The organism is Methylotuvimicrobium buryatense 5G (genome assembly GCF_000341735.1).
GTDB classification, from domain to species: Bacteria; Pseudomonadota; Gammaproteobacteria; order Methylococcales; family Methylomonadaceae; genus Methylotuvimicrobium; species Methylotuvimicrobium buryatense.
Map to the genome: position 1 here is coordinate 911,115 of NZ_KB455575.1, position 57,671 is coordinate 968,785.

The window sequence follows — 57,671 nt, forward strand, 5'->3', positions numbered from 1 at the left end:
AGAATATTCAGAATTTAGCGACATACCCAGTTTCACTTACCGACTTAAGACTTGCATAGACTGTGTTTGGTCCATCGGTTCCAAGCAATTAGTGCAATATGACGGATCTGATTGGCGAGAGCTAATGCTACTTTCATAACTTATACCCTGAAACTATGGACGAGCGGTCACAAATAACTCTTCAATGGCATCTCGTTCTTACGGCGAATGAACGTAAGCTAGATTTACCTTGGCAATTCACCTTCGGACGGAGCAATGATTCTGTAATGTCCGTCAATGTTTCTGGGCGGCTTTAATGAAGGTTTGCTGGCGCGAAACCGCCCTACGAATCTAAATTGATATTCGGGAGATGGCATGCCGAATTATCGGCGTAATTTTGTGCCGGGCGGTTGTTATTTTTTTTACGGTCAATTTTCTGGAACGTAAACGGGATTTGTTGGCCGACCATATCGATTTGATGTGTGCTGCCGAGTAACCCTACTCTGTTCCGATTCCGTACTTTCATAGTAACGTTCATGAAGGCTTTGCCATCGTCCCAGTAAATGAAAGTGCGAGGCGTTGGGGAAGGTGCGGTCACTCGCCCGACAGGACGCCGTGAATACGTCCATGTAGGCTCGGCGGCGGCTATCCCTGCCGCCGACGCCTATCGGTCGAGCAACCGCACCCTCTTCGGAACCGGCATTTTTACAGAATATTTTTGCATATCGAAAAACCTGATTAGCAAGTTTCTTCAGCTAAAGCCCAAAAACCAGGAGATCCTAGCAGGACGGGGTTTTCAACCTCGTCCTAAACGTTTCGACTTTGGCCGAAGTAAGCCGAAATGTTTAGGGCAAACCGAAACTTGGGGACGGGTTAAATAACCCGTCCCGCAGAAGTGGCTGCGGCTACAACTGGCCTCCGCTCGGACACTTGGCTTCGGCAAGCTGAAGCATCTTGCTAATCAGGTCGAAAAATTAGATAAAAAGTCTAAAACTACGAACTTTCATAGTAATAAGCTTCGCCGTACAAAATTTGCCTATTCTGTACTTTAGGCCCTTAATAGACTTTATGGAGGCATTGACGATGTCATTCCCGGCAACAACTGAACCGATGTCCCCCGAGGAATTCCTCGAATGGGAGGAACGGCAAAAAGATAAACACGAATTCATCGGTGGCGAGATTTTTGCGATGGTTGGCGTGACGCGTCAGCATGCCACGATAGCCGGGAACCTTTTTCGATTCCTTGGAAACCACCTTGCAGGGACTCCCTGCCGTGTCTACATGTCTGACATGAAATTGAAATTGGATTTGGCGGATGCGTTTTTTTATCCGGACGTATTTGTCACCTGTTCCGAGTCGGATCATAAAGCCGAATGCTATATGTCCGAACCGCGTTTGATCATCGAAGTCTTGTCCGAATCCACGGAAGCATATGACCGGGGAGAGAAGTTTGCCAACTATAGAAAGTTTTCATCCTTGGCCGAATATGTATTAATCGACCCGGTTGCCCGTAAGGCGGAAATCTTTCGGCGGGACGATACCGGGCATTGGGTTTTGTATGAATTCTGTGAGAATGAACCGGTTTTTTTTTCAAGCGTAGACTTGGCAATCGATTGCGCTACGCTTTTCGAGAATGCCGATTAATATCATTCATCAACTATCCGAATAGAAACCAGGTAAACGCAATTTGCAAACTCCCAGCGTAATAACCAAAAGAATCATTCCCCAGATTCTCGAACAACACGCCGAAGAAACGGCTTTTCTGTGGATATTACGCAGTTATGCCGTCTATGCCCCGCATTATCGCTTGGAAGACTTGGCAAAACTCGACAGCCGCATCGAAGCGCATCTGGACGGTTTACGAATTGCCGGGAGCGAGGCTTGGCAGTTATGCGAAGAGGCCTTAAAATTCGGCGAACCGGGGGAGGTCTTTGCCGCAGGAATCTTGGCGCTGGAGAGCAAGTATGCGAATCGTCTCGAACGCGTTCTTGAAACAGTGACGCAATTTCCGGAAGCATTGCGCGGTCTGGTTTCGGCGTTCGGTTGGGTTGCGCCGCAACGACTTGCCGGTACGGTCAAAAGCTATTTGACATCGGATTCGCCTTTACTCATACAGATTGGCATTGCCGCCTGCGCAGTTCATCGCGCCGATCCGAGCTTGGTTCTCGCTAAGACTATCGCTGATGACCAAGCACCGGCTTCGCTAAAGGCCTGTGCATTAAGAGCCGCGGGGCAACTCAAACGCCGTGATTTGATTGAACCGATTCAGGATCAGCTAAAAGCGGACGATGAAGCAGTCCAATTTTGGGCCGCCTGGTCCTCAGTGCTGTTAGGCGATAGGATACGAGCGATCGAAACATTGAAAACGTCTGCTTGCATCAAGTCCCCGTTGGGCCAGCGCGCGTTTGATTTGCTATTACGCGCAATGTCTCCCATTGATGCGCATCGCTGGCTGAAAAACTTGGCTCGATATCCGGAATGGCAACGCGATTTGGTCGTCGGCGTCGGCATCATCGGCGATCCGTTTTACGTTCCTTGGCTGATCAAGCAAATGAGCATTCCCGAGTTGTCGCGAGTGGCCGGCGAGGCGTTCAGCAGCATCACCGGCGTCGATATCGCTTATGAAGATTTGGATGACGAACCGCCGCAAGGCTTCGATGCGGGGCCTACCGAAAATCCGGCAGATGAAGATGTAACGATGGACAGCGACGAAGACTTGCCTTGGCCTTGCCCTCTAAAAATAGCCGCTTGGTGGGACACGAACAAGGGACGTTTCAACCAAGGCGTTCGCTATTTTTCAGGCATGCCGATCTCGGAATTGCAGTGTAAACGCATATTGACCGAAGGTTATCAGCGCCAGCGTAAGTCGGCGGCCTTGGAACTTGCTTTAATGCAAGTTGAAGCGCCTCTGTTCGAAGTGCGCGCACCAGGATGGCGGCAACAATCATGGTTAAGCGAATAAGCGGGGAGAACGTTTCATGTCGATATCCATTGCAGGATTGATTTTTTTGCTCGTTTCAATTGTATTTTTCGGTTTGGTATTAAGAAACTTTTGGACTCACCGGCACAGCCTAACGACCTGATTGACTGACAAAACTCAAAATTCGAAAAAATTAGGAGATAATATCGATATTTGACCGGTTCTAGCAAGGAAGCGAAACATGAAACAGAGCACGCCTTTATACGATAGCATCTTGAAATTATTGCACCATGCGCCATGGCGCGATAGACGGCACCTGTATACCGTGGCTTGGATGGTGTTGGGTTTATTGTCCAGTGGTTGGATCAGTCTAAGTAAGTGGTCGCCTTATGTCGTTAGCCGTGCGGAAATGGCGCAAAGCGTCGAGAGACGTTTCAAGCGTTGGCTGACGAATGGGCGTATCGATGTGTTGCGTTTGTATGCGGCGTTATTGCGGGAGGCTCTGAANGACGTGGCGGAAGAGCCGTTGCTGGTCGCCTTAGATACTTCGATGCTCTGGGACACGTTCTGCGTGATCCAGTTGGCGCTAGTTTATCGTGGGAGGTCGATTCCATTAGTTTGGAAAGTGATGAAACATCCCAGTGCGAGCGTGGCGTTCAAAGACTACCGAGGCGTATTGGGGTTTGCGGCGCGACTGTTTCCGGAACGAGAGATCATCTTGCTGGCGGATCGTGGCTTTTTACATGGCGAATTGCTGAATTGGATTCGCAAGACGGCCGGCTGGCACGCGCGTATTCGCTGCAAGCGTTCCGTCGGGTTTTACCAAAAAACGGGCAGNGGCTACCGCAAGCTGACCTTACGATTGCTAGCCGGGGAAGTTTGTTATTACCACCATGTCGGGGTGACCGGTGCGCATATCCCGGCGCACTTGGTGGTCGGCTGGGAAAAAGGGGCGAAAGAACCATGGATCATCGTCAGCGACCAGCCCACCAATGGCGATACGCTCTATGAATATGGGCGGCGCTTCAACATCGAAGAGGGCTTTTTGGATCACAAATCCAACGGTTTTCAGTGGGAGTCTTCGCAATTGCGCGAAACCGAGGTGCTTCAAAGGCTCTGTTTCATCATGGCTGTCGCCACCTTGGTGTTGGTTTGCCAAGGGGGTGCGATCGTTGCCTCAGGCAAGCGGCGGTGTGTCGATCCGCATTGGTTTCGCGGTTATAGCTATGCCCGTATCGGCTGGGATTGGATCCGGCGAGCTTGCGCTCGCGGTGATGCCATCATTGACAGCCTAGTTCTGCACGCTTTGCACGACCCCGAGCCCGCTCGGGCGAGTAAACGGCAACCCGATCGATCCCGCTGGATGGATGATTTACCCTGCCGTATTTTCCTTTTTGCTATGCCATTAAGGAGTTAAGAGTTTTGTCAGTCAATCAGGCCTAACGACAGAGGCGCGAATATGGTTAAGGCTCGCGATGATTTTCGGTATCGTCGCCGTTTTGCTGCTGTTCGTTTGAAGATTTTGCCTGTTTAGGATTTGGTCGTAAATTTTGGTTGCTCGATTGGCAGGTGTCGGGGGCAGGGCAGATTTTTGCTCCTGCAAAATCTGCATTCATGCCATCCTTGGCAATCAGTCGCCGCCGTCAAGCCTATAAGGATGTATTTACGACGTCCTGCCAAGCGAGTTACCGAATCCTCAACAAAGCGCATAGTTCCAGGGCGTTATTTATCACGAAATCCTTAGTGAACTCGCAGTTACTTTTTAGAATAAACGGAATGTGTTCCTCATTTCTTTGCGCAGATAAGTATAGTCGACAATGATTTTCCAATCGTGTTTGACATTAAATTCAATAGAATCCCAAGCGGCGATTTTAAAGACCTCTGCGCCGTCTTCGCGATAACTGTAATAACTGATGCTGTCGTCATCGATCATGACTAATCTCCCGAAAGCCTGCAGCGAGGGTGATTGGCGGCTGACCGGGTCGATAAAAAGATTCGTACCGATATAGTCCGAATTGGCGTCATACAGGATCAAGCCATCGTTACGCATGATCCAGATATCCGGTTGTATTTCATCCTGGTTCAGAATGGTCGCAAACAGTTTGGGCAGTATCTTTTCCGGGGACATTCTAGCTTCGAGGTATTCGACAATGCGACCGTCCTTTTTGATAGGCATTCGGTATTTTAGAATAAGTCGGTTATTTTCGAAATCGGCAATCGGTATTAGCTCATCGTTTTCTTCACTTGCGATAAACGCTCCTGTTAGCACTGAAATAGGTTGAATAAAAAACGAATCAAACTGCGGATAACGGTTTTGTAATTCTTCTAAGATCGACGACTCGTCGATATCGCCGGAGCTGAGTTTTTCTGCCGCTTGGCTCAGAACGGAAAATACCAGTGCGATTTTCGATTGCAGCGCATGCGCGATGGAACGTGCTTGTTGCTGTGAGCGTTCTCCGTAAAAAGTGATTCGGCTTAAGGCTTGTTCGGCTTCATGTTTAGCTTCATGCATTTGGTGTGCATAATGAAGCGAAAAGCCCGCTCCGATACTAATTGCAATGAGTAGCAATGCGGTCAAGAAAACGGCAAATTTATTTTGTGCAAAAAAACGGCTTAATAATTCACGTCTTGAATAGGCATAGACATTGACCATCCGTCCGTCACGAAAGGCCTTCAATTCTTCCGCGAATTTTCCGGCATCGGTAAAACGCTGCAAAGGGTTCTTATGCACGGCCTTTTCGCAGATTGCAATCAATTCAGGAGGTGCTGCAGTATTGAATTGTTTAGGAGAGGGAGTATCGGAATCCTTTTCTATTTGTTGCTGTACTGCGGAAATCGAGCCACGGTAAGGTTGGGTGCCGGTAATAATTTTATAGAGAATCACTCCTAAACTGTAAACATCCGATGTTTTATCCGCGTGGCCGCTGAATTGTTCCGGCGCCATATAGGCGGGTGTACCCAGCGCTTCCGATGTGCTTGAATCGCTTAAGCTATCGCGTTGGTGAGTGAGCGCTTCTCGATAAAAATAGGTATTGTCATCATCGTCCAGCACCTGGGCTAATCCCCAGTCGACAACGATGGTTTCGCCGAAATTACCGACAATAATATTCGCGGGTTTTAAGTCGCGATGAATGACGCCTTTGGCATGAGCATAGGCCAAGGTATTGCAAACATCGATTAAAGTATCTAATAGTTGAATGCGTTGGTTGAATCCAGTTTTGGGATCGGTGTCGGATATTTTTTCGAATTTCCGGGCCAGCGTTTCGCCTTTAATATAGCGCATCACATAATAAGGCCTACCGTCATTTCGTTGACCCAGTTCATAGACAGGGACAATGCCCGGGTGCTCAAGTTTTCCGGTAATTTTGGCTTCATGTAAAAACGAATGATCGAGTTCGACGTCACCGCTTAATTCATCCAGCATCTCCTTGACTGCGACGCGCCTGCCGATGGTTTCGTCATAGGCCAGATAAACCCGACCTACACCGCCTTGACCGAGAATATCGAGTACGCTCAGATTCTTGAATCTTTGATTACCGGAATTTTTATTGTCGGGTTCAATAGTCAAAGGACGATTTGTGGCAAAACGTGTCGAGTCGTCTTCATCGATCAGCGATGTATTGGAATGGGATTCGTCGTTAAGCATTTGACCTCGGCTGCTCTCAGGCGTGTGTTCTGTTGAATATTGTCATAGTCTTTATCTGCTTCGGCACTCTTTTATCAAAACGCATAAACTTTTACTAAAGGATAATTTAAAATTTTGCTTTGCAATGGGTATAAATTCGTTTAATTTAAGATTTTTTTCTTCAAAGCCAATAATTCGTCATGCTTGGGTATTGCTTCGAGCCCTTCTTCAATTTTGCTTAGGCTTTCATCGTATTTTCCTTGAGCATATAATTGCTGGGCTTGTTCTGCCAGGATATCGGCAATCTTCTTCAAACCGTTTTTGGCTTCTTTATTATAAGGGTCGATTTCGAGTGCTTGTCGATACGACCATAAAGCATTACTGCCGGTCGGGGCGGTCAGATAACCGACTTCAAAATGAATCTCGGCCAGTTCCAATAAGTCTTTAACCTTAAGTTGTTGTTTCGGCGTTAGCTCAATAATTTTATCTTGAAGCGGGTCGGTTTCCTGCGATAGTTTGATATAGCCTCCGGTCGTAACGGCAATGGCTATTACAGCCGTTGTACCTAGAATAATCGGTAGGGGCGAACGTGGCTGCAAGTCGGTGATGAGCTGCTTGGCCGAGGGAGTGCGGTCCTTTCTTTCCAATGCTAAAGCGCGTTGCAAACCTTTCCACTGTCGACGACTTAGTCCGGGCACTGCTTTAGGCTGTAGATTAAGCTCGTGGGCCTTGAGTGCCGATAATTTTCCGTAAGGATGTTTTCCAGTCAAAACTTCATAGATGACGCAAGCGAGCGCGTAAACATCGTCGCTAGGATCGGGCTCTTTATTAGAAAACATTTCCAGGCTGGCATAAGCCGGCGTTAATGCGCCTAAGTCCCTACGAGCATCGAAAATAGTTTCGTCCTGATCTTTATCGGGACGACTGACCGCACAGGCGATACCAAAATCGAGAACCTTGACTTCGCCGTTTTCTAATATCGAAACATTGCCCGGTTTAAAGTCGGAATGGATGATGCCGTTTTTATGCGCATAAGCCAAAGCCAAGCACATGCCTTTGATAATGTGCCAAGCTTTTTTAAACGGCATGCCGTTTGGAATAACTTTATTGATGTAGTCTTTTAACGACTGTCCGGTCAATACTTCCATCGACATAAAAATATGAGATCGGTCTCTATCGAAGTCATAGACGGTAATGATATTCGGATGTGCCAGTGTTTGAGCTTTTCTCGTTTCCCGCTGAAGAGCAATATAAGAGGTCGGATTATCCTTGAATTCGTCGTTTAAAATTTTCAAGGCGACATAAGGGGATTTATCTTGAGCTTCTTGTTTACGCAAGTCGAGTGCCTTATAAACGACGCCCATGCCACCGCTACCGAGCAATTCTTCGAGTATGAAACGGTCTTTTAGCACCGAGCCGATACCTATTTTTTCTGTTTCGGCTGAGCTAAACCCAGATGATCCGACGTATTTTGTGCCTCGAGTCGTATTAATCGTTTGTCCGGATGTTATATCAACCGAGCTAACCGTCCCTCTTTGAGCAGTGGACTCGAAACGATCGGTCAACCGGGTTTTCTCTAGGTCAACATTCGGTTGAATGATTTCGCCCGGTTTAGGTGTACTGTTTTTTGTTGTTGGCCGGACGATGGTTTCATCATGATCGTGAGAGGACGTGCTTAGTCGTGTTTCGTTGTCATTGTCGGTATGATGCAGAGATAGGGTTGTTTGTGCGATTAAGCCCTGGTGAATTTGCTGTGGTAAATAGCCCTGTTCAAAGCAATCATCCAGCAACTTGCGCAGTTCGCCTGATTGTTCGGGATGTTCGCTAAGTAGCTGACGCATTTGTTTCGACAAATCGCCGAAGGTTGTTTCACCTTCGCGGAAAGAATTTAATACCTGAACAAAGTGGCTTAATGGGGTTTCCATGATTTTCCAGTGAATCGGTTTTATAACGGCTCTTAATGAGCAAAATGGTATAGCGAATAATAGGCGGGTAATAGTGAATGGTGAATGGTGAATGGTAAATAGTAAAAGGTGAAAGGTGAAAGGTGAATAGTCAATGATTAGCCGGACGAGGTTTTGTAAACCCGTCCGTAACGTTTTTAAGGTAGGAAAGGCATCAATCGCGTAACCTAGTATGACTGGGACAACGGGAAGTCCTTGAAGAAAGGTACGCATTGTCAACCTTCCGGTGCTTGTAAAAAAGCGGAAATGTCCCCACCAACTGCAGCAATAGCGCAGACCATTCAATTCAATCGAGAAAAATTAATAAGTATTTCCGAACCTAAATCCAAGCAAGCAGTCCATTCACTATTCACTATTCACTATTCACTATTCACTATTCACTATTCACTATTCACTATTCACCCTCTTAAACACCATCAGCGTGATATCGTCATTAAACACTTCGGTTTGGCAAAATTGTTTGAGCCGTTGAACAATATTATCGATGATGTCGTTCGGCTCGTATTCAATGGACTGAGAAAAAATATTTACGAGCCGTTCGGTACCGAAAAAGTCGCCTTGGGGGTTTTCCGCCTCGGTCAAGCCATCTGTGTAAAGTAGTAAACAATCGCCTTCGGCCAGCACGGTTCTTTTTTCCTCGAAATCGACATGCTCGCGTATGCCGACGATCAGTCCGTCCGTGTCGAGTTGTTCGCATTGAGCTCGAGCACGACGGTAAAGTAGAGGGGTTGGGTGTCCGGCATTGGAATACCTTAGGTGGTGAGTTTGCGTATCGTATTGCAAGTAAAACAAGGTGATAAAGTAGTCGGAATGGTTGAGATCGGCAAACAGAAAGTCGTTTAACACATTGAGCGTTTGCGCCGGCGATGCCGGCCAATGCGCTTGCGCCCTAATGGCGCTTCTTGCCGAAACCATAAATAAAGCGGGTCCCACAGCATGGCCGGAGACGTCGGCAATGACCATGTCGAGATGAGTGTCGTCGCGGTAAAAATAATCGAAATAATCGCCTCCGACTTGCGTAGCAGGTAGACAAAACCCGGTGATCTTGAACTGATCCGACATAACCGGTGCAGAGGGAAGCAAGGATGCTTGTATGTTTTGAGCAATTCTCATTTCGTTTTGTGCAATGGCCAAATTGACCTGGGCCATGCGTATTTGGCGTTCAGCGGCTTTTCGACCGGTAATGTCATGCACAAATCCACTGAATTCGTAAGCATGGCCAATTTTTAGCGGCGCGACACTCAGTTCGATAGGAAATTCGACACCATCCTTACGTAAAGCGATCTGTTCAGTTAGTTTATTCAAAACCGGGCTTTTGCCGGTTTGCAAAAAGGTTTGTAGTTCGTCGTTCAGCGGTTTACGAAAGCGCTTAGGTACAATCAACCCGGCGACATTTTGCCCTATCGCTTCCTCGCGCGACCATCCGAACATGAGTTCTGCCCTTTGGTTCCAATCGGTAATGATGCCGTAGGAATCCATGATGATGATGGCATTGAGCGCGGTTTCTATAATCAATCGTGTTCTTTTTTCGCTTTCTATCAATGCGTCTTCATAATGTTTACGTGCAGTGATGTCCCGATCTACACCTCGCCATTTAATCAAATTGCCTTGTTTGTCGGTAATCGGTAATCCAGTGGATTCGGCGATTACTTCGTGTCCGTCCTTATGACGATAATGATTAAGGAGCGAATAGAAAGGTTTATGTACCGAAGAAAAGGGCTGAAAGCTGGTTTGATCTTGAGGTGTCAACAGTTCCGTATAGTGCCTTCCTAAGACGGCTTCAGGGGTAAAGCCGATGATGGTTTCGACCGCATTACTGCTATAGATGTAATATCCGTTCGGATCTTGCTCCCACAGCCATTCTCCTGTCATTTCTGCCATTTGCCGAAAACGCTCCTCGCTTTCTTTTAATGCCGCTTCAAAATGCTTGCGTTCGGTGATATCTTCCTCGACAGCGAGAACGTGGGTGATTTGGCCTTGGCTGTTTTTTATGGTACTGATGCTTTCAAACGCCCAGTAATCTTCACCGTTTTTCTTTTGATTTTTGATTTCTCCGCGCCACTCGCCCCGGCTTAACAGTTGTTGCCACATATTAAGATATTGCTCGGTGGTTGTATCGCCCGATTGTAAAATTTTTGGGTTAAAACCGAGTAGCTCTTCCTTAGAGTATCCGGTCATTTCACAGAATTTCGGATTAATGTATTCGATGCGTCCGGAAGGGTTGGTGATAATAACTGCACTTGCGCTTTGCTCGACGGCTCTGAGCATTAAAATAAGGTTGATGTCGAGCTGAGTCTTTTCACCGAGTTTTTGAATCAGCAAAGCAAATCGGCTTGCATTATCGGCTTCGCTTGAAGCAAGGCGGCATAATGAAATCAATGCGGGAAATGGCGAATCGGTTGCATCCTTCAGTTCGGCTTGAAAACTGACGCTGGTTTGCTCGAAAGTCATTTTCCCCAGCATTTCCTGCCAAAAATTCGCTGGATTAGCCTTCGATAACAGTTTATCGATGGGCTTAGCGATGAGTTGTTGCGTTTGATAACCGAAAAGCGCGATCGCGCTTTCGTTGACCGCTTCGATAACCGGTGTCGAAGGTGTCCGATTTCCAATGCTGGCGATGATTAAGCTTAAAACCGGACCGTCGATAAACGAATGCATGTTAATCGGTTTACATAATAGTTTGAATCAAGAGAGTGGGCAGCAGTAGTCAATCAAAGTTTAAAAAAACTTTGGATTATCGGCAACAAAGCCATGTACCTTCGATTTGGGTTTAAAGTCCGGGGCTATCCAAGGTTGAATATCTTCATCGATTAAGTATTCAGCCAGCCATTGCGCTTGCCCGCGTATCGGCAAAATAAAAGCATAGAGTTTACCGTTTGGCAATTCGGCAACGTCGCCGATTGCAAAGATAGCCGGGTCAGTGGTTTGCATGAATGAATTCACCTTTATCCCTCGGTTTACGGCCAGTCCCGCGGCCGCGGCCAATTCAGTCCGTGGCTTGAATCCGCAAGAGACTAAAGCTGCATCGAATTTACCGCCGTTATTGGAATTGACAAGTATTTCGCCGCCTTTCTTGTCGATGCCAGCGACAGATTGGTTGAATAAAACGTTAACTCCGCTATCTTTCAAGATTTTAAGCAGTTTTGCCGAGTCGTCATTGCTTAGTTGCCGCTCCATCAAGCGATCCATGGCATGAAACAGGCTGACTTTATCGCCGGAAACGGCTAAATCCGACGCTACTTCGCAACCGATTAAGCCGCCGCCGATAATAGCCCAATGAGGCGATTTGTTCTTGTCCAACAACGTTTGGCGAATCTGACGTAATTCTTTGAGGTCGGCAAGGCTGTTAAGGAGATAAAAATTATTGCGATCGGCTATTAAGGTCGGCGGGATGAAGGCTGAGGAACCTTGGGCTAAAACTAGAGCATCATATCCTATAGTCGTTTTTATTGATCCGGCTACCAGATTGACGATTTTATGGTGGCGATCGATAACCTCCGCTTCGGTCTCTGTTAGAATTTCAATCCCTTTTTGGCGAATAGTTTCAAAAGTTTTGAGAATGATGGAGTGCTCTATATCCTCCTTGCTAAAGCCGTGAGAAAGCAACGGCCGAGAATAAAAACCGTCGCTTTCTCGTGTCACCACGGTGATGCGAGCGGCCGGGCTTAAACTATGTAGTTTTTCGGCAAACGTTATGCCGGCAAACCCCGATCCGATTATCACGACTTTCATGGTAATAGCACTTAGAAGGGTTCGAAAGCGCTTTTTTCAGCTCCGCACTCAGGGCAAACCCAATCATCGGGAATATCTTCCCAACGAGTGCCGGGTTCGATTCCGCTATCCGGGTCGCCTAATTGCTCGTCGTAAATATGTCCGCATTCTAAACATTGATATTTTTTATAATCTGCCATAACGTTGCCTTACTTAATGATGGATGAAATAGTCGTACCAAACACAATTTTCTATGAAATACCGATAGTGATTTATTTATAACTCAATTAGCTAAGCCAAGGCAAACATGAGTTTTAACATAACAGTCAAGCCAAGGTATCCAGTTCAAGCCTTTCGAGAATCATTTCGCTGCCGGCAGTAAGCCGAGTATCCCGGCTTTGGCAGACTGGGCAATAGAGCCGATTAGCCGGCACCTCCGACTCGATGCCGCACTGTTCACAGGCTATTTTCGCCGGTTGTCGTTCAATAATCAAAACGGCACCATCGGCTATGGTATCGACGCGATTGATTTCAAATGCGCTTTGCAGCAATAAGGGCTCTACACCCGATAAAACACCGATTTTAACCGTGATGCTGGCAACTGTTGTTGCTTGATTTTGCCGGGCCAGATTTTTTACTTGATCCAGCAAATCCTCGCATAGCGAGAGTTCATGCATGCTGCGCATCCTCGGTTAGCATTTGATCGAGTAATTCCCAAGTTGACCGCGCTTCTTCCGCACTGATTTTCTGGATGGCATAGCCGACATGGATTAGAACGTAATCGCCGATGCCTATCGGTTCATCCTGCAGTAAAAACAAACTGACTTCTCGTTCGATGCCTTTGATCGAACAAACAGCGCGACTACCGTTAATAGAGGCAATTTGCATAGGAATGGCAAGACACATGAGAATTCCCGAAATGAGTTTTAAATCGTGGCAGTGGTTAGGTAAAGTCCCGCGGCCGCAATTGCTAGACCTCCGACTCTAGCCAACCAAAGCCGGCGTTTAATTAGCACTGCCATCGTAATGCCGATCGCATGAACTAGTGAAGTCGCGACAATGAAACCGGCGCCGTAGAATAAAGGCGATCCGGCTTGCGGCATTTCCAGTCCGTGCGCGTAGCCATGAACGCTTGCGAATAAACCTGCGATCAGCATGCCGGTGACGACGGGTAAACGCACCGAAAACATTAAAAAAACGCCTAAAAGCAATACCGTTGCGGCTATGGCAAACTCAAGCAAAGGTAGATTCGGGCCATACGAGGCCAATAATGCTGACAGGCTCATCGTACCGACAAATGCGGCCGGCAAGCGCCAGAGTGCTTTATGACCTAATTGTACGGCCCAAACACCGATTGCCAGCATCGCCAGCAAATGATCGACGCCTATGAACGGGTGGATAAATCCTTCGACAAAACCCGCGCCTTCCGCGCCGAAGGTATGGGCTTGAGCCGTCGTACCGTAAGCAGAGAACGCGGTGATTCCCATAATTGCATTGATAAACTTTCTATTCATGTCACACCTTTTCGGCAAATTTGAAAATAAAACATCGTGGTAGTAGTGAAAAAACCGGCTTAGTATTCCGTTAAAAATAACTTCCGCATTGTGCTCCCTCTCCCGCTGGGAGAGGGGTATGCACAGGAAGGTTATTTTTGACCAAATCCTTAACACTCCAGGACAATTGATTTTATAACATGCTAGTATCTTGGCGGCAAAAGCAGTTAATAGAGTCGTGATTGTTAAATGGCTTTACGACTTACGCATCCTGAAAAAATAAACCCGCCTAAGAGTTTTACTATAGTCATCATGATAACAGAACATTCATTTTCCGATACCTACATTACGCTTGCACATGGTAATGGCGGACGTTTCATGCGCGAATTGATCGAGCATTTATTCGCCAAATACCTCGATAATGCCTGGCTCGATACCCGTGCCGATGCAGCTGCCATGCCTTTCGACGAATCGGATTTTGAGTTGATGATCACGACGGACGGTTTTACGGTCGATCCATTAGAATTTCCCGGTGGTAATATCGGTAGCCTGGCGATCCATGGAACCGTGAACGATTTAGCGGTGGCAGGTGCAACGCCGCGTTACCTGAGTCTCAACGCATTTATCGAAGAAGGCTTGGAGATAGCCGTGCTTGATCGACTCATTCGCAGTATGGCGGAAGCATGCCGAGAATGCGGTGTTGATATCGTAGCCGGCGATACCAAAGTATTACGCCGGGGGCAGGGCGGCGGCGTTTATTTTGCCGTAACCGGGGTCGGACAGCGTAATCGATCGATTAATCTGGGTATTGATAAAATTCAGACCGGCGATTGCATTTTGCTTAGCGGAACTGCCGGCGATCATGGTTGTGCCGTGTTATTGGCCCGCGAGCAATTCGGCTTGAGCGGAACGTTAAAATCCGACGCGGCGAGTGTTTTCCCGGTGACTCGTGCATTGCTGGATTTGCCCGGGTTACGATTTATGCGTGACCCGACCCGAGGCGGAATAGCGACTGTCGCGCACGAAATGGCCTCGGCTGTCGCCGGCACGGTCAAACTGGTCGAAACGGCGATACCGATTAACGAACAAGTCAAAACCGTCGCCGAAATCTTAGGTTACGATCCTTATTATTTAGCCTGCGAAGGGAGGGTAATGGCCGTAGTCGGTGCGGGCGATGCCGAAGAAGCGCTTAAACGAATGCGCGGCGCAGGCTGTAGCGAAGCGGCGATTATCGGCGAAGTTCAAGACGGGAGAACCCAAGTGATTTTGGAGACGGCGTTAGGCGGAGAACGGATATTAGAGGAGCTTGAAGACGACCCGCTGCCGCGGATATGTTAGTTCTTTGAACTAGTGAGTGCCAAGGACGCAGGGTGAATCGTGGCCATCGAAGGCAATAATCGCCAAGTCATTTTTCGCTGCTGAAATTGAACGGACCCCATTTCATCATTTCATCTTTCGCGAGAAATCTTGGCGCGCTTGGTTTATCGAATTGCACTTGGCAATCCGAAGACAACGTCAATTCGCCATCGTTCGATGCGATCAGCGTGAACTTAAGAGATCTTTGGCTATGCCAGCCCCTTTTCGGTATGCTTCTTGCATGCAGTTATTGATTTTAAGTGGGTGCGGATTCCAAAAAATGTCATTTATTTTCCTGATTAGCAAGTTTCTTCAGCTAAAGCCCAAAAACCAGCATATCCCTAGCAGGACGGGGTTTTCAACCCCGTTCTAAACGTTTTGACTTTGGCCGAAGTTAGCCGAAATGTTTAGGGCAAACCGAAACGTTGGGGACGGGTTAAATAACCCGTCCCGCAGAAGTGGCTACGACTGGTCACTGCTCGGACAGTTGGCTTCGGCAAGTTGAAGCATCTTGCTAATCAGGTTTATTTTTACCATGAAGATCATGAAGGACTTGAAGATACAGCGTTTTCAATTTAAATTGAGTTACTTACCATAAATAGCCTATGTCATCATTACTCTCTTTATACTCAAAAAATGCCTAACTTTATGAAGGTATGGGGTGTGGCTAGCGAGGATGTCGGCAGCTCCCAGCTGCCGACATCCTCGCCAAGCATACCCCACACCCTTTTTGATCTCCAAATTGGAAATTGCTGATTTGAAAACGCTGTATTACCGCATTGAGTTCATCTGTGATACTGGGACAGTTAATTAAGCACTCAATTCTCTTCCCTACATGCCCTTTTTGATCTCCAAATTGGAATTGCTGGAGGAAAGGTCATTTCAAGACAAACAACAATTCTTGAATTTTTTGCCGCTGCCGCACGGACAAGGGGCGTTGCGGCCGATTTTCGGCTTAGACGTTGCTTGCCCCAAGGTTTTTTGCTCCTCTAATTCGGCTTCAATATCGTCGATGACATGTTGCAAATTTTCAACCGAGGAGGGGATCATTACGAAAAGCCGGGCTAATAAACAGTCATCGGTCGGTTCTATGCCTTCTTCTATGAAATTAGCTTTGATCTGTTCGATATTCGGAAACTTGGAAAAATCGTGGGTCATCAAAACTTCAAACAGGCTAGCGTTTCGTGCGACATCGTCCCAATAAGCGTCGACATTAGCGGTATCACCATCATCGCCTAACCAAAACTCCCTGCAGAGCGCTAATCCGGTCCAAAAACCGATACACCACTGTTGAACCCAATCGAATTGTTTTCCTCTGAGTTTTTCAATATCGAATGGAAACTTAAGTTGCCCGGAGACTCGCAAATGGACGTAAGCGTCGTATACATCGAATGCAGCCGACATCAGGTTTTCGATGTGCTTCAGCTCGAAATCGGGCGAACGATGATAAAAAAGGCAGTTTTCCCATTGTTCGGGTAGGATCGATGGCGGCGTGATGGCAATTGCATAAAAAAATCCGCGCAGTTCGTAGATATTGAAATGATCGGTTTCCGGAACGATGCCGTTTAATTCATCGATTAATTTAGCGAGTAGCTTGTGTTTGATCATTTTGTATGATGCGGATTTTGGGCCGGACATCTTATGCACTTAGCCGGCCGATTCTTGATTATCGGAGAGTAAAGGACTGGCTTCTGCTCAAGATGTTATCGCTTAGTCATTCAAGGAAATATACCCTTCGTAGATCAAAATTCGGCGCCTGGGTGTCCGCCAAAGGACGCCGTGAATACGTCCATGTAGGCTCTATGCCAGCCCCATGCTGGCAAAGCCTTTGTCGGACACCCAGGCGCCTACTCTAGCACTGCCGAAATTTGAAGTGCGAAAGGTATATCAATATTTTCTAATTGAAATGTTTCCATTTTACCCAAGCGGCACAAGCAATTCCGACCAATATGTAGGTGTAGCTATAGACGAAAACGTATAAACCAGTGGGGTTGTGGGTAGCGGCATCTCGAAGGCTCGGCGTTACCAGCCAAGTCCACAAAACCGCAGGTATCAAGTAAAACAAAAAGCCCAAGGCTGCCGTCTTTAACGGATTGCGTCCCTTAGCTTCGGCGTCTCGATAATACCAATAAGCAATTGCAAGCGCGACAACAGTGCCAATCATAAACTTTTCTCCTTTTAATAATGATGAATATATACCCTTTGCTAGTCAAATTTCGGCGTCGGGGTGCCCGTCAAAAGACGCCGTGAATACGTCCATGTAGGCTCTATGACAGCATCCATGCTGCCAAAGCCTTTGCCGAACACCCCAACGCCTCCATACGCTAATGCCGAAATTTGAAGTGAGATAGGTATATTTACACCATTTATACAAAAAAATCGTTTGCCTAACGTTCATGAAGCCCCCGCCATCGCCCCGGCAAATGAAAGTTCTCGGTGGCTGAGGGTGCGGTCACTCGCCCGACAGGACGCCGTGAATACGTCCCTGTAGGCTCCATGCTGGCAAAGCCTTTACAAGCGCCATGGATGGCGTGAATGTCGATTTTGCAGGAGCAAAAATCGACCGAGCACCCCTGTGCCTCCTCAGGCGCTGCCGAAATTTGAAGTGCGAAAGGTATAATTAAGCTCCAAGACTTGAACCTCAGTGATGAACCCAGTCTGCGCCTAGCGTGCCGATTAAACTTTCCGTATAACCCGCTTGGCTTAATTCGGCAAGCATAGTTTCAGTTTTCTCAAGCTTCACTTCCAGTTTCGAATATTCGGATGGATCGCTGTTTTCTGTTTCGTTTAAGCGTTCTGTAATTATGTCGCGATGACGCCGCCATAAGGCCAAATCGCGCTGGTGTTTGATGGAGAGTCGCTCACGATACCAATCGCTTGCCAGTAGTGAGTCTCGTGTAAATAAATCCCGAATCGCCGGGTCGTCGATGGTTTTACCTTCATAGTGTCCATAAGCCATGATATGTAAAAGGGCTTTGAGAGGCGGACAGGCATCGTTTATCGTGCCGTCCTGGAAATAAATCAGAGCCACCCGTTGCTGCGTTTCATAGACGTTATCGATGCCGTCGACAAAAGCGGCAAGATCTTGGGTTTCAGGTTTCAACATCGCTTCGTCGAATACCGCTGTCGGATAATCGAAGACCTTACCGAAGTTGGTATGCACGAAACGCTCGGTTATCCGGTAACCGAGCCGGCTTGCATACACGGTTCTGCCTTCGTATTCGAAATCTTCCAGCTTTTCGAGATGGCCGTTTGCTATCAGATAGCGCGCATCGCGCTCGGCAACAGGCAAGCGCGACCAGATTTCCGGAATCAGCAGACTGATGTCGTGATCGATTCTACGCTGAGTTCCGATGTAACCGGCAGCGGTCGAAAAGCCGTCGTAGCCGCACAAAATAAACGAGACTAGCGCGGTATTCAGATCGGCGGTCGTACTCAAGGCATTGAACGGCCCTTTGGTCAATGCGCCTTCCGATCCGGCTCCCGTCGTGGAAGGAGATTTGCCGGTTAGACTGCACACAAAATCCATGAACAGTTCCGGTAACTCTTGATAATGGATGGGGTTGTAAACTGCCAAAGGCCGGATGCCGGCAGCTAAGTCCTGCGGGTTGTTGCGGCGCCCGGGAAGAACCGCATTGACCGGAAAGTAAACCGCTTGATCGGCATTGAGGCTTCTAGCCAAACGAGTCGATATTTCGGCAATATAACGCATTCTCGGATCGGCGATATCGGGCCGTATTTGCAGATAGCGCACATTTTGGCTAGGTTTGCCGTCGACCAATCTCGGATGTGCCGATGAGACGAAAAATTCGTCCTCCTGTCCTTCGGCAGCTCGTTCGATCAATTTACGCATCGGCTCGCTGAATTCTTCGAAGTGAATGATATCTTCAATAAGATCGCGTGCATCTTGTGTAGTTAGTGGTTGAAAATTGGAGATAAAGTTATTGCCTCCTGATAAATCACGCTCGGTTTGTAAATCGCTGCCTCGATGGACGGCATCGTCGGGGCGCTGGAAAAAACTTTGCTCGCAATTTTCGACTAATTTTACGGAAGAATTTTGATAATCGGGGTCGAGCCCAGTGAGTTTTTCAGAAGGCACAACGGTCGATGCGCTGATGTCGTCTTCCATTTGAACTTTAGCCGAAGCGATAAAATCTTGGCGGAGTTTGAAAACGCGCCAAGCACCGTTCGAATCGAAGCCAACTCGTAGGTAACTGGCGATCAGTTTGCGCCCTTGGTATTTCAGCTCATTTCCGGGGTAGCTATTAACCACATCTACTGAAAAATGATCGCGCCAATTATTGCCCCATTCCTCACGGTAAAAGCGTTTGATAATCAGCACAATTGCCCAAATGTGCTGGGGAATTTGCTCCAACCATTCGTTATAAGCATCGGAATAGTCGGTGATCGAAGGTGTCAATAGCTTGATGACCGAACCCAGTGTACGTTGATTGCTGAGCAAACTGCGCTTATCGCTGCCGTGTCGGGCCGGGTCGCGGAAACGGGTCGAATAATCGTGTTTGAAAATAGTCTCGACGATATCCATGTCTTTTTCGAAGTCTTCGACGAAAATGGTTCCGGAAATGACGGCGCCGGCTATGGATTTGGAAATTTCCGATTTACCGCCGCCGGAGACCGTGCTGGGCTTGTGACAAAATGTCCCTTCGGGTAGGGTGCCGACCAAACGCCAGCTCGGCGCATGAGGATGGCGTTCCATGTGGACCTTGAAACCGTTTGGATAGATGTAAGTGTGTTTAGCGAGCAGTTTAAGCGATTGTGGGCGGCCGTTTTGCAGCCAATTGATTCGTTGCTGCTGCACATTGATCTCGGCTGCTGCCGGAATGTATATGATCTCCGGAAAATTGTTGTCGACGGCGTAACCTTCATCCTTCCTTTGAATCATCGGCGATAATTGTTCGCATAGCTTATCGAACGAATAGCGTTGATCGAGATCGGTGCCATGCGGTAGATAAATGTCGCCAAGATTCATTCTGGGAAACGCCAACGCGCCGCCTGCATGTTCTTCCTCGCAGTCGCCGAAGAGATTGGCCGAATAGCTGATTTGAGATTTGATCTCTTTTTTGCTGTAACCGAAATAATTGTCGGCGATTAAGGTGACGACGACGCCTTGCATATTGCGACAAACCAATTTAAACGGTTTGCCGTCGTTGTAAAGTTCGTCTTCACGATGCCAGCACATACCGTCCTTGCGTTGGCGTTCGCTAGCATCGTCGTAATGGGGGAGGCCGATATCTTTTTTCCGGCAATGCACCAAATGCGGGGCTAAAATAATGCAACCGGTATGCCCTGTCCAATGTTCGATATCGAGTGCCGCATCGTTCTCAGGTAGGAAAGGATCGCCGGCATTGCCGAAGATCGATTCGACGAAATCCAAGTTAGCGACCAATCCGCCCGGTGCGAAAAAACGGGTTTCCATGGTTTTGACCGGGCTTATCGGTTCGATTGCAGGACGAACGATGGGTCTCAATAATAACGAGACCCAAAGCGTGGCCGGCTTATTTTGTAGGCTTGTGAAAGGCAAGCGAAGTAGATCGCTTGGTGGAGTCAACGCGTGTTGTAATAACGCGGCATAGGCGTTGACGGGTACTTCGCTTTTATCGCCCGGCACGGGAAGTCCGCCTGCAACTATATGAAAGACCCCTTTAGTTGTCCGCCGATCGTTTTGAGGATTATGCAAGACGCCTTGTAAAACACGATAGGAGTCGACATAAGCGGAGTGAAACTCGTTATGGCGATAAGGCAGCGATAATTCCCGGGCTTGACCTTTTTGCTCGAGAATGAATGTTTCGCCGGGTAACTGAACCGAAACGTCGACGTTATTTTCGATGAGGTAAGCGTTTAAAAAGTCTTGTATCCGTTGATCCGCTGGGCAACGGTAATTGGCCAACAGGCGGCGTTGCTGCGAATAATTCTTTAACAGGCTATCGGCGATTTTTAGATATTGCCGATCACCTTCGGCTTCGCAAGTGGGTTGATTCAGTGCGGCTAGTTTCAGATTGATATGCTGTAGCCCTTCGTGCTCTTCGGTGCTACTCGGACTATTTTGGATGGGTGCGGTTGATAAGGTCATGGTCGGCTCCGGCAAGGTTTCAGTCTAGCTGTGTTCGAGGCGGCACGATTTAATCTCGAGTGCAGGCGGTTTCTGGATAAAAATTAATAAACCGTTTAGGAATATGCACAAAATAACTTATACAAGTAGTAGGCTTTGTGGCGGTTTGGTGACTCGCTTGACAGGACGCCGTGAATACGTCCGGGTAGGCTTGACGGCGGCTATCCCTGCCGCCGACACCTGTCAATCGAGCCACCAAATCCCCTTCCAACCGTTGTTTAAGTTATTTCATGCTCGTTCCTTAGCTTTTCGACGAATCCGATAAGACTGGAAGTCAATCGTTTCCTAAATTAAGTTTCGGCCGTTTCGAGTATTTGAAGAATAGGTTATACGATTATTGAAAAATAAAAAAGAATTGAATCGATGTCGATTTTGACTAAATTAATTAGGCAAGAAGATTTAGCTCCCGACCACTATCTGCATGTGGCAAGCGGAAAATGAAACCTGATAGACTGTTTATCCATTCAGGTAATTTAGGAAGCAGCGAAGAAAAGCCTGCTATCTTGATGCTTTGACGAATATTGCCAAAGATTAATACGCTAAACAAGATTGCATAATGACGTATGAGTCCGTAGCATTCGTATTCCAGGGACGAATTAATAGTATCACCGAAAAATGCCCATTTGTCTCATCGGCCGGTTTTATCAATATGCGTAACAGATCGATTTCCCGGTTTTTGTTGGTGGATTACTTTCGTTAATCTTATAATCATAGACATAATCAATACACTATTAGTAGGTATATCAGTGAATCAAACGCTTAAAGAAATTTTAGCCGACCCTGAATTCAAAGAAGGTGAGGCATGGTTTCGTCATGCATTCAAGGCACAGGATGTGTTGGTGAAAGAGGGCGATATCGGCAATACCTTATTTGTGATTGAAAAGGGCAACTTGCGGGTAACCGGACAGGTTGGCCTAGAGCAAAAGAAACAACTTCAGGCCGGATTTTGCGATCTTAAGGAAGGCGATATTTTCGGAGAAAGCTGTCTTCATGAGATTCACCGGCGGACTGCGACCGTTACGGCAATTTCCGAAGGTTGTGCTTGGGAAATTGTCGGTGATAAATTAAATGCGTATTTTGAGAAGCATCCCGATCTCGGTTATTTGTTTTATAAAAAATTATTCGTTATTTTGACTGAACGCATGAAAAGTGCCAATCACCGCATTGAAAACCTTTTGGCTTGGGGGCTAAGAGCGCATGATATCGAGCGGCATTTGTAAACGGGTTTTTCGATTGAGTTCATGATGAGGTAAATTATGGGCAAATTATTGATAATGATTGGCGGTTTTTTATTGGTATTAGGCTTGCTCATTAGTTACGCGCCCGGATTGATCAGTTGGTTCGGTAATTTGCCGGGCGATATCAAAATCGTTGATGAAAGACGATCCATTTTCATTCCGATCACGTCGATGATTGTTATCAGTCTTGTTCTGAGCATTCTAATCAATCTATTTTCATCGCTAAAATGATTTGTTTGTTTCCTAATCGTTGACTACTTCCACTATATACTTCGCGCGGCCACATTTTCTGGTAAGCTAACGCGCTCTTTTGTCCGGTAGCTGCGTTACCTACATGGATGTAGGTAAGGGGCGTGAGCAGGAGCGGAAGCTTTGCGAAAACAGTTACATAGCTTGCTATGCGCCTGTTTTCGCGCCTTGCTACCGAACAAAATAGCATTGCCATAAAACCCGAAAATATGACCGCGCGAAGTATAAAATCAAAGCGTAACAAGCCAAAAAATAATACGCGCCGACAGCCTAAGCCAAAAGCTCGTCGCTCCGCTAAATCAGCTAAGAAAAAAAACGTCAGATTTCCGGATAGCTTCAAGCATAAATTAATGTTGGCGGCTATTGAATTGACCGGTTTAAGCATTACGCTTGTATCAGCGATTATCGTGCTGCTAGGCTATTCGGCAGAACACTTTACTGGAACTCAATTTCTTACCAGTCTTTTGCCGTTTGCTGTAGGGGTATTGGTTTTAATTCTATTCGCTTCGTTTTTGTTCTTGATTTGGTGGAAGCTTCGGCGAAGCTTACAGGGTAGAGCCGTGATGTTAATGCCCGTGTTTTCAGTGATTTTAGCTGTCGGCTCCGGAAAAATGATCATGAATGATCAATTTGCGATAGCTTTCGATCATTTTCGTATGCTGGTCGGCGGAAAGCAAGAAGTGCGCAGGGTAACGCTTGCGCATCAGGTTTATGCCGCATATCGCCGTCAAGGGGTCGGCGCAATGCAGCAAATGGTGGCTCGAGGAGAAAAATACAGCCCCCTTGTTCAGGACGCCGCGCGGCGTTTCCATATCGATCCCGATCTATTGTTGGGCATTGCGGCGGCGGAATCTTCTTTTCTCCCTCGGAATAGTTCGGATGGCGGCCGTGGATTATTTCAAATTACCCGGGTGCCGAAAATCGTCGAAAACGAAGCGCAAAAACATTTCTCCGGACAAAAGCTTTCGATTATCGACGATCGTTATAATGCCCACCTTGCGGCCGCAACCTTTAAATATTATTTGGACGAAATGCAAGGCGATTTGTTGTTAGGGCTATTGGCCTACAACATAGGTCCGGCCAACGGCGGTCTACGTTTTATCATGCAAAAATACGGCGTCACCGACTTCACGACAATTCAGCCTTATCTTCAGCATTTGCCGAGGGATTATCCGATTCGAGTATTGTCCTACGCGCTTGCTTTTAGACTTTGGCGACAGGAAGGCTCGCTTCCGGCTTACCAAGAAGGCAGTAATGCCGTGCGGATTCAACGTATCGGCATTCCAGGCCTGACAAGCGACTTTTAAGTCCTGTCGATAGTCGTAAATTCAGCTACTATTCTAATCAATAGGCTCGAAGTATATATATTTCTCACGCTGTTTATTGCGATAAGTATGGGGAGTTCGATGAATAAACCAACGATTTTATTTGCCGTTCAGAGTTATGAGCTAAAGCAATCGATACAGACCGTCTTACATCATCAAGCAGTCGAATTGGTCGAAGCTAAGACTTGTCAGGAAGCGTTGAAATACTTTCAAACATCGAATCCGCAATTACTGATCCTCGAATCTCCATGCCAGGACGGTGTCGATACGCTGGCTATTGTTAAATCCTTTCATGAAAGAGACCGAAGATTTCCGGTTATCTTGGTCACAACGCAAGGATCTGAAAGGCTTGCGATTTCGGCATTACGCATAGGAATTAAGGATTATTTTGAATATCCGTTTTCCGATCGAGACTTGATTGATTCGATCACTAAATTGTTAAGCCCCCGGGCCTCAACGGTTTCTAGCGCCCAGGCTTTAAATTCGGCCCTTCATCACCCTTTCGTCGGAAGTAGTCATTCGATGCAAAAGGTAAAAACCTATTTGCAAAAAGTCGCTCATGTCGACAGTCATGTGCTGGTTACCGGAGAAACGGGAACCGGAAAGGAGCTCGTTGCTAAATTTATTCACACTTATAGTCAACGCTCGCATAAACCCTTCATCGCGATTAATTGCGCGGCCTTACCCGATAGTTTATTGGAAAGCGAATTATTCGGTTACGAAAAAGGGGCTTTCACCGGCGCGCAAACCGCATATGCGGGAAAATTAAAAATGGCGGATGGGGGGACGGTCTTTTTCGACGAAATCGGGGATATGAGCCCATACGCGCAAGCTAAAATACTCCGCGTTCTGGAAAGCAAAGAGGTTTATCCGTTAGGCGCTAAGCAAAGCGTTGCACTCAATATTCGAATTATCGCGGCCACTAATCGGCATTTGGAAAAAATGATGTTGGCAAAAGAATTTAGGGACGATCTTTATTTTCGTCTCAATGTCGCCCGAGTTCATTTACCCCCTTTACGGGAACGCAAAGAAGATATTCCGGAATTACTCAATTTTTACCTCAACCAATTCAATCAGCAATTTGGGTTAAATCTGCTCGGCTTAAGTGTAGAAGCCTTAGAGGCTTTATTCGATTATCATTGGCCGGGGAATATACGTGAATTAAAAAACGTCTTAGAAACCGTCTTTATAGACTCTCCCCATGAACGAATTTCCAGAGAAGATTTACCGGAACCGATTTGCGGCAACAAAGTGTCTAAAGCGTTTTCAGGTCTAGATGACCTTGAACGTGAGCATCTATTGGCCGCTTTAAATGCTGCAAATTGGAATAAAAGTAAAGCCGCCGAACAGTTGCAATGCTCGAGAATGACACTTTACAGAAAGATGGAAAAACACCGCATCAGTACTAAAAAAGCCTACTAAAACCAGCAATTGCCGAGGAGCAAAATCTGTCCTGCCGCCGATATCTGTCAATCGAGCCACCAAACCTTTCCAGCAGTTGCCGAGCAGCCCGACGCCTTCTTAGACACTGCCGAAATTTGAAGTGCGAAAAATATGCGGTTTACGTCAATCAATTACATCAGGAGCAAGCGATGAAAAAAATTTTGGCTATTCAAAGCGCACCATCGAGACACTGGGTAGGTGACGGTTTTCCGGTACGGTCCTTGTTTACCTACGGTTCCGGGCAAACCGATAGAGTCAGTCCGTTTTTGCTTCTCGATTATGCGGGCCCCGAATATTTTGCCGGCGCCGATAAACCGCGCGGAGTCGGCGAACATCCGCATCGGGGTTTCGAAACCGTCACGCTGGTTTATCAAGGCGAGGTGGCGCACAAGGATTCGACCGGGCAGGGCGGCGTAATCGGGCCCGGCGATGTTCAATGGATGACCGCTGGCTCGGGAATCCTGCATGAAGAATTTCACTCCGAAAGCTTTACTCAAACGGGCGGGATGCTCGAAATGGTTCAGCTTTGGGTCAATCTGCCGGCCGAGTACAAAATGACTCGGCCCAACTATCAGGCCATCTTGAGCCGGTCGATTCCGGAAGTCGAATTGCCGGACAAAGCCGGGACGATTCGGGTCATTGCCGGAAGTCATGCCGATACGGTTGGGCCGGCGCGGACGTTTTCGCCGATGACCGTTCTGGACATGCGCCTAAATTCGGGGCAAACCAAAATAAGCGTACCTAATGGCTGGAATACCATACTGGTCGTATTGCATGGCAAAATCAAAATCAATAACGACCTTGTCGCTGAAGCGGCCCAACTGGTCGTATTGGATCGTGCTGGCGATTATCTCGGCTTCGAAACAGGCGATGACGCAAAGGTGCTTTTACTCGCGGGAGAACCGATCGACGAGCCGGTCGTCGGCTACGGGCCGTTCGTAATGAACAGCGAAAACGAACTTCAACAGGCTTTAGCCGATTACCGGGCGGGCAAATTCGGTAGGATTCCCGCATCCGGTTGAGACCTACCATTCGACGAACGGGGTGGTCTAATCCGCATTATCCCGTTCGGCTTTATTAAGGCTATGTTCGCGTTAATAGTTGAAATTACTACTACGTACGCTGTGCGTACCACAGCAGTCCACTGCCATAAAGTTTAGGGAAGCCCGTCATTCCGCCATGGACTGGCGGAATCCAGTACCATGGATGGCAAGCTTTTTAGGCACAGTAGAGCCTAAATGCAAGCATTACTTATTTCTGTGATGGCTTATAACTTAATGGCAGTGACCACAGCAGTCCCACCCGTAGCTTAACGCGCCTTCATATGTTGCCTTGTGCCGACATCAGGTACGCTCAACGTACCCTACAATCCACATTGAACTTTTAAGTGCTTCCGGTAGTGGTGGGTGTTTCAACTATTACCGCATACATAGTTTTTATTAACTTCACCTGTAACTCCCTATCGTAGAACTTGTCTAAGAAAAAATCCTCCGATTTCACTTAGCAGAAGCCGGCAATTGAATTGCTATAGTAATACGAGAAACGTTTGGCATAATGAGGCGACAACGGCATAGCAAACGAAACTTATAGTAAAAAATACTGTTTAAACCTAAAGACACTTAAAAACATAAGTTCATATTCTAATGTTTTGTGTGACTTTGGAGACAATGAGCGCATCCATGGTCTAATGACAAATAAATGAAGTAATCAATCATTGTGGGGTTGTGATGAGTATATTTGAGCGTTATACAGCAAAATACGAGGAATTAAAGGACGAAGAATTGACTCTTCCGGAATACTTGGAGCTTTGCAAAAAAGATCCGCTGACTTATGCCAGCCCGGCCGAGCGCATGCTAGCGGCTATAGGGGAGCCGGAATTATTGGATACGCATAACGATCCCAGACTTAGCCGAATATTTTCCAATAAGGTCATAAAAATTTATCCTGCTTTCCGCGAATTTTACGGAATGGAAGAAGTCATCGAGCAAATAGTCGCATTTTTCCGTCATGCGGCCCAGGGTCTGGAAGAAAAGAAACAGATTCTTTATTTGCTGGGTCCGGTCGGCGGCGGTAAATCTTCGCTGGCCGAACGGCTTAAAGTATTGATGGAAAAAGCGCCGTTTTATGCGATTAAAGGTTCGCCGGTATTCGAATCGCCATTGGGGCTTTTCAATGCCGATGAAGACAGCGATATTCTTGAAAAAGACTACGGCATCCCCGGCCGTTACCTCAATACCATCATGTCGCCTTGGGCGACGAAACGGCTGCATGAGTTCAACGGCGATATACGTCAGTTCAGAGTCGTTCGGATTCGTCCTTCTATTCTTAAACAGGTTGCCGTTGCCAAAACCGAGCCGGGCGATGAAAACAATCAGGATATTTCATCGCTAGTCGGTAAAGTCGATATCCGTAAACTGGAACTGTATTCTCAAGACGATCCCGATGCCTACAGCTATTCGGGCGGCTTGTGCCGGGCCAACCAAGGCTTGCTGGAATTCGTGGAAATGTTCAAGGCGCCGATCAAGGTACTACATCCGCTGCTGACTGCGACGCAGGAAGGCAATTACAAAGGCACGGAAGGTTTTCCGGCGATACCGTTCCAGGGCATCATTCTGGCCCACTCGAACGAATCGGAGTGGCAGGCTTTCAGGAACAACAAAAACAATGAAGCGTTTCTCGACCGGATTTATATCGTCAAGGTACCTTATTGCCTGCGCGTTTCGGAAGAAATCAAAATCTACGACAAACTGCTGGAAAACAGCTCATTGCACGACGCGCCATGCGCGCCCGGCACCTTAGAAATGATGGCGCAATTTGCGGTGTTATCCCGCTTGAAAGAGCCGGAAAACTCCAATATTTTTTCCAAGATGCGGGTGTATAACGGCGAGAATCTGAAAGATACCGATCCGCATGCCAAGTCTTATCAAGAATACCGCGATTTCGCCGGCGTCGATGAAGGCATGACCGGTCTCTCCACTCGGTTCGCTTTTAAGATTCTGTCTAAGGTATTCAACTTCGACAACACCGAAGTCGCGGCCAATCCGGTTCATCTTTTGTATGTCCTCGAACAGCAAATCGAACGCGAACAATTTCCGGCCGAAGTCGAGGAGAGGTATTTGTCTTACCTCAAGGGTTATCTAACGCAAAAATACATCGATTTCATTGGCAAGGAGATTCAAACCGCCTATCTGCAATCCTATTCGGAATACGGACAAAATATCTTCGATCGCTACGTGACCTATGCCGATTATTGGATACAGGATACCAATTACCGCGACCCGGATACCGGAGAGATGTTCGACCGGAGCTCCTTGAACGATGAACTTGAAAAAATCGAGAAACCGGCCGGTATTAGTAATCCGAAGGATTTCCGTAACGAAATCGTCAACTTTGTGTTACGGGCTCGCGCCAAAAACGGCGGAAAATATCCGGCCTGGACCAGTTACGAGAAACTTCGCACAGTGATCGAAAAGAAAATGTTTTCAACGACAGAAGACTTATTGCCGGTGATTTCTTTCAACGCCAAGGCTTCGCCCGAAGATCAGAAGAAACATGAACAGTTTATCGATCGGATGATTGAAAAAGGCTATACCGAAAAACAAGTGCGCTTACTTAGCGAATGGTATTTGAGGGTGCGTAAATCGTCTTAACGCTTGAGGAGAAATGTGTGGCTCAAATTGTAGATAGACGTCTGAACGGAAAGAATAAGAGCGCCGTCAACCGGCAGAAATTTATTCGCCGTTTTCGCAGCCAGATTAAAAAGGCCGTGACCGACGCGGTAAACGAGCGGAGCGTGACGGATTTGGATAAAGGCGAAAAAGTTTCCATTCCTGCAAAAGATATCTCGGAGCCTTTTTTTCACCATGGTAACGACGGTTATCGGGAGATCATTCATCCGGGAAACAAGGAGTTTCGGCAAGGCGATAAAATAAAACGGCCCGAAAGCGCCGGAGGCGGGCGAGGCAAACAGGCCTCCGACTCCGGCGAAGGAATGGATGAATTCGTCTTCGAATTAACTCGTGAGGAATTTTTGCACTTCTTTTTTGAAGATCTCGAGTTGCCCAACCTAGTCAAAACCCGTCTGGCGACGCTCCAGGAAACCAAAAAAGTGCGCGCCGGCCATACCAGCGACGGTATACCTACCAATATCAATGTCATTCGTTCATTGCGCAGCGCGATGGGACGGCGCATCGCCTTGCGCGCGCCCTATCGTAATAGGATTGAGGAGGCCGAAGCACAACTGGAAGACTTGCTCAAACGTTACAGCGAAACCGATGCCGTGGTTATCGAGTTGCGTGAAGAAATCAAACGGCTCAAGGAAAAAATCGAGCGCATTCCGTTCATCGATACCTTCGATTTACGCTACGACAACCGCATAGACATGCCTAAACCGACGACCCAAGCGGTGATGTTTTGCATCATGGATGTTTCGGGTTCGATGGGGCCCGAAGAAAAAGATATGGCAAAACGCTTCTTCATGCTGCTGTATCTTTTTCTGACGCGCACCTATGAAAAAACCCAGGTCGTATTTATCTCTCATCATACCGAAGCCAATGAAGTCGATGAAGAAACCTTTTTCTATTCCCGGGAAACCGGCGGTACGGTCGTATCGAGCGCACTCATCTTGATGAAAAAGATCATCGAGGAACGTTTTCCGATCTCGGAATGGAATATTTATGCCGCGCAGGCCTCCGACGGCGACAACTGGGATAACGATTCGATAGACTGCAAAAAGATACTGTCCGAACAGATCATGCCCTATATGCAGTATTACGCTTATATCGAAATCACCGAGGACAGACATCAAAACCTTTGGCACGAATATTCGACTCTGAAAGACACCTGGAGCAATTTTGCGATGCAACGAATTGCCACAGTGGCCGATATCTATCCGGTATTTCGTAAACTTTTCGAGAAGTCAAAAGCATGAGTAGAAAAACCCTATCGGAAACATCGGAGTGGACCTTCGAGCTGATTGAAAAATACCATACGGAAATCGCCCGTATCGCAAGTGATTTCGGATTGGATACCTATCCGGTACAACTGGAAATCATCACGGCCGAACAAATGATGGACGCCTATGCCTCGGTCGGCATGCCCATCGGCTATAGCCATTGGTCATTCGGCAAGGAATTCGTCAAGAACGAAAAACGCTATCAAAAAGGCCAAATGGGCCTGGCTTATGAAATTGTGATCAATTCGAACCCCTGTATCGCCTATTTAATGGAAGAAAATAGCATGACGATGCAGGCCCTGGTTATCGCGCATGCCGCTTACGGCCACAATTCGTTTTTCAAAAATAATTACTTATTCACGACCTGGACCAGCGCCGATTCTATTATCGACTATCTGCTGTTTGCCAAAAATTATATAGCCGAGTGCGAAGAGCGCTACGGCGAAGAGCAGGTCGAAGCCATTCTCGACTCTTGCCACGCCTTGAGAAACTTTGGCGTGGACCGTTACAAACGCCCCTCCAGATTGTCTCTACAAGAAGAGCAGGCCCGGCAGCGTGATCGCGAAGCCTATCTGCAATCCCAAGTCAACGAGTTATGGCGCACCATACCGACCAAAGAACCGGTCTATAGCGCCGCTGACGAAGCCGTCCGCTTTCCCGAGGAACCTCAAGAAAATATTCTCTATTTCATTGAAAAAAATGCGCCTTTCCTGGAGCCCTGGCAACGCGAAATCATTCGCATCGTGCGCAAGATAGCCCAATATTTTTATCCGCAACGCCAAACTCAGGTGATGAACGAAGGCTGGGCGACTTTCTGGCATTACACGATCTTGCATCAAATGTATCAGGAAGGCCTGGTGACCGATGGGTTCATGATCGAATTTCTCCAATCGCATACCAATGTCGTTTACCAACCGGCCTTCGATAGCCCTTATTATTCGGGTATAAACCCCTATGCCTTGGGTTTCTCGATGATGAGCGACATCCGCAGAATATGTGAAAAACCGACGCCCGAGGACGAACGTTGGTTTCCGGAAATAGCCGGCAGCGATTGGAACAAGACCTTGCATTTTGCGATGCACAATTTCAAGGACGAAAGCTTTATCAGCCAGTTTTTATCCCCTAAAGTCATTCGCGACCTCAAACTATTTTCCATCTTGGATGATTCCAATGAGCGGGAAATCGCCGTGACCTCGATTCATGACGAAGACGGTTATCGGCATATCCGGCAAGCCTTGTCGGAACAGTACAATTTGGGCAGTAACGAACCGAACATTCAGGTTTATCACGTTGACCGTAAAGGCGACCGTTCGCTGACGCTACGCCATACCCAATATCACAGAAGGTTCTTAGCTCAAAGTGCCGAACATGTCTTAAAGCATGTCGCAAGACTCTGGGGCTTCGATGTTCGGCTTGAAACAGTGGCTGAAGACGGAACGCTGCAAACGATAATGGAATGCAAACTTTAATCGTCGTAATCGAATACTCAAGCCTAGCGAAAATAAAGATATTTACATTACTTCTGAAAAGCTCACACTTCGCGGGGCGAGTTGTTCAACAGCCCCAAACGCAGCAATCCCCAGTTTGAGCAGTTTCGCCGATTTTAGGGTGCGGGGTATGCCTGTCGATGAGCGCCGTAAACCCATCCATGGGGGCTTGGCGGCAGCTCGAACGCCAAGGATGGCGTGAATGCAGATTTTGCAGGAGCAAAAATCTGCCCTGCTGCCGACATCCTCGCCAAGCATACCCCACACCCTTTTTGATCCCCAAATTGGGAATTGCTGCCCCAAACGTTTTGATTTGCTTTAGTCCTGCTTTAGGGTTAGTTAAACGGCAGAACAGATCTGTTTGCTGTTTAAAAGTGCATGAAGTGAAGAATTAAGCCGAATAGCCTATCTTTGATCATGCGCGACTTTTACATCAACGGTTTTTTGAGATGTGTTGTTCGAAGCATCAGAGCATTCGACCGTGATTGTATAAACTCGCCCTGAACCCTTTCCTGAGCGTTCGGCTCTTAACTCAACTGTCAGGTCACCCGTAATGTTCCAATCCGGACTGGTGTTACCGTCGCCGAGGCCGTTGACTGGTTCGTTGCTGCTCACCGAGGTGATTTTGCACGAGGCGCTAGGATCGCAGACGTCGGAAACCGATACATCGACCATTACATTCACCATCTTGTGGTTGGGAGGCCAAAGGCTAGCGGGTGTCGCGGTTAGGCTTTCAATTTCCGGCGGAGTCGTGTCTTGGATCGTGACGTTCGACGAACAACTGGCAGTATTGCCGGATTTATCGGAGCTACTGAACTTGACCGGTGTGACGCCTAAATCGAAGAAGTCGGGTGCATCGTTATTAAGCGATGGGTTGGCATCACAAATATCGTTGACGCTGGCGCCGGCCAAAAATGCCGCTATTTCGGAGTCGGTCGCATTGTTGCCGCCCGGAGCGCTACATTCGAGCGTGACCGCAGTCGGACAGGTCAGATTGGGTTTGGTGGTGTCTTGAACTCTTACCGTGAATTCGGCTGCATTGGGCAGACAAGCCGCGACATTATCGTTCACATCGACCCGGCATCTTTTGGTTCCAAGCGGAAAGAAGCCTTCGGGGTTAGCCGCTGAGTCGTCGTTCAAGGCAACATCGGCGGGACAGCGCCAGTTGTAGGTCAAAGGGTTGTTTTCCGGATCCTGGGCATTCGCATCCAAGATGATATTCGCTCCACCGGTAACACTGCATTCCTCGGTGATGTTTTGGGGGTTCAAGGTCGGCGGTAAATTGACCGTATCGCCATAAGCCTCTGTGAACATACGCAGATTGTCTTGCGAAATCGTGCGCCGAACACCGTTTCCGCCGCTGAATCCCAACATCAAGTCACCACCGACTCCGGGATGACTCAGCTCGTTGACGACGCTGGAACCCGAGCCGCCCAAACCGTCGCCGCGAAGCGATACGTCATAAGCGCCGGATTGTAGATGCACGCAGCCAGGGTTTGGCGCTTGACCAGCCACCGGAAAAGGCGAAGTGCAGGCCGAATTGCTGACGAAATTTCCCGGCGAAGGATTTTTCATCGCGTCATAGTTCGGATTCGTGAAGCCGCAAGGCTCTCCACACAGCCAGCCGTGCGCATGACCGAATTCGTGTAACAGAGTCGAATACAAATCCGCGCGGTTCGGGCCGTTTTCAAATTGCCATTGTGAGCCGGCGATCGGATCGAAATCGTAAGTGTCGGTTGGTGATGCCGCGCCGTCTGGTGCCGGTGCGACATACCAGACGGTACTGCCGTCATTATCGAACGTCGTGATGCCTTCAGTGGGGATATTGGAGGCGTTAACGGCCGACGTAAAACCGGTACCAAGTGTGCCACCTGTTAATGAGCTGCCGCTGACTTCAAGTCTAAAATTGCGATTGGTCGTGATGCGGGCATCCCAGCAGGCTGCGGCGGATTCAACGAGGGCTCGCTCGTCGGCATCGCTGCCGGAATTGTTTAGGTCACCGACGGTTCCTACAATTGTGGTATTTACTGCATAACCTGCCATTGGCGCTAGGCCTAGGATCAGCAGAATCGGGTAGCAAAGTTTCGATTTTGGTTTAAACATGATTGGTTACTCCCAGCCTTCTGAATAGGGATCGACATGCTGCAAAACTCGGTTTGACCGCCTAGCGGTCAACAGGCGAACATGACTGTTCTCTCCGAGTGTGAATGTCGGTTATCGGATTGTTTCTTCGTCTTGATCATCGTTGCCGTTGTCATCGTCGCCCCTTTTGATGCACTCGATGCTATCGTCATTGAGCAATCTTTCGGTGCTGGACATGATGTGGTTGACGATATCCTTATAGGCCCTATTAGCCCTGGGGTTATCGACATCGTCGGCGATCCATTGATATTTTTCAGAGTTACCAATGACGCTTAGCGTAAACCTTGATCCGCCTGGTGCTACTGGGAAATTGGGGCCCGCCAGTTGGTCTTCCAATTGATCGGCTTCATATTTCACTAGAAAGTCCAGAATCGCGCTGTAACTCTCATAGGGAATCGGACATACGGTCGTTTCGCTGTCTTGAATTACGAGCAGTTGGGCTGCATCGCCTGTGGGACGAATCGTAATCGATTTGTGGCTGTAGGGAGCATCGCCTGGCTTTTCTAACAAGATTATGTCGGGATCGGCCGCGTCGGCCGTTTGTGGAAAGTGAGCAATCGCTAACAGCAAGCCTAAATTAAGCGCTGCGAATCGGGAGGAAACTTTAAGCTGGGTTATTCGGTTCATAGTTTACGCCTCTCAAAAAAGACCAAAAAGTTTACTTCGTCCCTGAAATGGCCTGAAATGGGGTGTAAGTGTTTATAAATAATCGTAGGTTGTTAACAATCTTTACCATCCTCAAGGCGGTTTATTTCAATCGAAGTTATTGTTATAAATTTAAATCTTAGTAAACGCCCAGGCCAAATCCTTCACGAGATCTTAGATATTAAATAAAGATTCTGTCAATTGTCCAAAGGTACGATAACAGGACAAATTTTTTTATTGAAAATCAACTCATGGGGCGGGTTGTTCAAACCTCTCCAAACGTTTGGATTTGCTTAGGCCTTGTTCGAAATGCTCGAGACTGAGTTACTAAGTCCTATTTCGAATACAACTGTCACAGTCTGTAACACCTTAATGTTACAGATTTCAAGTCTCTGTTAATAAAGCATATTCTATTCGATTGATAAGCCTTCCTTCGCTCTCTGTAACAGGCTGTTGTTACAGAGAGCAAAATGTGACGAATTCAATCTAATATTTTCTTATATTTATCAAGAATTTGAGTTTTTAATCGATTCGTCAAACATGGCATCGTTTTTGCCGTTTATTCATGAAAAAGCTGTTCAATGAATAAATTCGGTAATAGGAAGCGCCGCATGATCGCACATGCTCTGACGATAGTCCTGAACGAACTCAATCGACATTTGACTGGTCATTACGGGGCGGACGTCATGAATGTCTGTCGCTTGGGGAACTTGGCCGACGGCTTTGGAAACGGGGCGGGCGCCAATCCGCGTGATGTACTTTATTTATCGGTGGTCAACATCAAGGAAGAAAAAACTTTAAAGAACGTGCCGCACTTCACCCGCAACGACGTTACGCTTCGCACCGTCTATGAAAACCCGCCGACCTTTCTCAATTTTCAATTACTGCTCGTCGCCTCGCACAGTAATTACACCAATGCCTTATTGATGCTGTCGCGAGCGATACGCTTTTTTCAGGCGCAAAACGTTTTCACGCAGGATACGGTCGACCCCGCGTCAATTTCGAATAATGCGCCCGCCAATCCGCTCGATCAACTCGAGTCGTTCAAACTGATTTTCGATCTGTATTCTCCGACGATGGAGGAAGTCAATCACCTCTGGGGAACCTTGGGCGGTAAACAATACCCGTTCGCGATCTACGTACTGCGTATGTTGGATTTGAAATTCCGGGCGGTCAAAAGCGAGAGGGGCGTCATTACTGAAGTCGTTCACGATTTCCGGCATAAATCCGGATTGGCGGTCGCCAATGAGTGAGCAAATTCGCGTTAAATATCGGCGCCTCTTTGAAGTGAAGGTGCTGCATCACTATTGGCTGGACGATGGTGCGACCGTATTCGATTCGATCGCCGACCCGCTGAAAATACAACAGCGCTTATCGTCATATGATGTCCGCACCTTTCTTGAGATTCGTCCGACCCCAAAGACAGAGAAGCAACTGAAAGCCTATCGGGCTATTTTGATCAATAGCACTTTAGGCGTGATCGCGGCGGTTCCGGAAGAGGCTGTTATTGCTAGCGATGCGCTTTTCGAGTTTGCGGTTATCGTGCGCAACCCGGCATTCATTAATTACACCGCGTTGACGCTGAGACGGCAACGCATCATCGATTTTTTCGATGCCGAACTAGGCAAACGTTATTTGTACAAGGAAAACGTACCGGTCTTATCGAATTTGACCGGTGCTTCTAGAGGCGCCGGCGACGATGAAGTCCTTTTTTTATCCAAGGAATTTCCGGCGATTGCTAATGACGATCCCGTCGAAGCGATAGGCTTATCGGGCAATGCACTGACACAGCTTATCGCAGATCAGCCGGGCGATCTGCTTCATACGATTACCGATCAAGCCGGGCTTTGGCCGGTTTATGTGCATCAAGGCGATGTTCCGGTAATGGCAGTGCCGGAGATGGAGGGCGCGGTTTTTCGCGGTATTGCCTTGGATTCGAATCTGCCGAAGGATGTATTTGCGCTGATTCGCTTGCATGCCGAAAGACCGGGCGATAGCCGATTCAGTTTGATCGATAGTCAGGGCAGGGCAAAGCAACCCCCGCCTTCGTTTCATGTGCGACTGAAAAATCGCTCGACATTTTGGCATTATTTAAACCAAAACAACGGTTCCTTGGAATTCGAAACCGCCGAGCCGTTGCCCTCAACTTATTTCGGCAATGCCGGAAATCGCCGCAAACCCTCCGAAAACTCAGTCAAGCCGGTTTTAAGCGGCGATAGAGTGATTAAACTCGTTTCGGAGATTTATGAGTAATCTTTAATATGAATCGGTAATTATCATGGCTACAGCGTATAAAACTCCTGGCGTTTATATCGAGGAAATTCCGAAATTCCCTCCGTCCATTGCACCGGTCGAAACCGCGATTCCCGCGTTTATCGGTTACACCGAGAAGGCGGTTAGAAATGGTGAGAGCTTAACTAATAAGCCGTTACGAATCGAGTCCATAGCCGAATATGAATTGTATTTTGGTGGCTCTCCTTCTCAGGACGTTACACTGTATTTGGACACCAATAATCAACTCGTGCGATCGGAAGCCTCCGCCAAGCTTTATTTATACGACAGTTTGAGGTTGTTTTACGCGAATGGCGGCGGCAAGTGTTTTATCGTATCGGTTGGAGCGTTTCCGGATAGCGTGTCCTCCGCCGATTTAGAAGGTGCTCTGAAATGGCTTGAACAAGAAGACGAACCGACACTGATTCTAGCCCCCGACGGTGTTTCGGACGACAATGGTCCATTTGAATTTCAGAAACAGGCCTTAACGCAAGCGAATAAGTTACAAGATCGATTCGTCATTTGCGATCTCACCAAAAGCGTCACAAATACTGAGTTCAATACATCGGTCGCCACCTTCCGAAATAATATCGGCATCAATTTTCTCAAATATGGCGCTGCTTATGGACCGTGGATCAAAGCCAATTTACCCCGTTCTTTGATGCGAAGAAATATTACGCTACTGCGTGACGGCGTTAATACGACGATTAAACTTGCCAATCTAACTGATGATCAACCAACACAAGCGGTCATTGCGGATTTGCTGTTGGTAGAAAGCTTTGTCAATGAAGCCAAATCGATTAAAGACGTATTGAGCGGCGGCGCGGACATTACGCTTGAAGATCGCGCTAAGGAATTACAGGACGACTACAATGCTGCGGTAAGCGATAGCCAAATCAAATCGGCTATTCAAGATATTACGGACTATATCGTGGAAATCATCGTTGAAATCCAAAAACGTTATGAAGCAGCGCCACCGGGTTCCGACAGATTTAAATTACGAACCGAAATCGAAAAATATATCGAAAGCGGGCAGATTAAATCGGCATTTCGAACGGTTGCCGATCATCATTTCTTTCTGGCTGCTTTAACCGGAGATGCCGCAATACCGTTATTGACGGCGAATAATGATCTTGATGATGCCGCGGAGCTTATGGGGTATACCGATGGGGACACTTTATTGGCAACCCCATTGGTAAATGTTTCTGGTAGCTACAGCGGTTTAACTACAGTTAAGCAACGAGCCGATGTTGCTATCAGTCCTATTTTGGCTGCCGTAAACGAAGCGATTACGTTTTTTAATTTTTTGGAAACCACTCAACACAGTTATGAAAAAGCTCTGAACGAAAACTTGATTGCCGGTTTCGGGCTTTATAAAACCTTAGTCACGAAAGCAGCAGAAGCGCTCAATTTATTGCCGCCATCCGGTGCAATAGCCGGCGTTTATGCTGCTGTCGATCGAGATCGCGGGGTTTGGAAAGCGCCGGCTAATGTTAGTTTGAACGCCGTCATCGCGCCGGCTGTAACCATTTCTCACGAGCAACAAGGCGAATTCAATGTCGATCCAAATGGCGGAAAATCGATCAATATTATTCGCGCATTCCTAGGCAAAGGTACACTAGTTTGGGGTGCCCGTACTCTAGCCGGCAACGACAACGAATGGCGTTATGTCAATGTCAGGCGTTTTTTCAATATGGTCGAGGAAAGCACCAAAAAGGCGACCGAACAATTCGTTTTCGAACCGAACGATGCGAATACCTGGGTCAAGGTACAGGCGATGATCGAAAACTTCTTGACCGTGTTATGGCGGCAAGGCGCGTTGCAAGGCATCAAGCCGGAGCATGCCTTTTATGTCGCGGTGGGCTTGGGTAAAACGATGACGCCGCTCGATATATTGGAGGGCCGGATGATTATCGAAATCGGCATGGCGGCGGTTAGACCGGCCGAATTCATCATTCTCAGATTCTCGCACAAAATGCCCGAATCCTGATTTTTGCGGCTTCACCAAGCCGGTGAAATTGTTGTAGACCCTTCATGCTTCGACTTGGCTCAGCACGAACGGTCTACAACACATGCCAACTGCTCTTTTCAGGTTGCAGAGGTTTCGGTGACTCGCTTCACATATTAGGGCAACGCAGGGGCAGTTGCCGAGGAGCAAAAATCTGCCCTGCCGCCGACACCTGTCAATCGAGCAACAAAATAGGGAAGTTATTTATGACCAAATCCTTAGCAAACAAGAGGGAATCATCATGGCGCAAGTCTATCCATTACCGCGTTTTCACTTTCAAGTGGATTGGGGCGGTGCAAAATTGAGTTTTACCGAAGTCACGGGTCTTGTGATGGAGCGTGAAAAGGTCGAGTACCGGCACAGCGACAGCAAGGATTTCAGCAAGATCAGCATGCCCGGATTGATCAAACTCAGCAATATCACGATGAAACGCGGCAAATTCGAAGGCGACTTCGATTATAACGATTGGCTCGACGAAATCGCCAACGAACGAGTCGAAGGCCGCCGCGATGTCGTGATTCGTTTATTGAACGAAAAACACGAACCGGTCGCGGCTTGGTCGGCGACACGTTGTTTTCCGGTCAAGGTCACCGCGCCCGATTTAAAGTCCGACGCCAATGAAGTCGCGATCGAAACCATCGAGGTCGCGCACGAAGGACTCAAACTAATGAAAGTATAACGCCGATGGCCGATTACTATCCGCCGCTCGGCTTTTATTACAAAGTGGAGTTCGGCATCAGCCAAGTGAGCAATGACGTCCGGTTTCAGTCGGTCTCGGGTCTCACCGTGGAATACGATTATGAAAGTTTCAAGGAAGGCGGCGAAAACCGTTTCGAACATAAATTGCCGGTCCGAACCAAGTATGCCGACATGGTCTTGAAACGCGGTATGTTGACCGATTCCGACGTGATCGATTGGTTGCTCGATGCCTTTCGCGACCGTGTGTTCAAGCCCGCGTCGGTCAATGTAATTTTAATGAATGAAAAAAGCGAACCCTTGCGAACTTGGAAAGTCGCTCAGGCGATACCGAAAAAATGGCAGATCGGCGATTTCAACGCCAACGAAAGCGCGGTCGTCATCGAAACGATCGAATTGACCTACCGTTATTTCACAGTGCAAACCTGAGTCCGCCATGCCGATTGAAATCAAAGAACTGCATATCAAAGTCACGGTCAACCCGCCCGAAGAGGGGAACCTTCGGCAAGAACCGGGCAATGCCGGCAGAGGGGGCGCGGCGGGAAATCCGATCGACCAAGATGCCTTGATTGCCGAGTGCGTCGAACAAGTTTTACAGATTCTGCAAAATAAAACGGAGCGCTGATGGCCGAGAACGGGAAACTGGAAAAGATGTTGATACTGGCTTTCTCCGATTCGGAAAAAGCCGAAAGCGGCGGCTTGCTCGAAGCCGACGAAAGCTTCGAGGCCTTGATCAATCCGGAGAGCTATACGCTCGACTATAAGCTCAAGTTTTCCGAATCCGGGCAAGGGCAGGGGACCAGCGGTCAACAATTAAAATACGAATATACCGAACCGGAAGAAATTTCCTTCGAATTTTTATTCGACAATACCGGCATCATCGACGGTAAACCGCGCGACTCGATCGCCGACGACATCAAGGCGTTCAAGGAAGTGTTGACCGGCTATAAAGGCGATGCTCACGAACCGCGGCATTTTAAGCTGGTTTGGGGCGAGCATTCGATTTTTAAGGGGCGGGTCGTCGAAGTCGGCATTACTTACAAACTGTTCAGACCGGACGGTACGCCGATACGGGCATTGGTCAAGGTCAAGTTCAAAAGCAGTATCGAAGAAGAAAAACGCGCCGCGAAAGAAAACAAAAGTTCGCCCGACTTGAGCCACAGCCGCAGAGTCAAGGCCGGCGATACGTTGCCGTTGATGTGTTACAAAATCTACGGCGATCCGCGTTATTACTTGGAAATCGCAAAAATCAACCGATTGGATCACTTCAGGTCGCTCGAACCCGGCCGTGAAATCGTGTTTCCTCCGGTCAACAAAACGGCTCGATCATGAGAAACGAATCCGCCATACCAACGCCGGCCACCCCCGATGTTTGTACGGTGGCTTTATTAATCGACGGCACCGAAATTCCGGGACAATTTCAGGTGCTATCGGTCAGCGTCAAAAAAGAATTGAACCGGATTCCGTCAGCCACGATTCAACTAAAAGACGGCGAAGCGGCGCAAGCCGACTTTCCCGCCAGTAATACCGGATTGTTCATTCCGGGTCAAAAGATCGAAATTCAGTTCGGTTACCGCTCGCAAAACGCCACGGTATTTAAAGGCATGATCGTCAAGCATAGTATCAAGCTCAGAAAAAACGAAAGCCTCTTGATTCTGGACTGCCGGCATGAAGCGGTCAAAATGACGTCCGGCATACACAGCCGCTACTTTACCGAACAAAAAGACAGCGACATTATCGAAACATTATTCGGCGACTACGGCTTGACCGGCACGAGCGATACGACGGAACCGGATTTACAAGAGGTCGTGCAATTCGAATCGACCGATTGGGATTTTATGCTATGCCGGGCCGAAGCGAACGGTTTCGTCGTCAATGTCGGCGACGATGCGATTACCGTCGGCAAGCCCGCAACCGGCGAAGAATCGGTCGTGAAGGTCGGTTACGGTTCGACCCTGTTGGAACTGGATGCCGAAATCGATGCACGTTTGCAAAGTCCCGGAATCAAGGCTACGGCTTGGCATGCGGCCGATCAGGCATTGATCGAAGCCGAAGCTTCCGAACCGAAATCCGCCAGTGCCGGCAATATCGATGCCGAGACATTGGCGGCGATATTAGGCACTGAAATGCATGAAATACGCCATGGCGGCGGATTGAGTCAGCCGGAATTGAAAGCCTGGGCCGATGCGCGTTTGTTGAAGGAACGTCTAGCCAGAATCAGAGGCCGGGCGAAATTTCAAGGCATTGCCGAGGTCATGCCGGGGACCGTGATCGAAGTCAGCGGCATCGGCGAGCGCTTTGCCGGACTGTTTTATGTGTCGGGCGTGCGGCATTGCGTTTCCGGCGGCAACTGGGAAACCGATGCCCAACTGGGCCTAAATCCCGATCTATTTGCCGAAACCTATAACTTACGCCCATTGCCGGCGTCAGGATTATTGCCGTCGGTCTGCGGATTGCAAATGGGCGTCGTGACGGTATTGGAAAACGATCCTAAAGGCGAAGACAGAATAAAGGTTCGGCTGCCGCTGGTCGACACGGCCGATGAAGGCATTTGGGCAAGGCTTGCAACGCTGGATGCCGGCGAAGGGCGAGGAACGTTTTTTCGGCCCGAGATCGGCGATGAAGTCGTGGTCGGATTTCTCGGCGACGATCCGCGTTATCCGGTCGTGTTGGGCATGTGTCACAGCAGTGCGAAACCGGCGCCGGAGCCCGCGAAGGACGACAATCATTTGAAAGGCTATGTCAGCCGCGAAAAGATGGCCTTGACCTTCGACGATGAAAACAAAGTCGTCGTGCTCGAAACGCCGAGCGGCAACCGTCTGAATTTGTCCGAAGACGAGCAGGCTGTCGTGATCGAGGATCAGAACGGCAATAAAGTCACCATGAATGCCGACGGCATCAAGCTCGAAAGCGTCAAAGACTTGATATTACAAGCCGCCGGCGACGTCAAGATCGAAGGCATCAATACCGAACTGAGTGCGCAAGCCGAATTCAAGGCCTCGGGTTCCGGTTCGGCCGAAATTTCCGGCGCCAGCACCACGGTCAAGGGCAGCGCCAGCACCACGATCCAAGGCGGCGTCGTGCAGATCAATTGAGGAGATGAAGCGATGTTACCGGCAGCCAGAATCACCGACATGATCGTCAGCACCGCGACGCAAGGCGCTCCGGTGCCGATCATTCCGCCGGGCGAACCGACCGTTTTGATCGGCGGTTTACCGGCGGCGCGCTTGGGAGATTCGTGCGGAGTCGATGCGATTATCATGGGTTCGGCAACGGTCATGATCGGCGGCATGCCGGCCGCGCGTGTCGGCGATTCGAGCGCTTCGGGCGGCGCGATCCTGCCGCCCGGTATGCCGACAGTATTGATAGGAGGATGACATGAGTTTTCTCGGACGCGGCTGGTCTTTTCCGCCGACATTCAACCGGGCAAGCGGCGGCGTTACGATGCTCGAAGCCGAAGCAGACATCGCTTCGAGCCTTGAGATTCTACTGAGCACCGCGCAAGGCGAGCGCACGATGCTGCCTAGATACGGCTGTAATTTGCAGGAGTTGGTGTTCGAAAATTTAGATACGCGCATGAAAACCTTGATGGCGGACAAAGTGGAATCGGCGATTTTATATCATGAGCCGCGTATCGAACTGGAAAGCGTTCGGCTCGACGATAGCCTGGAGCTCGAGGGCGTGGTATTGATCGAAGTGATCTACCGCGTCAAGGCTACGAACTCGCGCTTCAATTTCGTTTATCCCTATTACAAATTGGAGGGTACCGATATTAACCTAACCGCAGCCGTCAACCTCTTGCCCGATAGCGATTGAATCATGGCCAACTCGGATTGCAAACAAAACACCGATGCCTCGAGGCTAGCGCATGAAGGCAGAAGCCGAGACTTGCGTGTGCCGAAGGCTTTGGATCCGAACCATGTGCCGGTTAATGAACGAGGACCGGAGTACGGCCTGGTGTTTGCAAAAGCCTATTCGGCCTATCTCAATTATTATGACCCGAACAACAGCGTCACCGGCGATTGGCAAAGTTTTTTCGATAAGGATGTCTCGGTGTTGTTGGCTGTCGCCGCGATACAAGACGTCGACGCGTACCGCTCGGCCGTCAAAGCCTATTTCGATTTTTTGAATAATAGCGGCAATCGAACGCAAGCAGAGGCGCTCAAACAACGCGTGGGTTTCTTGTTCAGTATCGCGGCGACCATGGCCAAGCGACTAGACCGCTTGAAAGAAAACTTGCCGGTCGATACGGCGCTGAAAAATCTTTTGCAAAACCGCATACGATCGCAGTCGGCGCAAGGTTTCAAACGGCTTATCGCCTACTACAAGGCTTACGAGAGCGATTTCGGATTGACCGACGACGAGCTGGACGTTGCTGCGGAATTGACGATATTCGGTCAAGAAGCCCAATCCTTCGGCGATATCTATCGAAGGCCCTTTTCGAAAGATTGGATCATCGGCAACTTTCCGGATTGGCCGCATTACATCGACAGCATCGTCAAGGATGCGGGGGGTTTCGGCCCACTGCTTGACCCGTCCAATCCGAATTATTGGTTTTCGATCCATAATTCGATCGCGAGCCACAACCTTTTTACATCGATATTCGATGATTTTTTAAAAATCTATGCGCGCATCGTCGTCGAAGCCAAACAAGAACTGGAAAATTCGTTCATTCAAAACGGCAATCATGAGCCGCATTATGCACTGCTGATCGCCTTTTTACGCTTATTCGAAGGGACTCGGGCCGAGATCAACACCTTGACAGGCCGGCACCTGGATTTTTATTACCGGGACATTTTACAGCTCAAGGAAAAACCCGCCGAACCGCCTCGGGTCCATTTATTGGCCGAATTGGCTAAACATGCCGACAGTCACCGGTTCGATAGCGGCGTGTCGTTCAAGGCCGGAAAGGACGAGTCAGGCATCGAGGCCTTTTTTACGAACGACCGCGATTTCATTGCCAATAAAGCGAAGGTCGCAGAGCTGAAAACCGTATACCGTCATGGCGGCGAAGCGGTCACCGGATTGGGTGTCAATGCGGCTAAACAGTCGGGCCGTTACTATGCCTCGCCGGTTGCCGATTCCGAAGACGGACTGGGGGCGAAACTGACCAACGAAGAACAATCTTGGCATCCGTTTTTCAATAAACGCTATAGCAATGCGCTACTGGAAAGCATTGCGATGCCCGAGGCCGAACTGGGTTTTGCTATCGCTTCGCACTATTTATGGTTGGCGGAAGGAGATCGGATCATCACGCTGGAGTTTCAGTTATCGGGCAGTCCCGCAGGAAACTCGCCCGAATTAAAAAATGCGATTGTTTGCCAATTGACCGGCGAAGACGATTGGTTCGAAATTACCGCTACGACCTTCGTTTTAAGCGGTAATTCGATCACATTCGAGCTTCGCTTGGACGGCGCCGACCCGGCCGTGACGCCTTATTCGGAGAAAGTGCATGCTCGAGGCTTTAAGACGTCGCTGCCGGTCCTGATGATTCGATTGAAGCATCGTGCGGACAGCGTTTTTGCTTATGAAACGTTGCGCGATCCGGTCATCGCCTCGATTCAATTGAGCGTCGACGTAAAAGGCGTGCGCTCGCTTGCCGTATCGAACGATTTCGGTACGGTGGATTTGTCGAAACCGTTTCAACCCTTCGGTGCGCGTCCGGTCAACGGCAACCGGTTGACGATCGGGTCGAGCGAGGTTTTTCAAAAACGTCTCGACTCGGCCAAATTATACATCGAATGGCAAAATCCCCCGTCGTACTATCCGCCGGGCGGATTGTTATTACACGCTTATCCTATTGTATTCAATATCTTAGAAAGCAATGGCGAGCCTCAACCGCCGTTCACCGCGAGTCAAATGGACACTACGTTAAATATCGTTCAAAGCGGCGTACCGACGATTGGGCTAGCCTATTTGAAAGCCGGGCAATGGCAAGCGTCATCGGCTTCGGCTAATTTCGCCGCGACGGAATTCGATTTGACCGATACCGCGCAACATGCCTTCCATCAAGACATCAGTTTTGCGAACAATGCGGTTTATCGCATCGATGATGTCAACGGTTTTGTACGTTTGATTTTTCAAGGGGATTTCGGATTCGACCAATATTTAACGGATTTAACGAATTTTCTGACCGACCAAGAACCTAAACCGGATTCGCATCCCGGCGCGCCGCCGGTCGGACCGTTTATCGAACAGCTTATTATCGATTATCGGGCCTCCCAGGCTATCATGCTGAATTCGGCGTTACCGGACGCCATGCAACAGCGCGAAGTGCATTTTTTCCATATCGGCCCGTTCGGTCAAGCCGAACAACACCCGGCGCTCAATACCGCCAAACAGGTCAATCTGCTGCCACAGTTCGGTTTTATGCGCGATGAACTGACGGTTCATAGCGAAGCCGAATGCTATATCGGCATCGATGGGCTCGAACCGCCGCAAAACCTGTCTCTGCTGTTCCAAGTCGCGGACGGCACGGCCGACCCGTTGACGATCAAACCCGACCCGCATATCCACTGGAACTATCTACGCGGCAACGAATGGATTGCTTTCAAAAAAGACGAAGTCGAGGACGGCACGGGCGGTCTATTGAACTCCGGCATCATCAGGTTTGCACTACCGAACGACGCCGATAACAACAACTCGATTTTGCCCCCCGGCATGCATTGGCTAAGGGCGGCGGTTGCATCGCACAGCGAAGCGGTTTGCCGTTTACAAGCCGTTTCTGCGCAAGCCTTGCAGGCGACCTTTAGCGACCGAGGCAACGATCCCGGCTTCTCGGCGAAACCGCTAAAAGCCGGCACGATAAGTCAGTTGGAGCGGCCAAATGCGGCCGTCAAAAAGATCGAGCAGCCTTTTTCCTCGTTCGGCGGACGCGGCGCCGAAACGCCGGCGGCTTTTTATACGCGCGTCAGCGAGCGTTTGCGTCATAAGGACAGAGCGGTCGCGCTTTGGGATTACGAACACCTGGTTTTGGAAGCCTTTCCGCAAATTTATCGCGTCAAATGCCTGAATCATACTCAGTACGAGCCCGGAGAAAACGGCGATTTCGTCTATCGGGAACTCGCGCCGGGCCATGTTACGCTAGTCGCGATTCCCAATCTGCGATTCCAAACGTATCGCGATCCCCTCAAACCCTATACGAGTCTCGGCTTGCTCGATGAAATCAAGGATTTTTTGAGTTCGCGCGTGCCCTGTTTCGTCAACTTGCATGTCCGCAATCCGCGCTTCGAGACCGTGCATTGCTCGTGTAAAGTCCGTTTTCATGAAGGCTTCGACGAGACGTTTTATCGCAATACGCTACGCCAAGCGATTACCCGGTTTTTGTCGCCCTGGGCTTTTGCGAACGATGCAAAGCCCTCTTTCGGCGGAAAAATTCATCAATCGGTATTGATTCGTTTCATCGAAGAGCAGACTTATGTCGATTATTTGACCGACTTTGTGTTGTATCACGATAGCGGCGGGACGGCAGGAGAAGTTGCGGTCCATGAAGCGGCAGGCTCGACTGCGGCATCGATTTTGGTTTCGGCGCCGGCCGGCGAACACCAAATCGATGTCATCAAACCCGCCGCAGTGCATGAACTCGGCGAAACCTGTCCGTGCGAGCCATGAAAGAGCCTGCCGTTTTCTTACCCCGACTGGATTCGCAAAAGCCTAGCGAAGACTTTTTTGCGTTGCGCCGCGAAGGCATCGGCTATATCGAGCAGGCCGGCAGTCGGCATTGGACCGATTACAACACCCACGATCCGGGCATCACGATCCTGGAAGCCTTATGTTATGCGTTGACCGATATCGCTTACCGAAGCGGTTGGGATATCAAGGACCTATTAACCCTTGAAACCTCGACCGCTGCCGACCCTTTTCCAAGACAAGCTTTTTATACCGCACGCGAGATTTTAACGAGCGGCCCTGTGACGCCGAACGATTTCAGGCGCGTTTTAATCGATTTGGAACCGGTGCGCAATGCATGGATATTTTGTAAGCAATGCGCCTGCGAAACCGATTATTACGTAGTGTGCGACGAAGACCGTTTGGCTTTGTCTTATCGGCAACTCGAACAAGGCGAACTCGATGCGAAAAAAGTCACGGTATCGGGTTTATACGAAGTCTTGCTGGAATTGGAATCCGACCCTGAGTTGGGCGACTTGAATGCCCGCAAAATTCAGAAAATGCGTCATTTTTACGATGCCGAAGGCAGAGTGCAGACCCGAGTCATTGAGCTGCGTTTCCCCGATTTATCCTTGTCCGCTGAGGAGGAATGGCAAGCTTTTTTAGATCATCCGAACGACTATTCGGTCAGCGTACGTATCGGTGCGACCGATGACTATGACGTATTGACCGACCCGTTGTTGGATCAGGCCGGCAAGGATCGCTATTTAAAGAGACATTGGCGGGAATTGTTCTATGTCGATTTTCAAGTCGATTTTCAACAGGAATCGGTGGGATTGACGCTGAATATCGACCATGCCACGCTACGGGTGTTCGGCAATGCCGATGCAAAGGAAGAAACAACGCTGGCCGAACTTGTAGAGTTGCTGGAAGACGTTTCGGATTCGGGAATCGTCGGACTTTACCGGCGCAAAGTGCACAAGATCGCTCAAGCTGTTGAACAGGCCAAGCAGTCATTGCATAAGAGGCGCAATCTCGATGAAGATTTTTGCCGTATCGAAGGTATAGCGCTGGCCGAAATTGCGGTGTGCGCCGATGTCGAAGTGGCCTCCGATGCCGATATCGACCGCGTGCAAGCGCGTATCTGGCAGGAAATCGAACATTACCTGAATCCGCCGATCGCGTTTTACAGTTTGCAAGAATTGCGCGATGAAGGCTTGTCGGTCGAGGCCATTTTTAACGGACCGGCGCTCGACAACGGTTTCATCAAGTCCGAAGATCTGCAACGGGCGATGTTGAAGTCGGAAATCAGAGCGTCCGATATCATTAAGCGTTTAATGGCGATCGACGGCGTTCTGGCGGTCAACAACCTGCTGCTGACCCTCTATGACCCGCAAGGCCGAATCGTCAAAGGCAAGGCCGACCCCATTCAGCAAAACGACGGCAAGCCTTTGTTCGATCCGGATCGAATCAGCGCGGCCTGGTTGCTGATGCTCGACGATCGCAGACAGCCGCGATTTTACCGCGAAGCATCGCGATTCTTGTTTTTTAAAAACGGCCTGCCTTTTCAAGCGAGGCACGACGAAGCCGTCGCGACCTTGCATCAATTGCGCGGCGAAGCCGAACGCCCGAAGATCAAAAATACGCCGAAAGACCTGCCGTTGCCGAAGGGAATGTACCGAGATCCCGGCCATTATTTTTCGATACAAAACGAATTTCCGCAGAGCTATGGCATCGGCCCCGAAGGCCTGCCCAGCCATGCGTCCAAATTACGCCGGGCTCAAGCCAAACAATTGAAAGCCTATTTGCTGGTATTCGAGCAATTCTTGGCCAATCAAATAGCACAGCTAGCGCAAAGTACCGATTGTTTTTCGTTGGACCCCGGTATACGTCAAACCTATTTTATCAAGGAGTTAACGCAAGATATCATCGACGGTTACGACGATCTGGTCGCCGATTTGGATAAAGAAAAACTTGAAAAGCTGATCGAGTCCGAACCGGAATTCTTGCAGCGGCGTAACCGGTTTCTCGATCACTTATTGGCCCGTTTCGGCGAACAGTTATCCGACTACACCTTATTGCTAAGCGACCTTGCCGGCCGTCAAAAAGCGCAAGCATCCTTGATCGATACCAAACTCGCCCTGCTCAAAGGACTGCCGGAAATTAGCCGGTACCGTTACCGGTCGTTCGACACTACCGGCGAAGCTTGCGCGCAAAAGCAATATCCGGTTCTGAAAAAACGCGTCAATCTGCTGCTGGGCATTGCCGATCTGAAGATGACATTGTCGCCATTGGAAACCATCGCCGGCAAGACCGAAATCGCTTTTGAATTGATGGATTGGAATAATCGGCCCTGGTTGACCGGGACGCTTGAGCTTGACGCATACGCTGCATCGAACACCGCCGCTTACCGTACGGTCGTCAAGCAAATGAGCGACCCTGAAATTTATCGGATAGATGAGCAGACTCATCGATTAACGCTTGAGGAGGATACGATCGTATTGCGCGCCGCTCATCCGGATGATTTGACGACAGAGGCCGAGGCGCAAAAGATCAAGGCCGTTTTACTGAATTGGAGCGCGCACCAACGAACGATCCTGGTCGAACATGTGCTGCTCAGACCGAAGTTTCCCGGCGACGCGCTTTATCCCGTATGCTCTGAAGGCGTATGTAAAACCTGCGGCTTTGAGGACCCTTATTCGTTTCGTTTAACCTGGGTCATGCCGGGCTGGACCTCGCCGTATAACGTCAACTTGGATTTGCGAGCGTTTGCCGAACGCACGATACGCCAAGAAACGCCGACGCACTTATTGAGCAAAATCTGTTGGGTCGGCAATAAAAGGATTATCGACAATCCCTGCGAACCGCTCGTGAACGAGTTGGCCGCGCTATTGCTCGAACAAAACCAGGCTACGGAAGAGGAGTCCTGCGACTGTGCAAAAGCGATTTACAGTGATTTCAGCCGAGTCTTCAATGACTGGTACCACGGCAAAACGCTGGATTATTTCGATCCGGACGTTTTACGGGCGCAGCTGGCAAGCGAATTCGAGTCGATCCTGAATCCCGGCGGGATAGAGTGTGCCGCGGCGATCGGCGCCGTTTTATGGAACACTATCGTTTCTCGGTTGACCGAACATTTTGCTGAAATCGCCCGTTACGGCCGGCAGTTCGAACGTTTCGAAACGGCTTGGTGCTTGTGGCTTGAAGCGAACGCCTCGATCAATTGGACCGAACAGCGCCTGCAGGAAAGAGTCGAAGCCTTGTTGGCCGAGGCTTTGCTCGATGGAGACGAAACGACGTTGTGCCGATGCGCCGCCGGCATTCTTGCCGATTACGGCACGGCGTTTTCCGATTGGCTGAACGGCTATGTCGAAAACGGCTTGGAACCGCCGGAAGATTTGTCATCGTTCGAGCCGGCACCGATCGTGCTATGTTCCGATGCTCAATTTAAAACCGGTACCGAAGACGAATTGAAAGCCTTGCTTGATAAGCATTATCAACGCTATATCGAAGTGTCTTACCGGCTGAGAATCGTGGTCAATTTGCTGGCCGATCTGAAATCTATATACCCCGAAGCGACTCTGCACGACTGCGACGACGGCAGCGATCATAATCCGGTACGGCTCGATAAAACGGCCCTCGGTTCGCTCAATGCCGTACCACGGCCCTTTGAAAACCCATGAATACGGTCAAAACGTCATGAAAGCTGAATACGATCAATTTCCAATTTTCGAAGCCAATCAGGTGTTGAGCAACCGGCATCTGAATCAGGTATTTAATTACTTGGACGAGCAAAACCGGCTGACGCGTTCGAACCTGATCGGTATCGGTATCGTATGCGGTTTCGAAATCGAATACACGACGTCTCCGGAAGCGGTTATTCGGCTATCGAAGGGCGTCGGTATCACTTCGAAAGGCTATTTGGTCAGCGAAGCCGACGATATCGAACTGAGCGCCTATCGTTCATACACGCTGCCCAACGATATCGGGTATGCCTCCTTCGAAGGCCATCCGATTTGGGAACTGTTCCCGAACGGCGAGCCGAATACCCAAGCCTTGAATCAACCGTCCGGTTTCTTGAACGATAAGGCGCTGCTGCTGTTTTTGGAGTTGAAAAAGGCCCCGCTGCGCAATTGCAGTCCGAATAATTGCGACGACAAAGGATCGTCGGTGACGGTCACGCTTAGGCGTTTGTTGATCAAACGCACCGATTTAGCCGACATCATTGCCGCGCTCAACGGCCTCGATGCGGGTCTGAGTTCCGCCGATTTGGAAAATCAATTGGCCGAACGTTTCAATTTGCCGGATTTGCGTTTGCCGAATATCAGCGTGCCAAGTACGTCCTTGGCGACTTCGCAGCAGGTCTTGGCTGCATTTCACGCTGTTTTTTCCTCTTCCGGCTTGGCCGCTAAAGTCGGCGAGGCCTTATCGGCCGCGTATCGAGCCTTTAAACCGCTCGTCGAGAACGATTATCCGAACGATCCGTTCGAAGGCTTCGACGCGAAATTCGGTTTTTTGAATAGCCAACCCGATTCGGCCGAACAAGTTTTGTTTCTACCGTATTATTACGATTGTTTCGACGACTTGTTGTCCGCTTACGACGAATTCCGCTGGCAAGCGGCTGAGTTGATTTGTTTATGCGGCCCGCCGGCAGAGTTGTTTCCACGGCATTTAATGGTGGGTTTATTGTTTCCCGAAGCCGTCGCCGAGCCCGGCTATTACCGGCATCGTTTTTTGCCGTCTCCTGCGGTCGGCGCCTGTACAGAGCAAACCCGAACGCTACAACAGTTGTTCGCGCGTTTGGTCGAGATGGTCGAGCGGTTTTCGAATAAGCCGCCATTAACGAACGATGCAACGCAGCAGATCAAGATAACGCCTAGCCGTTTGGGCTCCGTCGCATTATCGGAGAAGGCGATCCCTTACTATTATTTGCAAAACGGCAATCCGCCGTTGTATCGCTTATGGAATCCGGTTATGACCCGGCGCGGTCGGGCCGCGCAAAATCTAGGCTACCGCGCCTTTGAATATGCTTCGCAAGCGTTCGTGCTCGATCCGCTGCGTTTCGATCTTGAACCTTACAATTTTTTGCGCATTGAAGGACACTTAGGCAAGCCCTATCAGAATGTACTGGAAAACCTATTGCAGCACAAAGATCGCTACCGATTGCCGATACAAATCATGGCATTGCGTACCGGAGCGTTCGAAGAATCCGGAACAGTCGATCTTAAAGAGCATGCCTGTTATTTCGAGGATTTGCTGACGCTCTACCGAGCCTACAAGCGAGAAATTTTATGCGCGTCTTCTAAGGCGCTATCGGCCTTGTTGAACAAAAACATCGGCCGGCAAGCTCTCTCCGCCGAAAGCCGCATAGCAAGACTCGATCGGCAGCCAGGTACTCTGGGCGCCTTATTCGCCGAAAAATATCAGGGACGTGATGTGTGCGATTTGGTCGATATCGGCGAACCCCCTTTGATGAATGCCGCGATTCGGTCGGTGGGGTATCTGTACAAATTCGAACATCTATTGGTCGAGGATCTCGCCGAAATCGACTGGCCATCATTGCAGCAAAACATGGAAGGGCTTAAACAATGGACGGCCGAAATCGAAAAACAGCGGGAAGGCGATGAAACCGCAGGCGAACTCGATTGGAAAGCGCTTTCTCTTGTCTTGAAATCGATGCTTGATCAATGCAAGCTCGAAGCCCTGGAACTCATAGAAGAAGAGTTGTTGCGTCGGGTTCGCGAAGTCAAGAAAAAACGCTTTCTGAGCCATTTTTTACAAAAACATCCGGGTATCCGCCATAAAGCCGGCGTGCCCATCGGCGGCACATTCGTGTTGGTCTATCACCAGACGTCCAAATCCGAAGCAAAATCTGGGGTATCCGCAGTGAAAAATGTTGCCGCCCCAGCATTAACCGTTGAAGGCATGCAGCCATCCGTTGCACATACAAGAGTGAAGGCGGCGGCCGATAGGCTGAAAAACAATCCCGCATTGGCGAACGATCAAGATTTGCAATGGCTACTTGAAACCGTGACCGGAAGACCGTTTCGTCCGGAGACAGCAGCGCCGTCGAACTGGCAAAAACTCTTGGATGCGGTTGTCGGTCAATTACCGGACGGCTCGGTCATCGCCGATTTTTATCTGCCTTATTTGTGCTGTTCGGACTGCGCGCCGATTCAATTCGTCTTGCCAAAATCGCCGCCGACCTTCGATATTGAAGTGGGCTGCACGAATCCTAACCATCAAGCGGAAGTTTCCGTGATACCGCTGAGCGGCAAAGCGCCTTATCGCTTGCAACTAAACAATCAAGCCTTTGAGCCTTTAACCGATAAGCCGCTGATATTAAACACGGGCGCTCATCGCATGCGCATCATCGATGCCGACGATAGCGAGTCGACGGTGCGCGAAATCGTGATCGCCGAGTCTTTACTTTTGCTCGAACCGGAATATCGATGCACCGATGCCGGTGCCTATATCGCGACTATGCGAATTACCGGCGGCACGCCGCCGTATTCGGTGAATGGCGAAATGCTAAGCGCCAGTGAGTTCGTTTCACCGCCGACAGCGAGCGGCCAAACACTGCCGGTCGAGGTCGTGGACCGTAATCAATGCAGCGTCAGAACCGAATTGGTCTTCGTTTGCGAAGCGGAATGCGATTTACCGTGCGAAGGTTTGTCGCGGCGCTGCGCTTATCGTTTATGGCTGCAAGCGCCCGGTCCGGAAACGCCTTATGAAGTAGTTCGACTAAGCGGCAATTTGATCCATTTCCGCTTCAATGGTCAAAATTTCGAGATAGGTGCAGAAAAAGTCTTTGCGGATGTCACAGCGGCTAACTTGAATCAATCTTTCGATAATACGATAGGCGGAGCCATTAAAATACTGAACGCATCGATAGAAGAAGTGTTGGTCGACGAATTCGGCGAGGCGGGCAGGGGGCGCCTGATCGTCTCATACGAGCCGGACGAAAAGGAACCGTTCTCGGTCTTGCGAATCGAGCATTTTGTTTGCGAACGCTTCAGTCTGGAATGGGCCATGAGCTATGGGCAACCGGCGCCGGTCTTCGATATTAGCGTGCGCTATAGCAATGAGCCGTTGCCTAACGGCAATGCGTTCTTCAACGGTGTGATCCTACGAGACCGCAGGCGCAATACCGAAACCCGGATTCCGGCCTTCGACTGCAGCGAACGCAATCAATGCGTGGACGGCGAATTCAGAAGGCTTTGCGACGGCCCTGATATCCGGCCCACGATAACATTCGAGTCGGTTGGTACAAACCGAATGAGTTTCTCGGGAGGCGTCGAAGGGAGAGCATCGCCTCCAATCATTGCCTGGATATGGGATTTTCCATCTGCTCGAACGTCAGAACCGCTATATGCCGGCGAAAAAGTCGAAGTTGAGTTCGAGAGCCTTGGACCTAGCGCAAGACTCACCGTAATCACTGCGAACGGCTGCCATTACGTTACCGAACGAACCTTATTGCTCCGATGAACGCAGTGATTCGATGCTATGCGCTCGATGCCGAAACGACCGGCTCCGATGCGGACGGCGTCGAATTACAACGCCTATTGACTCGCTTGACTCACGACAAAATTGTTCAAATTCTCGACGGTGTTTTGGAGCGTTGTTCATCGCCGAACGATTATCTGTATCTCGAACGCTTGACGATCGATGTCGGAAGCATCGAATTGGATAATCTGGAAAGCGAGTTACCGAAAAGAATTGCTACCAATCTGGAAAGCGCCTTAGCCGATATTAGCGCTTCGCATACCGACGATTCGCGGGCGCTCATCGCCGGCGGAAATTATCGGCAATCGAGACAACAAGCCGTAAACAAAGCACTGTTGTTTTTTTTGAGGATAGGGCGTTTGCCTTGGTCGTTCCGTTTGCCGACCGGTCAAAATTTGGAACAGGTTTTGACCGAAAACTGGCGTGATAACGAGTCCGCCTTGGGTGGCCGGCATTTCAGTAAGGCGCTGATCGGAGTTTTACGAGACGATGCGGCTAGAATCCGTTTGCTTCGGCAGTTTTCGACGGATTTCGTTGCCCGCTTGTTAGTTCGTTATTTTCCGGAAACCGCTGTCGTTTTCGAGAAAATACGGCAAGACTTAACGGATTCCGTACCGCCCGCGACTGCCGAAGACGACCGCTTAAGAACTGTTGTGCAGAACCTGTTGGTCATATTGTCGTCGGGTCAAGCCGTTAGCCAAACGATGCTGGACGAAATAGATGCAATTGTTAAAGACCGATACGACGCAAACTACGCACTGGATCGGCGTTTCGCAGGGAAACAGCAACATCAAGTGTCTCGGAGAAGCGATTCGGCATCACGGTCCCAAACACCCTCGACACATCGGCAGGAAGATGAGCTACTAGCGCATTCATCGTATCCCTTCGACGATCCGGATATCGACGAAGGCGTCTATGTCGATAATGCCGGCTTGGTGTTGCTGCATCCATTTTTGCCGCAACTGTTTACCGCATCGACTTGTTTGCAAGACTATAAAATTGTTAAAACCGGCAGGGCCTTGGCGCTTTTACATTATCTGGCAACCGCAGAAACAGTTGCACACGAATACGACTTGGTATTACCTAAGGTACTGTGCAATATCGACTTGCCCGTGCCGGTCGAAACCCTAACGGAACTGAGTCTCGAAGAACGAAGCGAAGCCGATGAATTATTGACTGCCGTGGTGAAACATTGGGACGTATTACGAAATACCTCGATCGACAGTTTACGAGGAACGTTTATTCTGAGGCCCGGAAAACTGATGCGGCGCGGCGATGGCGACTGGCAACTGCATGTCGAATATCGAAGCTGCGACATTTTACTGGATAGCCTGCCTTGGAACATTGCAACGATTAAGCTGCCGTGGATGCAAAACCTGCTTTGGGTGGAGTGGAGCCTATGAAGACCGGTGTAAAAAAATCATCCGGCACTGTTTCGAAACCGGCCAATCAAGCTTTTTTTGCCAAGGCCGGTTCGAGCGGATTTTTTGCGGCCGCGAACGAACCGAAAGCGCCGGCCGTGCAATTGAAAATGACGGCCAACAAACCCGGCGACAAATTCGAAAATGAGGCCGATAACATGGCCGATAAGGTCATGAAGATGCCGGCGCCGGAAGAGCGAGTGCAAAAGGCGGAATTACCGGAGGAAAAAGTTCAGAAACAAGAAGAGCCTCTTCAAAAAGCCGAGCTTCCCGAAGAAAAAGTCCAAAAACAAGAGGAAGAACCACTCCAAAAAGCCGAAGAGCCCGAGCGAACGATACAAAAGCAAGAAGACGAAACACTGCAAAAGGCTGAAAGACCTGAAGACAAACTACAAAAGGCGGAAGCTCCTGAAGAAAAATTGCAAAAGCAAGAGGAAGAGCCCTTACAAAGGGCTAAAGCTCCCGACGAAGAACTGCAGAAAGCCGAATCAAGCGACGAAGAGATCCGAAAAAAAGAAGAAGACCAATTACAACGCAAAGGCGACGGCGCGCCCGGCGTCAGTAGCCAAGTCCAATCGGCGATTCATAATAAAACCACCGGCGGCGAGGCTTTATCCGGCGATATCCGAGGCTTCATGGAGCCTCGCTTCGGCGCCGACTTTAGCAACATTAGGATTCATCACGACGCCGAAGCCGGCGGCTTAAGCAACCGACTCAGCGCGAAAGCCTTTACCTACCGTAATCACATATTCTTTTCCCACGACCAATACCGGCCCGGTACCGGAGAAGGTAAGCAACTGCTTGCACACGAACTGACCCATACGATACAACAGGGCGCCGCCGTGCAGCGGAGTCCGCAGGTGACAACGACTGCAACGCATCCTGCGCTACAACGCAGTTTTTTACCGGATCCGCGCGATTTCATTGCCAGAAAGGCTGCGTTGATACCGGGCTTCCCGATGTTGACCGTGGTGATCGGCATGAACCCGGTGACCGGTGCGGCTGTCGATCGCAGTCCGGGCAACATCATGCGGGGAGTCATCAGTCTGCTGCCCGGAATCGGCCCGGTTATCAATCAAGCCTTGGATAATCATGGAATCTTTTCGAAAATAAGCGACTGGGTTTATCAGCAATTCGATGCACTCAAGGAAATGGGGAGCGGTATTTGGGAAAGCGTTAAACAATTTATCAAAGAGCGATCGATTACCGATATCAAAAATCTGGATGCTGTTTGGGAGCAGGGCAAGCGCCTAATTACCGGACCAATAGACAAAGTAAAATCTTTTGCCGCCGGTCTCGTCGGCGGAATTGCCGGTTTGATCAAGGATGCGATTCTCAATCCGATTGCCGAGTTTGCGCGCAGTCAAACGAATGCTTATCCGTTGTTGTGCTCTGTTCTCGGCAAGGATCCGATTACCGGCGATAAGGCGCCGGACGATGCCGAGGCGTTGATCGGCGGATTCATGAATTTGATTAATCAGGGCGATGTCTGGGCCAAGA

43 protein-coding genes (2 of these 43 cut by a window edge) are annotated in these 57,671 nt (G+C 49.1%); 29 read left to right on the top strand and 14 right to left on the bottom strand.

The window, feature by feature from the left end:
* From METBU_RS0104175 to METBU_RS23245, 5 genes are all read left to right on the top strand, one after another.
* Positions 1-139 carry the 3' portion of a hypothetical protein gene (locus METBU_RS0104175; RefSeq protein ID WP_017839431.1) on the top strand. It extends 794 nt beyond the left edge of the window, so the window shows 139 of its 933 coding nt (coding positions 795-933); the start codon falls outside the window, past its left edge; the stop codon is at positions 137-139.
* 210 nt (positions 140-349) lie between these two features.
* Positions 350-475: a hypothetical protein gene (locus METBU_RS28925; protein WP_017839432.1), complete on the top strand. Its 126-nt coding sequence runs from the start codon at positions 350-352 to the stop codon at positions 473-475.
* 587 nt (positions 476-1,062) lie between these two features.
* Positions 1,063-1,623 (top strand): Uma2 family endonuclease, encoded by a 561-nt coding sequence (locus METBU_RS0104190; RefSeq protein WP_017839434.1) that lies wholly within the window; start codon positions 1,063-1,065, stop codon positions 1,621-1,623.
* Between the two features lie 43 nt (positions 1,624-1,666).
* Positions 1,667-2,941: a TIGR02270 family protein gene (locus METBU_RS0104195; RefSeq protein WP_017839435.1), complete on the top strand. Its 1,275-nt coding sequence runs from the start codon at positions 1,667-1,669 to the stop codon at positions 2,939-2,941.
* A 586-nt stretch (positions 2,942-3,527) separates the two neighbouring features.
* Positions 3,528-4,316 (top strand): transposase, encoded by a 789-nt coding sequence (locus METBU_RS23245; protein WP_459560737.1) that lies wholly within the window; start codon positions 3,528-3,530, stop codon positions 4,314-4,316.
* 12 nt (positions 4,317-4,328) lie between these two features.
* Here METBU_RS23245 and METBU_RS23250 read toward each other — a convergent pair whose 3' ends face one another.
* The 9 genes from METBU_RS23250 to METBU_RS0104245 form a co-directional block, all read right to left on the bottom strand.
* Positions 4,329-4,511, bottom strand: coding sequence for a hypothetical protein (locus METBU_RS23250; protein WP_017839437.1), 183 nt, complete (start codon positions 4,509-4,511; stop codon positions 4,329-4,331).
* A 150-nt stretch (positions 4,512-4,661) separates the two neighbouring features.
* A complete protein-coding gene (locus METBU_RS0104210) occupies positions 4,662-6,545 on the bottom strand; it encodes a serine/threonine protein kinase (protein WP_017839438.1) in 1,884 nt (627 codons plus the stop codon).
* A gap of 140 nt (positions 6,546-6,685) precedes the next feature.
* The gene (locus tag METBU_RS25125) at positions 6,686-8,449 is read right to left on the bottom strand and encodes a protein kinase domain-containing protein (protein WP_017839439.1); all 1,764 of its coding nucleotides are present in this window, start codon (positions 8,447-8,449) and stop codon (positions 6,686-6,688) included.
* Positions 8,450-8,875: 426 nt separating this feature from the next.
* Positions 8,876-11,146 carry a PAS domain S-box protein gene (locus METBU_RS0104220; RefSeq protein WP_017839440.1) on the bottom strand — a complete coding sequence of 757 codons (2,271 nt, stop codon included), beginning with the start codon at positions 11,144-11,146 and terminating at the stop codon, positions 8,876-8,878.
* Positions 11,147-11,206: 60 nt separating this feature from the next.
* Positions 11,207-12,220, bottom strand: coding sequence for an NAD(P)/FAD-dependent oxidoreductase (locus METBU_RS0104225; RefSeq protein WP_017839441.1), 1,014 nt, complete (start codon positions 12,218-12,220; stop codon positions 11,207-11,209).
* Between the two features lie 11 nt (positions 12,221-12,231).
* A complete protein-coding gene (locus METBU_RS0104230) occupies positions 12,232-12,399 on the bottom strand; it encodes a rubredoxin (RefSeq protein ID WP_017839442.1) in 168 nt (55 codons plus the stop codon).
* 126 nt (positions 12,400-12,525) lie between these two features.
* Entirely contained in the window at positions 12,526-12,876 is a 351-nt protein-coding gene (gene hypA, locus METBU_RS0104235) for a hydrogenase maturation nickel metallochaperone HypA (RefSeq protein ID WP_017839443.1), read from the bottom strand.
* On the bottom strand, positions 12,869-13,105 hold the full coding sequence (locus METBU_RS0104240; protein ID WP_017839444.1) for a HypC/HybG/HupF family hydrogenase formation chaperone: 237 nt from the start codon (positions 13,103-13,105) through the stop codon (positions 12,869-12,871). The genes hypA and METBU_RS0104240 overlap by 8 nt, the downstream gene beginning before the upstream one ends.
* 20 nt (positions 13,106-13,125) lie before the next feature.
* Positions 13,126-13,713, bottom strand: a complete 588-nt coding sequence (locus tag METBU_RS0104245; protein WP_017839445.1) for a HupE/UreJ family protein — start codon at positions 13,711-13,713, stop codon at positions 13,126-13,128.
* A gap of 291 nt (positions 13,714-14,004) precedes the next feature.
* On the opposite strand from METBU_RS0104245, the gene hypE reads away from it, so the two are divergent.
* The gene (gene hypE, locus METBU_RS0104250; RefSeq protein ID WP_026130021.1) at positions 14,005-15,030 is read left to right on the top strand and encodes a hydrogenase expression/formation protein HypE; all 1,026 of its coding nucleotides are present in this window, start codon (positions 14,005-14,007) and stop codon (positions 15,028-15,030) included.
* Positions 15,031-15,930: 900 nt separating this feature from the next.
* Here the strand turns inward: hypE and METBU_RS27050 are convergent.
* The 3 genes from METBU_RS27050 to METBU_RS0104265 all read right to left on the bottom strand — a co-directional run bounded on the left by METBU_RS27050 (position 15,931) and on the right by METBU_RS0104265 (position 21,139).
* Positions 15,931-16,656 (bottom strand): YecA/YgfB family protein, encoded by a 726-nt coding sequence (locus METBU_RS27050; protein WP_175421681.1) that lies wholly within the window; start codon positions 16,654-16,656, stop codon positions 15,931-15,933.
* Between the two features lie 289 nt (positions 16,657-16,945).
* Positions 16,946-17,212: a hypothetical protein gene (locus METBU_RS0104260; RefSeq protein WP_017839448.1), complete on the bottom strand. Its 267-nt coding sequence runs from the start codon at positions 17,210-17,212 to the stop codon at positions 16,946-16,948.
* Positions 17,213-17,689: 477 nt separating this feature from the next.
* Positions 17,690-21,139 (bottom strand): hypothetical protein, encoded by a 3,450-nt coding sequence (locus METBU_RS0104265; protein ID WP_017839449.1) that lies wholly within the window; start codon positions 21,137-21,139, stop codon positions 17,690-17,692.
* A 785-nt stretch (positions 21,140-21,924) separates the two neighbouring features.
* Here METBU_RS0104265 and METBU_RS0104270 point away from each other — a divergent pair.
* From METBU_RS0104270 to METBU_RS0104305, 8 genes are all read left to right on the top strand, one after another.
* The gene (locus METBU_RS0104270; protein ID WP_017839450.1) at positions 21,925-22,398 is read left to right on the top strand and encodes a Crp/Fnr family transcriptional regulator; all 474 of its coding nucleotides are present in this window, start codon (positions 21,925-21,927) and stop codon (positions 22,396-22,398) included.
* A gap of 36 nt (positions 22,399-22,434) precedes the next feature.
* Entirely contained in the window at positions 22,435-22,647 is a 213-nt protein-coding gene (locus tag METBU_RS0104275; protein ID WP_017839451.1) for a DUF2905 domain-containing protein, read from the top strand.
* A gap of 227 nt (positions 22,648-22,874) precedes the next feature.
* Positions 22,875-23,972, top strand: coding sequence for a lytic transglycosylase domain-containing protein (locus METBU_RS0104280; protein WP_040575468.1), 1,098 nt, complete (start codon positions 22,875-22,877; stop codon positions 23,970-23,972).
* Positions 23,973-24,071: 99 nt separating this feature from the next.
* Positions 24,072-25,412, top strand: coding sequence for a sigma-54-dependent transcriptional regulator (locus tag METBU_RS23260; RefSeq protein ID WP_017839453.1), 1,341 nt, complete (start codon positions 24,072-24,074; stop codon positions 25,410-25,412).
* Between the two features lie 170 nt (positions 25,413-25,582).
* Positions 25,583-26,455 carry a pirin family protein gene (locus METBU_RS0104290; RefSeq protein WP_026130022.1) on the top strand — a complete coding sequence of 291 codons (873 nt, stop codon included), beginning with the start codon at positions 25,583-25,585 and terminating at the stop codon, positions 26,453-26,455.
* Positions 26,456-27,160: 705 nt separating this feature from the next.
* A complete protein-coding gene (locus METBU_RS0104295; protein WP_017839455.1) occupies positions 27,161-29,083 on the top strand; it encodes a PrkA family serine protein kinase in 1,923 nt (640 codons plus the stop codon).
* A gap of 17 nt (positions 29,084-29,100) precedes the next feature.
* On the top strand, positions 29,101-30,363 hold the full coding sequence (locus METBU_RS0104300; protein ID WP_017839456.1) for a YeaH/YhbH family protein: 1,263 nt from the start codon (positions 29,101-29,103) through the stop codon (positions 30,361-30,363).
* Complete coding sequence (locus tag METBU_RS0104305) at positions 30,360-31,856, top strand: SpoVR family protein (RefSeq protein WP_017839457.1); 1,497 nt, start codon at positions 30,360-30,362, stop codon at positions 31,854-31,856. Before METBU_RS0104300 ends, METBU_RS0104305 begins: the two co-directional genes overlap by 4 nt.
* 423 nt (positions 31,857-32,279) lie before the next feature.
* Here the strand turns inward: METBU_RS0104305 and METBU_RS0104310 are convergent, their stop codons facing one another.
* Complete coding sequence (locus METBU_RS0104310) at positions 32,280-33,977, bottom strand: HYR domain-containing protein (RefSeq protein ID WP_017839458.1); 1,698 nt, start codon at positions 33,975-33,977, stop codon at positions 32,280-32,282.
* 111 nt (positions 33,978-34,088) lie between these two features.
* A complete protein-coding gene (locus tag METBU_RS0104315; protein ID WP_017839459.1) occupies positions 34,089-34,643 on the bottom strand; it encodes a hypothetical protein in 555 nt (184 codons plus the stop codon).
* A gap of 629 nt (positions 34,644-35,272) precedes the next feature.
* Between METBU_RS0104315 and METBU_RS0104320 the strand changes: the two genes are divergently transcribed.
* The 15 genes from METBU_RS0104320 to METBU_RS23275 form a co-directional block, all read left to right on the top strand.
* Positions 35,273-35,914 carry a Pvc16 family protein gene (locus METBU_RS0104320; RefSeq protein ID WP_017839460.1) on the top strand — a complete coding sequence of 214 codons (642 nt, stop codon included), beginning with the start codon at positions 35,273-35,275 and terminating at the stop codon, positions 35,912-35,914.
* Positions 35,907-36,914, top strand: coding sequence for a hypothetical protein (locus METBU_RS0104325; RefSeq protein ID WP_017839461.1), 1,008 nt, complete (start codon positions 35,907-35,909; stop codon positions 36,912-36,914). Before METBU_RS0104320 ends, METBU_RS0104325 begins: the two co-directional genes overlap by 8 nt.
* Positions 36,915-36,939: 25 nt before the next feature.
* Complete coding sequence (locus tag METBU_RS0104330) at positions 36,940-38,922, top strand: phage tail sheath C-terminal domain-containing protein (protein ID WP_017839462.1); 1,983 nt, start codon at positions 36,940-36,942, stop codon at positions 38,920-38,922.
* A gap of 259 nt (positions 38,923-39,181) precedes the next feature.
* Positions 39,182-39,619, top strand: coding sequence for a phage tail protein (locus tag METBU_RS0104335; RefSeq protein ID WP_014148652.1), 438 nt, complete (start codon positions 39,182-39,184; stop codon positions 39,617-39,619).
* Positions 39,620-39,624: 5 nt separating this feature from the next.
* The gene (locus tag METBU_RS0104340; protein ID WP_014148651.1) at positions 39,625-40,065 is read left to right on the top strand and encodes a phage tail protein; all 441 of its coding nucleotides are present in this window, start codon (positions 39,625-39,627) and stop codon (positions 40,063-40,065) included.
* 7 nt (positions 40,066-40,072) lie between these two features.
* Complete coding sequence (locus tag METBU_RS0104345) at positions 40,073-40,261, top strand: DUF5908 family protein (protein ID WP_017839463.1); 189 nt, start codon at positions 40,073-40,075, stop codon at positions 40,259-40,261.
* Positions 40,261-40,968 carry a CIS tube protein gene (locus tag METBU_RS0104350; protein ID WP_017839464.1) on the top strand — a complete coding sequence of 236 codons (708 nt, stop codon included), beginning with the start codon at positions 40,261-40,263 and terminating at the stop codon, positions 40,966-40,968. Before METBU_RS0104345 ends, METBU_RS0104350 begins: the two co-directional genes overlap by 1 nt.
* Positions 40,965-42,731 carry a type VI secretion system tip protein VgrG gene (gene vgrG, locus METBU_RS0104355; protein WP_017839465.1) on the top strand — a complete coding sequence of 589 codons (1,767 nt, stop codon included), beginning with the start codon at positions 40,965-40,967 and terminating at the stop codon, positions 42,729-42,731. The genes METBU_RS0104350 and vgrG overlap by 4 nt, the downstream gene beginning before the upstream one ends.
* 12 nt (positions 42,732-42,743) lie before the next feature.
* Positions 42,744-43,013 carry a PAAR domain-containing protein gene (locus METBU_RS0104360; protein WP_014148647.1) on the top strand — a complete coding sequence of 90 codons (270 nt, stop codon included), beginning with the start codon at positions 42,744-42,746 and terminating at the stop codon, positions 43,011-43,013.
* A gap of 1 nt (position 43,014) precedes the next feature.
* Positions 43,015-43,452: a GPW/gp25 family protein gene (locus METBU_RS0104365; protein WP_017839466.1), complete on the top strand. Its 438-nt coding sequence runs from the start codon at positions 43,015-43,017 to the stop codon at positions 43,450-43,452.
* A gap of 3 nt (positions 43,453-43,455) precedes the next feature.
* Positions 43,456-47,247: a baseplate J/gp47 family protein gene (locus tag METBU_RS0104370; RefSeq protein ID WP_017839467.1), complete on the top strand. Its 3,792-nt coding sequence runs from the start codon at positions 43,456-43,458 to the stop codon at positions 47,245-47,247.
* Positions 47,244-50,927: a hypothetical protein gene (locus tag METBU_RS0104375; protein WP_017839468.1), complete on the top strand. Its 3,684-nt coding sequence runs from the start codon at positions 47,244-47,246 to the stop codon at positions 50,925-50,927. The genes METBU_RS0104370 and METBU_RS0104375 overlap by 4 nt, the downstream gene beginning before the upstream one ends.
* A 16-nt stretch (positions 50,928-50,943) precedes the next feature.
* A complete protein-coding gene (locus METBU_RS23265; protein ID WP_138767152.1) occupies positions 50,944-54,732 on the top strand; it encodes a hypothetical protein in 3,789 nt (1,262 codons plus the stop codon).
* A complete protein-coding gene (locus METBU_RS25130; protein ID WP_017839470.1) occupies positions 54,729-56,153 on the top strand; it encodes a contractile injection system tape measure protein in 1,425 nt (474 codons plus the stop codon). Before METBU_RS23265 ends, METBU_RS25130 begins: the two co-directional genes overlap by 4 nt.
* Positions 56,150-57,671: the beginning of an eCIS core domain-containing protein gene (locus METBU_RS23275; protein ID WP_017839471.1), read on the top strand. 1,808 nt of this gene lie beyond the right edge of the window; 1,522 of the gene's 3,330 nt are visible here — the first part of the coding sequence; the start codon lies at positions 56,150-56,152; the stop codon falls past the right edge of the window. The genes METBU_RS25130 and METBU_RS23275 overlap by 4 nt, the downstream gene beginning before the upstream one ends.

Excerpts from the sequence above, each read along its gene's own strand:
- METBU_RS28925 (WP_017839432.1), top strand. The coding sequence starts at position 350 with ATGGCATGCCGAATTATCGGCGTAATTTTGTGCCGGGCGGTTGTTATT.
- METBU_RS0104190 (WP_017839434.1), top strand. The coding sequence starts at position 1,063 with ATGTCATTCCCGGCAACAACTGAACCGATGTCCCCCGAGGAATTCCTC.
- METBU_RS23250 (WP_017839437.1), bottom strand. The coding sequence starts at position 4,511 with ATGCAGATTTTGCAGGAGCAAAAATCTGCCCTGCCCCCGACACCTGCC.
- METBU_RS0104210 (WP_017839438.1), bottom strand. The coding sequence starts at position 6,545 with ATGCTTAACGACGAATCCCATTCCAATACATCGCTGATCGATGAAGAC.
- METBU_RS25125 (WP_017839439.1), bottom strand. The coding sequence starts at position 8,449 with ATGGAAACCCCATTAAGCCACTTTGTTCAGGTATTAAATTCTTTCCGC.
- METBU_RS0104220 (WP_017839440.1), bottom strand. The coding sequence starts at position 11,146 with ATGCATTCGTTTATCGACGGTCCGGTTTTAAGCTTAATCATCGCCAGC.
- METBU_RS0104225 (WP_017839441.1), bottom strand. The coding sequence starts at position 12,220 with ATGAAAGTCGTGATAATCGGATCGGGGTTTGCCGGCATAACGTTTGCC.
- METBU_RS0104230 (WP_017839442.1), bottom strand. The coding sequence starts at position 12,399 with ATGGCAGATTATAAAAAATATCAATGTTTAGAATGCGGACATATTTAC.
- hypA (WP_017839443.1), bottom strand. The coding sequence starts at position 12,876 with ATGCATGAACTCTCGCTATGCGAGGATTTGCTGGATCAAGTAAAAAAT.
- METBU_RS0104240 (WP_017839444.1), bottom strand. The coding sequence starts at position 13,105 with ATGTGTCTTGCCATTCCTATGCAAATTGCCTCTATTAACGGTAGTCGC.
- METBU_RS0104245 (WP_017839445.1), bottom strand. The coding sequence starts at position 13,713 with ATGAATAGAAAGTTTATCAATGCAATTATGGGAATCACCGCGTTCTCT.
- hypE (WP_026130021.1), top strand. The coding sequence starts at position 14,005 with ATGATAACAGAACATTCATTTTCCGATACCTACATTACGCTTGCACAT.
- METBU_RS27050 (WP_175421681.1), bottom strand. The coding sequence starts at position 16,656 with ATGATCAAACACAAGCTACTCGCTAAATTAATCGATGAATTAAACGGC.
- METBU_RS0104260 (WP_017839448.1), bottom strand. The coding sequence starts at position 17,212 with ATGATTGGCACTGTTGTCGCGCTTGCAATTGCTTATTGGTATTATCGA.
- METBU_RS0104265 (WP_017839449.1), bottom strand. The coding sequence starts at position 21,139 with ATGACCTTATCAACCGCACCCATCCAAAATAGTCCGAGTAGCACCGAA.
- METBU_RS0104275 (WP_017839451.1), top strand. The coding sequence starts at position 22,435 with ATGGGCAAATTATTGATAATGATTGGCGGTTTTTTATTGGTATTAGGC.
- METBU_RS0104280 (WP_040575468.1), top strand. The coding sequence starts at position 22,875 with ATGACCGCGCGAAGTATAAAATCAAAGCGTAACAAGCCAAAAAATAAT.
- METBU_RS23260 (WP_017839453.1), top strand. The coding sequence starts at position 24,072 with ATGAATAAACCAACGATTTTATTTGCCGTTCAGAGTTATGAGCTAAAG.
- METBU_RS0104290 (WP_026130022.1), top strand. The coding sequence starts at position 25,583 with ATGAAAAAAATTTTGGCTATTCAAAGCGCACCATCGAGACACTGGGTA.
- METBU_RS0104295 (WP_017839455.1), top strand. The coding sequence starts at position 27,161 with ATGAGTATATTTGAGCGTTATACAGCAAAATACGAGGAATTAAAGGAC.
- METBU_RS0104305 (WP_017839457.1), top strand. The coding sequence starts at position 30,360 with ATGAGTAGAAAAACCCTATCGGAAACATCGGAGTGGACCTTCGAGCTG.
- METBU_RS0104310 (WP_017839458.1), bottom strand. The coding sequence starts at position 33,977 with ATGTTTAAACCAAAATCGAAACTTTGCTACCCGATTCTGCTGATCCTA.
- METBU_RS0104315 (WP_017839459.1), bottom strand. The coding sequence starts at position 34,643 with ATGAACCGAATAACCCAGCTTAAAGTTTCCTCCCGATTCGCAGCGCTT.
- METBU_RS0104320 (WP_017839460.1), top strand. The coding sequence starts at position 35,273 with ATGATCGCACATGCTCTGACGATAGTCCTGAACGAACTCAATCGACAT.
- METBU_RS0104325 (WP_017839461.1), top strand. The coding sequence starts at position 35,907 with ATGAGTGAGCAAATTCGCGTTAAATATCGGCGCCTCTTTGAAGTGAAG.
- METBU_RS0104330 (WP_017839462.1), top strand. The coding sequence starts at position 36,940 with ATGGCTACAGCGTATAAAACTCCTGGCGTTTATATCGAGGAAATTCCG.
- METBU_RS0104335 (WP_014148652.1), top strand. The coding sequence starts at position 39,182 with ATGGCGCAAGTCTATCCATTACCGCGTTTTCACTTTCAAGTGGATTGG.
- METBU_RS0104340 (WP_014148651.1), top strand. The coding sequence starts at position 39,625 with ATGGCCGATTACTATCCGCCGCTCGGCTTTTATTACAAAGTGGAGTTC.
- METBU_RS0104345 (WP_017839463.1), top strand. The coding sequence starts at position 40,073 with ATGCCGATTGAAATCAAAGAACTGCATATCAAAGTCACGGTCAACCCG.
- METBU_RS0104350 (WP_017839464.1), top strand. The coding sequence starts at position 40,261 with ATGGCCGAGAACGGGAAACTGGAAAAGATGTTGATACTGGCTTTCTCC.
- vgrG (WP_017839465.1), top strand. The coding sequence starts at position 40,965 with ATGAGAAACGAATCCGCCATACCAACGCCGGCCACCCCCGATGTTTGT.
- METBU_RS0104360 (WP_014148647.1), top strand. The coding sequence starts at position 42,744 with ATGTTACCGGCAGCCAGAATCACCGACATGATCGTCAGCACCGCGACG.
- METBU_RS0104365 (WP_017839466.1), top strand. The coding sequence starts at position 43,015 with ATGAGTTTTCTCGGACGCGGCTGGTCTTTTCCGCCGACATTCAACCGG.
- METBU_RS0104370 (WP_017839467.1), top strand. The coding sequence starts at position 43,456 with ATGGCCAACTCGGATTGCAAACAAAACACCGATGCCTCGAGGCTAGCG.
- METBU_RS0104375 (WP_017839468.1), top strand. The coding sequence starts at position 47,244 with ATGAAAGAGCCTGCCGTTTTCTTACCCCGACTGGATTCGCAAAAGCCT.
- METBU_RS23265 (WP_138767152.1), top strand. The coding sequence starts at position 50,944 with ATGAAAGCTGAATACGATCAATTTCCAATTTTCGAAGCCAATCAGGTG.
- METBU_RS25130 (WP_017839470.1), top strand. The coding sequence starts at position 54,729 with ATGAACGCAGTGATTCGATGCTATGCGCTCGATGCCGAAACGACCGGC.